The 45668-nt window shown below is 69.0% G+C and carries 45 protein-coding genes and 1 pseudogene; 19 read left to right on the forward strand and 27 right to left on the reverse strand.

Features of this window, described 5'->3' with window-relative positions; genetic code table 11:
• Window positions 1-37 precede the first annotated feature (37 nt).
• Window positions 38-712 carry a 2-C-methyl-D-erythritol 4-phosphate cytidylyltransferase gene (gene ispD, locus QM634_RS10845; protein ID WP_415042796.1) on the reverse strand — a complete coding sequence of 225 codons (675 nt, stop codon included), beginning with the start codon at window positions 710-712 and terminating at the stop codon, window positions 38-40.
• Window positions 713-718: 6 nt separating this feature from the next.
• Window positions 719-1207, reverse strand: coding sequence for a CarD family transcriptional regulator (locus QM634_RS10850; protein ID WP_290719040.1), 489 nt, complete (start codon window positions 1205-1207; stop codon window positions 719-721).
• A 312-nt stretch (window positions 1208-1519) separates the two neighbouring features.
• Between QM634_RS10850 and QM634_RS10855 the strand changes: the two genes are divergently transcribed.
• Complete coding sequence (locus QM634_RS10855) at window positions 1520-2110, forward strand: hypothetical protein (RefSeq protein WP_415042797.1); 591 nt, start codon at window positions 1520-1522, stop codon at window positions 2108-2110.
• Window positions 2111-2145: 35 nt separating this feature from the next.
• Window positions 2146-3540, forward strand: coding sequence for a DNA repair protein RadA (gene radA, locus QM634_RS10860; protein WP_415042798.1), 1395 nt, complete (start codon window positions 2146-2148; stop codon window positions 3538-3540).
• A 3-nt stretch (window positions 3541-3543) separates the two neighbouring features.
• On the opposite strand, the gene QM634_RS10865 is transcribed toward radA, so the two are convergent.
• Window positions 3544-4107, reverse strand: coding sequence for a PaaI family thioesterase (locus tag QM634_RS10865; protein WP_415042799.1), 564 nt, complete (start codon window positions 4105-4107; stop codon window positions 3544-3546).
• Between the two features lie 59 nt (window positions 4108-4166).
• Between QM634_RS10865 and disA the strand changes: the two genes are divergently transcribed.
• Entirely contained in the window at window positions 4167-5231 is a 1065-nt protein-coding gene (gene disA, locus QM634_RS10870) for a DNA integrity scanning diadenylate cyclase DisA (protein ID WP_415042800.1), read from the forward strand.
• A gap of 14 nt (window positions 5232-5245) precedes the next feature.
• Here disA and QM634_RS10875 read toward each other — a convergent pair whose 3' ends face one another.
• Entirely contained in the window at window positions 5246-6040 is a 795-nt protein-coding gene (locus QM634_RS10875) for a hypothetical protein (RefSeq protein WP_415042801.1), read from the reverse strand.
• Between the two features lie 108 nt (window positions 6041-6148).
• Window positions 6149-6808, reverse strand: coding sequence for a carbonic anhydrase (locus QM634_RS10880; RefSeq protein ID WP_415042802.1), 660 nt, complete (start codon window positions 6806-6808; stop codon window positions 6149-6151).
• Between QM634_RS10880 and QM634_RS10885 the strand changes: the two genes are divergently transcribed.
• On the forward strand, window positions 6807-7697 hold the full coding sequence (locus QM634_RS10885) for an A/G-specific adenine glycosylase (protein WP_415042803.1): 891 nt from the start codon (window positions 6807-6809) through the stop codon (window positions 7695-7697). The two genes, QM634_RS10880 and QM634_RS10885, sit on opposite strands and share 2 nt — an antisense overlap.
• On the opposite strand, the gene QM634_RS10890 is transcribed toward QM634_RS10885, so the two are convergent.
• Window positions 7663-8484, reverse strand: a complete 822-nt coding sequence (locus tag QM634_RS10890; protein ID WP_415042804.1) for an alpha/beta fold hydrolase — start codon at window positions 8482-8484, stop codon at window positions 7663-7665. The two genes, QM634_RS10885 and QM634_RS10890, sit on opposite strands and share 35 nt — an antisense overlap.
• Before the next feature lie 63 nt (window positions 8485-8547).
• Here QM634_RS10890 and QM634_RS10895 point away from each other — a divergent pair, with 63 nt between their 5' ends.
• A complete protein-coding gene (locus tag QM634_RS10895) occupies window positions 8548-8862 on the forward strand; it encodes an antibiotic biosynthesis monooxygenase family protein (RefSeq protein WP_415042805.1) in 315 nt (104 codons plus the stop codon).
• A gap of 97 nt (window positions 8863-8959) precedes the next feature.
• Window positions 8960-10453, forward strand: coding sequence for an aldehyde dehydrogenase (locus tag QM634_RS10900; RefSeq protein ID WP_415042806.1), 1494 nt, complete (start codon window positions 8960-8962; stop codon window positions 10451-10453).
• A gap of 123 nt (window positions 10454-10576) precedes the next feature.
• On the opposite strand, the gene QM634_RS10905 is transcribed toward QM634_RS10900, so the two are convergent.
• From QM634_RS10905 to QM634_RS10960, 12 genes are all read right to left on the reverse strand, one after another.
• Window positions 10577-11197, reverse strand: a complete 621-nt coding sequence (locus tag QM634_RS10905; RefSeq protein WP_415042807.1) for a hypothetical protein — start codon at window positions 11195-11197, stop codon at window positions 10577-10579.
• Between the two features lie 2 nt (window positions 11198-11199).
• Window positions 11200-11997, reverse strand: coding sequence for a hypothetical protein (locus QM634_RS10910; RefSeq protein ID WP_415042808.1), 798 nt, complete (start codon window positions 11995-11997; stop codon window positions 11200-11202).
• Window positions 11994-13472 carry an MCE family protein gene (locus tag QM634_RS10915; protein WP_415042809.1) on the reverse strand — a complete coding sequence of 493 codons (1479 nt, stop codon included), beginning with the start codon at window positions 13470-13472 and terminating at the stop codon, window positions 11994-11996. Before QM634_RS10915 ends, QM634_RS10910 begins: the two co-directional genes overlap by 4 nt.
• Window positions 13469-14785 carry an MCE family protein gene (locus QM634_RS10920; protein WP_415042810.1) on the reverse strand — a complete coding sequence of 439 codons (1317 nt, stop codon included), beginning with the start codon at window positions 14783-14785 and terminating at the stop codon, window positions 13469-13471. The genes QM634_RS10915 and QM634_RS10920 overlap by 4 nt, the downstream gene beginning before the upstream one ends.
• Window positions 14785-16044, reverse strand: coding sequence for an MCE family protein (locus tag QM634_RS10925; protein ID WP_415042811.1), 1260 nt, complete (start codon window positions 16042-16044; stop codon window positions 14785-14787). The genes QM634_RS10920 and QM634_RS10925 overlap by 1 nt, the downstream gene beginning before the upstream one ends.
• A gap of 2 nt (window positions 16045-16046) precedes the next feature.
• Window positions 16047-17249 (reverse strand): MCE family protein, encoded by a 1203-nt coding sequence (locus QM634_RS10930; RefSeq protein WP_415042812.1) that lies wholly within the window; start codon window positions 17247-17249, stop codon window positions 16047-16049.
• Window positions 17246-18310 carry an MCE family protein gene (locus QM634_RS10935; RefSeq protein ID WP_415042813.1) on the reverse strand — a complete coding sequence of 355 codons (1065 nt, stop codon included), beginning with the start codon at window positions 18308-18310 and terminating at the stop codon, window positions 17246-17248. The genes QM634_RS10930 and QM634_RS10935 overlap by 4 nt, the downstream gene beginning before the upstream one ends.
• A complete protein-coding gene (locus tag QM634_RS10940) occupies window positions 18303-19481 on the reverse strand; it encodes an MCE family protein (RefSeq protein ID WP_415042814.1) in 1179 nt (392 codons plus the stop codon). The genes QM634_RS10935 and QM634_RS10940 overlap by 8 nt, the downstream gene beginning before the upstream one ends.
• A gap of 5 nt (window positions 19482-19486) precedes the next feature.
• The gene (locus tag QM634_RS10945; protein WP_415042815.1) at window positions 19487-20338 is read right to left on the reverse strand and encodes an MlaE family ABC transporter permease; all 852 of its coding nucleotides are present in this window, start codon (window positions 20336-20338) and stop codon (window positions 19487-19489) included.
• Window position 20339: 1 nt separating this feature from the next.
• Entirely contained in the window at window positions 20340-21104 is a 765-nt protein-coding gene (locus tag QM634_RS10950; protein ID WP_415032395.1) for an MlaE family ABC transporter permease, read from the reverse strand.
• 70 nt (window positions 21105-21174) lie between these two features.
• Window positions 21175-22065: a 3-oxoacyl-ACP reductase gene (locus tag QM634_RS10955; RefSeq protein ID WP_415042816.1), complete on the reverse strand. Its 891-nt coding sequence runs from the start codon at window positions 22063-22065 to the stop codon at window positions 21175-21177.
• Window positions 22066-22198: 133 nt separating this feature from the next.
• Window positions 22199-22390 (reverse strand): ferredoxin, encoded by a 192-nt coding sequence (locus QM634_RS10960; RefSeq protein WP_415042817.1) that lies wholly within the window; start codon window positions 22388-22390, stop codon window positions 22199-22201.
• 111 nt (window positions 22391-22501) lie between these two features.
• On the opposite strand from QM634_RS10960, the gene QM634_RS10965 reads away from it, so the two are divergent.
• Genes QM634_RS10965 through QM634_RS10975 form a run of 3 tightly spaced genes read left to right on the forward strand, consistent with a single transcriptional unit; the run spans window position 22502 to window position 26342 of the window.
• Window positions 22502-23689 (forward strand): acyl-CoA dehydrogenase family protein, encoded by a 1188-nt coding sequence (locus QM634_RS10965; protein ID WP_415042818.1) that lies wholly within the window; start codon window positions 22502-22504, stop codon window positions 23687-23689.
• Between the two features lie 12 nt (window positions 23690-23701).
• Window positions 23702-24808, forward strand: coding sequence for an acyl-CoA dehydrogenase family protein (locus tag QM634_RS10970; RefSeq protein WP_415042819.1), 1107 nt, complete (start codon window positions 23702-23704; stop codon window positions 24806-24808).
• A gap of 13 nt (window positions 24809-24821) precedes the next feature.
• Window positions 24822-26342, forward strand: a complete 1521-nt coding sequence (locus QM634_RS10975; protein ID WP_415042820.1) for an AMP-binding protein — start codon at window positions 24822-24824, stop codon at window positions 26340-26342.
• 57 nt (window positions 26343-26399) lie between these two features.
• Here QM634_RS10975 and QM634_RS10980 read toward each other — a convergent pair whose 3' ends face one another.
• A complete protein-coding gene (locus tag QM634_RS10980; protein WP_415042821.1) occupies window positions 26400-27173 on the reverse strand; it encodes a crotonase/enoyl-CoA hydratase family protein in 774 nt (257 codons plus the stop codon).
• 2 nt (window positions 27174-27175) lie between these two features.
• Window positions 27176-28087 (reverse strand): oxidoreductase, encoded by a 912-nt coding sequence (locus QM634_RS10985; protein WP_415042822.1) that lies wholly within the window; start codon window positions 28085-28087, stop codon window positions 27176-27178.
• 211 nt (window positions 28088-28298) lie between these two features.
• On the opposite strand from QM634_RS10985, the gene QM634_RS10990 reads away from it, so the two are divergent.
• Window positions 28299-29780: a DNA sulfur modification protein DndB gene (locus QM634_RS10990; protein ID WP_415042823.1), complete on the forward strand. Its 1482-nt coding sequence runs from the start codon at window positions 28299-28301 to the stop codon at window positions 29778-29780.
• A gap of 77 nt (window positions 29781-29857) precedes the next feature.
• Here QM634_RS10990 and QM634_RS10995 read toward each other — a convergent pair whose 3' ends face one another.
• Window positions 29858-30985 carry an NAD(P)H-dependent flavin oxidoreductase gene (locus QM634_RS10995; RefSeq protein ID WP_415042824.1) on the reverse strand — a complete coding sequence of 376 codons (1128 nt, stop codon included), beginning with the start codon at window positions 30983-30985 and terminating at the stop codon, window positions 29858-29860.
• 38 nt (window positions 30986-31023) lie between these two features.
• Window positions 31024-32655, reverse strand: coding sequence for an acyl-CoA synthetase (locus QM634_RS11000; RefSeq protein WP_415042825.1), 1632 nt, complete (start codon window positions 32653-32655; stop codon window positions 31024-31026).
• A 59-nt stretch (window positions 32656-32714) separates the two neighbouring features.
• Between QM634_RS11000 and QM634_RS11005 the strand changes: the two genes are divergently transcribed.
• Window positions 32715-33509 (forward strand): crotonase/enoyl-CoA hydratase family protein, encoded by a 795-nt coding sequence (locus tag QM634_RS11005; RefSeq protein ID WP_415042826.1) that lies wholly within the window; start codon window positions 32715-32717, stop codon window positions 33507-33509.
• Between the two features lie 151 nt (window positions 33510-33660).
• Here the strand turns inward: QM634_RS11005 and QM634_RS11010 are convergent, their stop codons facing one another.
• Window positions 33661-34497, reverse strand: coding sequence for an SDR family NAD(P)-dependent oxidoreductase (locus tag QM634_RS11010; protein WP_415042827.1), 837 nt, complete (start codon window positions 34495-34497; stop codon window positions 33661-33663).
• A 71-nt stretch (window positions 34498-34568) separates the two neighbouring features.
• Here QM634_RS11010 and QM634_RS11015 point away from each other — a divergent pair, with 71 nt between their 5' ends.
• Complete coding sequence (locus QM634_RS11015) at window positions 34569-34919, forward strand: DUF4873 domain-containing protein (RefSeq protein WP_415042828.1); 351 nt, start codon at window positions 34569-34571, stop codon at window positions 34917-34919.
• On the opposite strand, the gene QM634_RS11020 is transcribed toward QM634_RS11015, so the two are convergent.
• The gene (locus QM634_RS11020) at window positions 34920-35621 is read right to left on the reverse strand and encodes a TetR/AcrR family transcriptional regulator (RefSeq protein WP_415042829.1); all 702 of its coding nucleotides are present in this window, start codon (window positions 35619-35621) and stop codon (window positions 34920-34922) included.
• Window positions 35622-35745: 124 nt separating this feature from the next.
• Here QM634_RS11020 and QM634_RS11025 point away from each other — a divergent pair, with 124 nt between their 5' ends.
• The 7 genes from QM634_RS11025 (at window position 35746) to QM634_RS11055 (ending at window position 43715) form a co-directional block, all read left to right on the forward strand.
• The gene (locus QM634_RS11025) at window positions 35746-37239 is read left to right on the forward strand and encodes a flavin-containing monooxygenase (protein ID WP_415042830.1); all 1494 of its coding nucleotides are present in this window, start codon (window positions 35746-35748) and stop codon (window positions 37237-37239) included.
• 2 nt (window positions 37240-37241) lie between these two features.
• Window positions 37242-38198, forward strand: a complete 957-nt coding sequence (locus tag QM634_RS11030) for a diiron oxygenase (RefSeq protein ID WP_415042831.1) — start codon at window positions 37242-37244, stop codon at window positions 38196-38198.
• 70 nt (window positions 38199-38268) lie between these two features.
• On the forward strand, window positions 38269-39291 hold the full coding sequence (locus QM634_RS11035) for an AurF N-oxygenase family protein (RefSeq protein WP_415042832.1): 1023 nt from the start codon (window positions 38269-38271) through the stop codon (window positions 39289-39291).
• Between the two features lie 4 nt (window positions 39292-39295).
• The gene (locus QM634_RS11040) at window positions 39296-40381 is read left to right on the forward strand and encodes a 2Fe-2S iron-sulfur cluster-binding protein (RefSeq protein WP_415042833.1); all 1086 of its coding nucleotides are present in this window, start codon (window positions 39296-39298) and stop codon (window positions 40379-40381) included.
• An 83-nt stretch (window positions 40382-40464) separates the two neighbouring features.
• The gene (locus QM634_RS11045) at window positions 40465-41478 is read left to right on the forward strand and encodes a Zn-ribbon domain-containing OB-fold protein (protein WP_415042834.1); all 1014 of its coding nucleotides are present in this window, start codon (window positions 40465-40467) and stop codon (window positions 41476-41478) included.
• A gap of 18 nt (window positions 41479-41496) precedes the next feature.
• Window positions 41497-42540, forward strand: a complete 1044-nt coding sequence (locus QM634_RS11050; RefSeq protein WP_415042835.1) for a thiolase domain-containing protein — start codon at window positions 41497-41499, stop codon at window positions 42538-42540.
• Entirely contained in the window at window positions 42540-43715 is a 1176-nt protein-coding gene (locus tag QM634_RS11055; RefSeq protein ID WP_415042836.1) for a thiolase domain-containing protein, read from the forward strand. Before QM634_RS11050 ends, QM634_RS11055 begins: the two co-directional genes overlap by 1 nt.
• Here the strand turns inward: QM634_RS11055 and QM634_RS11060 are convergent.
• The 3 genes and pseudogenes from QM634_RS11060 to QM634_RS11070 form a co-directional block, all read right to left on the reverse strand.
• On the reverse strand, window positions 43712-44263 hold the full coding sequence (locus tag QM634_RS11060; protein WP_415042837.1) for a carboxymuconolactone decarboxylase family protein: 552 nt from the start codon (window positions 44261-44263) through the stop codon (window positions 43712-43714). The two genes, QM634_RS11055 and QM634_RS11060, sit on opposite strands and share 4 nt — an antisense overlap.
• A gap of 61 nt (window positions 44264-44324) precedes the next feature.
• The gene (locus tag QM634_RS11065) at window positions 44325-45236 is read right to left on the reverse strand and encodes an NAD-dependent epimerase/dehydratase family protein (RefSeq protein WP_415042838.1); all 912 of its coding nucleotides are present in this window, start codon (window positions 45234-45236) and stop codon (window positions 44325-44327) included.
• A 2-nt stretch (window positions 45237-45238) separates the two neighbouring features.
• Window positions 45239-45668 (reverse strand): annotated as a pseudogene (locus QM634_RS11070) (hypothetical protein); the annotation flags it as partial.

Here is a 45668-nt window from a genome sequence, read left to right on the forward strand (position 1 = left end):
CCGCATCAGTCCCACCCTCTGCCGATTCCCACCCGCATCAGTCCCACCCTTTCGCGATGGCGCGCGCCAGTCGCAGATCCCACGGAGTCGTGATCTTGAAGGCGTCCGGATCGCCGTCGACGACGTGGACGTCGATCCCCGCGCGCTCGGCCAGTCCGGCATCGTCGGTCGCGACGTCGTCGGTGGCGGCATACGCCTGGGCGAGGGCGTCGGCGTGGAAGCCCTGCGGGGTCTGGATCGCCCGCAGGACGGAGCGGTCGACGGTCTGGAGAACCCGCCGGTCCCCGTCGACGCGCTTGAGGGTGTCGACGACCGGCAGCCCCGGGACCACGGCACGGTGACCGGCGCGCAACGCCCCGACCACCCGCTCGAAGACGGCGGCCGGGGTGAAGGGGCGCGCGGCGTCATGGACGAGGACGTACTCGCCGGTGGCGCGGGCCAGCCCGGCGCGGACCGAATCGGTCCGCTCGGCACCGCCGACGATGACGTCGATCGGGCAGGCCGATCCGCTCAGCTCGGCACGGGTGCGTTCGGTCAGCTCGTCGGGAACGACGACCACTATGCGGTCGAGGTCGATCCGGTCCGACGACTGCACCGCGTCGACGGTGCGCGCCAGGATGGTCCGACCGGCGAGGTCGACGAAGGCCTTCGGCGTGTTCTCGCCCAGTCGGGTCCCCGACCCGGCGGCCGGGACGATGACCGAGGTGGACAAGTGCGCCTAGGAGGCGGCGGCCAGCACCTCGTCGAGAATGCTGGAGGCCTTCTCGTCGTCGGTGTTCTGTGCGAGGGAGAGCTCGTCGACCAGGACGCGGCGGGCACGGGTCAGCATGCGCTTCTCACCGGCCGACAGTCCGCGGTCCTGCTCGCGGCGCCAGAGGTCGCGGACGATCTCGGCGACCTTGATGATGTCGCCGGAGATCAGCTTCTCCTGGTTCGCCTTGAAGCGGCGGGCCCAGTTGGTCGGCTCCTCGGTGTGCGGCGCGCGAAGCACCTGGAACACCTGGTCCAGACCCTCCTCACCGACCACATCGCGGACCCCGACGTACTCGAGCTTGGACGAAGGGATCTGGACGGTCATGTCACCGTCGGTCACCTTCAGTACGAGGTATTCGACCGGCTCACCCTTGATGGTGCGGGTGACGATGTCCTCAACCCTCGCGGCACCGTGGTGGGGGTAGACAACGGTGTCGCCGACTTTGAAATTCATGAACGTAGCGCCCCTTTCAACTGAGGCAAGTCTAACACGCGGCCCGGACACCCCTTTCACGTCGGTGCAGGTCAACGGGGTGATCAGCACCCTTTGCGCTGGCCAGGGCGACTATCGGTCGCTTACTACGCACTGTGGTAGCGCCCACACCGCGAATCGGATGTGGACTGCGACGAGCCGGCGCCGCGGTGATTTTTCGACGAATCTCGCCACCCCGGCGGACGGAACCGGGTCCCGCCCACTACGCTGCGTAGTGAGCGTTTCGCCGGCCGCCGGCCGAACGCGACGAATACCACCAGCTGGAGGATTACGGTGTCTCTGCTCTCCCAGTCCGCGCTCGTCAAGTCCGCGCTCGCCGTCACCATCGGCGCCGGCGTCGTTCTGGCGGCGTCCGCCTGCGGCTCCGGACAGGTTTCCCAGACCGCGACTCAGGCGCCCGCCGTGAACGGCGCGACCGTCCGCGACGGCGGCCTGGCCGTCAACGACGTCCAGATCGTGTACCCGGAGGGTGATTCGGCCGCAGTCTTCGCCGCCGGCGGCCCCTTCAAGCTGGCCTTCGTCGCGACCAACGACGACCCGGTCAACGACGCCAAGCTCGTCTCGATCACCGCTCCGACCGGCACCGTCGCCGTGCCCGGCGACGCAGTCGTGAAGCCCGGTTCGGCCCTGCGCGCGGGGAAGCCGGCCGGGATGATCTCGGCCGAGGGCGCCAAGTCCGTCGACATCACCTTCAGCAACACCGGCAAGACCGTCGCCCCGGGCCTCACCGTGCCGCTGACCTTCACCTTCGACACCGCCGGCAAGACCACCAACATCAAGGTCGAGACCCCGGTCGACGTCGGCTCGCTCGCCGAGCGCAAGGACAAGGACCCGTCGGACGACATCGAGAGCGGTCACCACTGACCTGCGCTGTCCGACCCGGGATCTAGGCTGACCGCGTGCCAGCCAAGACCCGTGCCGTTTTCCGCTGCAGTGCCTGCGGGCACCAGCCCGCCAAATGGGTCGGCCGCTGCCCCGAGTGCGGCGAGTGGGGCACCGTCGACGAGTCGGCGCCCGCCGCGGCGGCCAAGGCCCGCGGCACCGCCGGCGTCACCCCGAGCAGCCCCGCCCGGCGCCTGACCGACGTCGACTCCGAGTCCGCGACCGTCATCCCCACCGGCATCGACGAATTCGACCGCGTCCTGGGCCGCGGCGTCGTCCCCGGCTCGGTGATCCTGCTGGCCGGCGAGCCCGGCGTCGGCAAGTCGACGCTGCTGCTGGAGGCGGCCAAACACTGGGCCCGTGGCGGCCGCACGGCCCTCTACGTCACCGGCGAGGAGTCGGCCGGCCAGGTCCGTCTGCGCGCCGAGCGGACCGACGCGGTCCACGAGAACGTCTACCTCGCCGCCGAGTCCGACCTGGCGACGGTGCTGGGCCACGTCGCCGAAGTCGACCCGACGCTGCTGATCGTCGACTCGGTGCAGACCATGGTGGCCACCGATTCCGACGGCGTGCACGGCGGCGTCACCCAGATCCGCGCCGTGACCACCGCCCTGGTCTCACTGGCGAAGAACAGCGGCGTCGCGGTCATCCTCGTCGGCCACGTCACCAAGGACGGCGCGGTGGCCGGTCCCCGCTCGCTCGAGCACCTGGTCGACGTGGTGCTCGGCTTCGAGGGCGATCGACACTCCCCGCTGCGGATGGTGCGCGGCATCAAGAACCGCTTCGGCGCCGCCGACGAGGTGGGCTGCTTCGAGCAGCGCGACAACGGGATCCACCAGGTCACCGACCCGTCGGGCATCTTCTGGCACGAACGCCAGGGCGACGTGACCGGCTCGGCGGTGCTGGTGACGATGGACGGCAAGCGCGCCTTGGTCGGCGAGGTGCAGGCGCTGGCGAATGCGACCGAGATGAACAATCCGCGCCGCGCCGTCTCCGGTCTCGACAGTGCGCGGGTCGCGATGGTGCTGGCCGTGCTGCAATCCCGGCTGGGCTTGACCGGGATCGGCAAGTCCGAGGTCTACGCGTCGACCGTCGGCGGCATGAAGGTGACCGAGCCCGCCGCCGACCTCGCGATCGCGATGGCGGTCGGTTCGGTCGTCAAGGACGTCGCGATCCCCTTCGACACCGTGGTCATCGGCGAGGTCGGGCTGGCCGGCGAGGTGCGCCCGGTGAGTTCGCTGACGCGGCGGGTCGCCGAGGCGAAACGGCTCGGCTTCCGGCACGCGGTGATCCCCGCGGCCGGCGCCGACCGGGAGGACCTGCCCAAGGGGATCCGGATCAGCCGCGTCGCAAACCTCGCCGAGGCGGTGCAGGCCTGCCTGTCCCGCGGGGCCGCGTCCTACGACTTCTGAGCGCTACGGACTGGAGTACTTGGTCCACCGCTGGTGCTCGTCGGGCCGCTGGGAGTTGGCCACGTGTTCGGCGAAGTGGTCGCGCGGATCGATCCCGATGAACAGCGCCTGGCTGCCCGCCACCGGCTCGGGGGGTGCGTCCGGACCGTCCAGGTAGGCCGTCGCGCGGGTGTAGACCTTGCGCCGCTGCTTGCCCAGGATCTCGGCGGTGAAGCGCAGCGACGAGTCGATCGGGATGGGTCGGGCGAAGTCGATCTCCAGGTGACCGGTCACGACGGGGACGCCGATGAGCAGCGCCGTCGTGCCCATCACCTCGTCGAAGGCGGCCGACAGCACCCCGCCGTGGATGACCCCGGGACCGCCCTCCATCCAGGGGCGGACGACCATCGTCGCGGTCGAGTCGAGCCCCTCCCCGGCGACGACCGTCACGTGCAACCCGTTGAGGGCGTCGTCGCCGCAGCCGTAGCAGAGGGCGTGGTGAAACCTCATCGCCTCACCCGGCGCGGTGGCCTTGGGATGGCGGGTCAACGGCTCCAGGTCGTCGGGTACTGCGAAACTGCCTCTCACAGACCGATACTCTAGTTTGACCGTCCCCCTCGACCGCTGGAGCACCCATGACCGCGCCCATGTCCGACCTGACCCGCGAGACCATCGCGCGCGTCGCGCCGGGCACCGGGCTGCGCGACGGTCTCGAGCGGATCCTGCGCGGTGGCACCGGCGCCCTGATCGTGCTGGGCCACGACGCCGACGTCGAGAAGCTCTGCGACGGCGGGTTCCACCTGGACGTCGATTTCGCCCCGACGCGGCTGCGCGAGCTCGCCAAGATGGACGGCGCCCTGGTGCTGTCCACCGACGGCTCCCGGATCCTGCGGGCGAACGTGCAGCTCATGCCCGACCCGACGATCGCGACCAACGAGTCCGGCACCCGCCACCGCGCCGCCGAGCGCACTGCGATCCAGACCGGCTACCCGGTGATCTCGGTCAGCGCCTCGATGTCGATCGTGAGCATCTACGTCGACGGCGCCCGCCGCATCGTCGAGAGCCCGGACCCGATCCTCTCGCGCGCCAACGTCGCCCTGGCCACGCTGGAGCGCTACCGCTCCCGGCTCGACGAGGTGCTCGGTCAGCTGTCCCGGTCGGAGATCGAGGACGACGTGACCCTGCGCGACGTGATGAGCGTGGCGCAGCGGATGGAGATGGTGCGCCGGGTCGCCGACGAGATCGACCTGTACATCCTCGAACTGGGCACCAACGGCCGCCAGGTCCGCCTGCAGCGCGAGGAGCTGATCAGCGACAACGACGCCATCCGCGAGCTGTTGGTCCGCGACTACTACGCCTCACCCGAGCCGCCCACCTCCGCCGAGCTGACGGGTGCGCTCGACGCGATCGGCGAACTGTCGGACGCCGACCTGCTCGACCTGTCGCTCATCGGGCGCTGCTTCGGCTACCCGACCACCGTCGAGGCCCTGGACACGGCGATGACGCCGCGCGGCTACCGGTTGCTCTCCCGGATCTCGCGGCTGCAGTTCGGCCACATCGAACGGCTGGTCGCGAGCTTCGGGTCGCTGCAGTCGTTGCTGGCGACGAGCGCCGCGGACCTGCAGGGCGTGGACGGGATCGGGAGCATCTGGGCCCGCCACATCCGCGAAGGACTGTCCCGGCTGGCCGAGACGAGCCTCGACCGGTTCTAGCCGAATCCCGCGGGCTAGGGCTGCTGTGCGGGTGCGACGACGTTGAAGGTGATCGGCGCGGACTCGCGCTCACCGATCTTGCCGATCGCCCGGTAGGCCCCCGGCGGGATCGGCTCGCGCGGGGTCTTGCAACCCGGCTTGCTGGTGGTGCCCGACCAGTTGATCGTGTCGCGCTCCTGCTGACCCGGCTGGAACTCGACGTTGTTCACCGAGCGCAGCGGCGAGCAGTCGCGCGCGCTCCACAGCGTGCGGGTGCCGTCGAGCGAGCGGACCACGACGTTCTGCACCGACTTGCCGATGTCGCGGGTGCAGGCGGTCAGGCCGCCGTTGGTCACGGCGAGGGTGAACACCGGCTGGTCGCCGACCTTGTAGGTGGGCTTGTCGGTGTACAGCACCACCGACAGGCTCTGGTCGGTGCAGAGGTTCTGGGCCGGGACGGGCTCGCCGGCGGCGTTGTTCTGCGCACCCTGGTCGCCCTGCGCGGCGGCCGCCTGGCCCTCGGGGGCCTTCGACGCCTGCTCGCCCTGCGGCGCGGCGGAACCGTCGCCCTGCGGCGCGGCCTGGTTCTCACCCTGCTGGCCGCCGGCCTGCGCATCGCCCTGCGGAGCGGGCTGCGGGTTCTTCGGTGGCGCCGGTGCGGCGGGCGTCGTCGAATTGGTGGCGGCGACCTGCTTGCCGTCGCCCTGCGACGGGAGCGCGGAGAGGATGAGTGCGATCACCAAACCGACGAACGCGACAGCCCCGCCGCCGGCGACAATGCGTCGGCGCCAGTAAATCTCCTGGGGCAGCGGGCCTTGCGGTTCGATCACGCCTTTCACGCTAACTGCCAGCGACGATGGGACCGATGAGGCTATCCGGCGTGTCGCGAATAGGGCGCTGATCACACCGGATGCCGATTCCCGTGCCCGGCGGGCGGGTCAGCCGTCGATCGACTCCGCCGACGCCTCGCCGATCTCGCCGAGGGCGTCGCGCAGCGAGACCCGACCGTCGGCGAGGTGATAGGTCAGGCCGACGATCGCGACCTCGCCGCGATCGACCCGCTCCTTGATCAACAGGCTGCGCTGCATCAGCAGCCGCCCGGTCTCGACGACGTGCTCGGCCTCGAACTCGTCCAGGCGTGTCTTGCCCTTGGCGCGGGCCGCCAGGATGCTCGGTCCGACGCGCTCGACGATGTCGCGGATGTAGCCGCCGGGGATGGTGAGGCCGTTGAGCGACTCCACCGTCGAGCCGACGGCGCCGCACGAGTCGTGGCCGAGGATTGCGATCAACGGCACGTCGAGCAGTTCGGTGGCGAACTCGAGGGACCCCAGGACCGAGGAGTCGATGATGTGACCGGCGGTGCGCACGACGAACATGTCGCCCAGGCCCTGGTCGAAGATCATCTCGGCGGCCACCCGCGAGTCCGAGCAGCCGAACAGGACCACGTTGGGGGCCTGTCCGCCCGCCAACGACTCGCGGCGGTCGATACCCTGGTTGGGATGTTCGGGCTTCCCTTCGACAAAGCGTTCGTTCCCGGCCTTGAGGTTCGCCCAGGCCTGGGCCGGCGTCATTCGTTCTCGATCTGAGGCTGCTGACATGGTTCCGAGTATGCCAGTCGGCCCGGTGTTGGCCTGGTTCGACGAGAATGAGCGCGACCTCCCGTGGCGTCGCGACGAGGCCACCGCCTGGCACATCCTCATCAGTGAGTTCATGTTGCAGCAGACTCCCGTCGCACGTGTCCTGGTGCCGTGGCGCGAGTGGGTCGCGCGCTGGCCGACCCCGGCCGACATGGCTGCGGCGAGCGGTGCCGACGTGCTGCGGGCGTGGGGAAAGCTCGGCTATCCGCGGCGCGCGCAGCGGCTGCACGCCTGCGCCCGGGCCATCGCCGACGAGCACGGCAACATCGTCCCCGACGACGTCGAGGTGCTGTTGGGGCTGCCCGGCATCGGCGAGTACACGGCCCGCGCGATCGCCTGTTTCGCCTACGGACTCCCCGTGCCCGTCGTCGACACCAACGTGCGGCGGGTGATCGCGCGCGCCTGTCACGGCCTCGCCGACGCGCCCCGGCCGCGGCGGTCGGACCTCGACGACGCCGCTGCGCTGGCCCCGCGTACCGACGACGGCGGGTTCGCCACCACCGCCCCGCGGTTCTCGGCCGCCCTGATGGAGCTGGGCGCCCTGGTCTGTACTGCGCGCAACCCGCGCTGCCGGCAGTGCCCGATCGTTGAGTCCTGCGCCTGGGTGGCGGCCGGTCGACCCGTGCTCGACGGTCCGCCGAAGCGGACGCAGCGCTACGAAGGCACCGACCGCCAAGTGCGCGGGCGGTTGTTGGACGTGCTGCGCGAGACACACGGCCCGGTCGAGCGGGCCCGGCTCGACCAGGCGTGGACGGTCGATCCCGGCCAACGCGCGCGGGCGCTGGACTCGCTGCTGGTCGACGGGTTGGTGGAGGTCACCGACGAGGGGCTGTTCCGCCTGGGTGGCTGATCGGCGGCTCGAGCGCGGACAAGAACGCCTCGAGGGCCCCGCGGAAGAACTCCGGCGCATCGTCGTGGACCAGGTGTCCGGCACCGTCGGCGACGACGTGCTGCGCCACGGGGTTGCGCTGGGCCATCTGCGCCATCTGTCCCGGCGGGGTGACGGTGAACCCGGCCTCGACCAGCAGCGTCGGGACGCGCACCGCCTCCCACTGGGCCCAATAGTCGCGCCTGCCCCACTGGTCGGCGATCGCGACGAACACCCCGAGGTCGCCGTGCAGGCGACCGTCGTCGAAGGCCTCGTAGAAGTAGCGGCCCGCCACCGCGCCGAACATCTCCTGCGCCTGCTCGAGCGAGGAGAAGCGCTCCGGCCAGGTCTCGAACCACGGGGTCCAGTTGCGCGTCGTCTGGCCGCGGAAGTCCGGCGCCATGTCCTCGACGACCAGCCCGCGCACCAGGTCGGGGTGCGCGGCGGCGGCGCACCACGCGTGGAGCCCGCCCATCGAGTGGCCGATCAGGACCGCCGGAACATCGTCGCCGGTCAGTTCGGCGATGCGTCGCAGGACGTCGGCGATGTCGTCGACGAAGCGCTCGGTGGCGATGCCGTCGGGCGGGATCGTCCAGGGTTTGATGATCGGGCCGGTGTGCCAGGCCGCGTCGACGGTGAACACGCGCCCGTAGCGGCGCAGCCAGTCGAGCTGCCGGACCCAGGTGCGACCGCGCCCCATCAAGCCGTGCAGCAGCAGGATCGGCGGGCCCTGTCCCCCGTGATCGGTCAGCGCGTCCAGGTCGGTCACCGCTCGACTGTATCGGGCGGTTGGTCCCTACCGGGGCGCCGCGCGCGTGGATAGGCTGGGGCCATGTCAGTAGTGAAGATCAACGCGATCAGCATCCCCGAAGGCGCCGGACCCGAGCTCGAGAAGCGCTTCGCCAACCGCGCCCACACCGTCGACTCGTCGCCGGGCTTCCTCGGCTTCCAGCTGCTGCGCCCCACGGCCGGCGAGGACCGGTACTTCGTCTACACCGAGTGGGAGTCCGAGGAGGACTACCAGAACTGGGCCAACGGCGATGCCCGCAAGGCGCACGCCGGCGAGCGCAAGGGAAACACCGTCGCCTCGGGTGCGAACCTCCTCGAGTTCGAGGTGGTCATCGACGCCAAGCCGTCGAACGCCTAGTTCTTCACAGCTCCATTCGGATCGGCCAACCCCTGGTCGATAACTAGAACGTGTTCTAGTATCGAGGGTGAACCAGATCACCAACCTTGGAGCATTCATGACCGAGACCGCGACCGCCCCCGACACCCTCGTCGGTGGGGGCGACCAGCCCAACCTCTACATCGGCGGCAAGTGGGTTGCGCCGCACTCGACCAAGCGCCTCGAGGTCGTCTCGCCGGCGACCGGTCAGAAGGTCGGGTCCGCCCCCGACGGCGACGCCACCGACGTCGACACCGCCGTGAAGGCCGCCAAGGCCGCCTTCGACTCGGGCGTGTGGCGCTCCAAGTCGCCGGCCGAGCGCGCCGCGGTGCTCCGCAAGGCCGCCGAGCTGCTCAACGAGCGCCAGGCCGACGTCACCGCCCTCATCTCCGCCGAGATGGGCGCCTCCGCCGCCGACGTCGCGACGCTGCAGATGCTGCCGGGCACCGGCGTGCTGAACTCCTATGCCGATGCCTCGGACGCCTACCAGTGGGAGGAGAAGCGCACCGGCCTGTTCGGCGAGACCATCGTCGTGCGCGAGCCGGTCGGCGTCGTCGGCGCGATCACCGCGTGGAACGTGCCGCTGTTCCTGGTCTGCAACAAGCTCGGTCCCGCGCTGGCGGCCGGCTGCTCGATCGTGTTGAAGCCCGCCCCGGAGACCCCCCTCGACGCGAACCTCATCGCCGAGATCTTCACCGACGCGGGCGTGCCCGAGGGCGTCGTCTCCGTCGTCACCGGCGGCCTGGAGGCCGGGCAGGCGCTCGTCGAGCACCCCGACGTCGACAAGATCACCTTCACCGGCTCCACCGCCGCCGGCAAGATCATCGCGTCGCGCTGCGGCGAGCTGCTCAAGCGCTACTCGCTGGAGATGGGCGGCAAGTCGGCGGCCATCGTCCTCGAGGACGTCGACCTGCCGTCGAGCGTGCACATGCTGGTGTTCTCCGGCCTGCTGAACAACGGCCAGGCCTGCGTCGCGCAGACCCGCGTGCTGGTTCCGCGCTCGCGCCACGACGAGATCGTCGAGGCGATGGTCGAGACCGCGAAGACCTTCACCCCCGGCGTGCCCAGCGACCCGGAGGCCAAGCTCGGCCCGATCATCACCGAGAAGCAGCGCGACAAGGTCGAGGGCTACATCAAGAAGGGCAAGGACGAGGGCGCCACGGCGGTGCTCGACGGCGGTCGCCCCGAGGGGCTGGACTCCGGCCACTTCGTCGCCCCGACGATCTTCACGGGCGTCACCAACGACATGACGATCGCGCGCGAGGAGATCTTCGGCCCGGTCATCTCGGTGATCCCCTACGACACCGTCGAAGAGGCCATCGCCATCGCCAACGACTCCGACTACGGACTCGCCGGCTCGGTGTGGACCTCGGACATCGACAAGGGCGTCGAGATCGCCAAGCAGGTGCGCACCGGCACCTACGGCATCAACTGGTACGCCATCGACCCGGCCTCGCCGTTCGGCGGCTACAAGACGTCGGGCATCGGCCGGGAGAACGGCCGCGAGGGCCTCGAGTCCTACCTCGAGCACAAGGCCATCCTGATGCCGATGGGCTACTCGTCGCAGGGCTGACCACAGCAATCAACCGCCGACCGTCGTCCACCGGGCACGGTCGGCGGTTTTTTGCGCCCACTCGGCGGGATCTACCGCCCACTCGGCGAGGGGTCGGGCGTCGGCCCTTGGGCCGCCGGTTCGCTAGCGGGGCGGGCCGGCCGGAGGGGCGAGCTCGCCGGCCTGGCGCTGCACGACGTTGCGGAGCGAGTCGTCGGTGAAGATCTGGATCGAGTTGATCTTCCAGGTGAGGCCCTTGCGGACCATCGTGAACTGCACGCGGCTCGGGTCGATCCGGACCTTCGGCTCGTCGGCGCTGGTCACCGACTGGTTGAGGAACAGCAGGACCGTCGAGGTGCTGCGCGTGTTGGTGACGACGCCCGCGTCGCGGATGTCGAGCTTGGAGATGATCTTGCGCTTCTTGACGCCCTCGGCCATCTTGAAGTCGGTGATCTGCTCCTGGAACTCCTTCGCAGCCTCGTCGATGAGGAATCCCTTGGCCTGGTTGATCTTGCCGTCGACGGTGTCGGGGTCGTAGCTGAGCATCGTCTGCGCGTAGCCGCGGGCGGCGCTCAGCGACGAGTTGCGCGCCGACTCCACCGACTGCAGCCGGTAGAAGGTGATGGCCAGCGCACCGGTCAGCACCACGAGGGCGGCCAGGACCGCGGCGACGACCAGCCAGGAGCGCGGGATGTTCGACGCGCTCACGGCCTCCTTGCCGCTGGTCTTCGTGTTCTTCGACTTCGTGTCCGTCGACTTCGCCACCGTCAGTACACCCAATCGAATTTCGTCAGCTTCAGCTCGCCGTTGATCCGGCGCATGTCGACTCGCCAGCGGAACACCTGGCGCTCGACGTCGGCCTTCTTGTTGCTCAACCGCTGGGTCCAGCCGAGGACCATCAGGACGCGGCCGTAGTCCGGGTCGGCCTGGGTCACCGCGCGCGAGAGGACCTCGCCGTTGGTCTGCACGTCGTACTGCTCGACCATCGTCGTGATCTGCTGCGTCACCGTGTTGAGCGTCTCGTAGGCCGTGCCGCTGGTCTTGTCGACCAGGGTCTTGCGGATCTCGTCGACGTTCGTCTTGTTCAGCGACGTCAGGTTGACGGTCACCTGTTGGGCGAAGGCGTCGTACTCGGCGCGCAGGTCGTTGCGCTGCTTGATGCGGTAGGCGCCCACCCCCAGCAGCGTCGAGGCGACGATCAACACCAGCGCGAGGAGCAGGGCGCCGACGCCGAGCATGGCCGTGCGCGGGTCGACCCGGTCCACCGTCACGAACGGCGACGACTCGACCGGCTTGGACTTGGCGTCGGAGTCCTTGGCCTTGACATCCTTCGCCGCAGCCTTGGCGTCGTCAGCCGACGCGGCCTCCGCGACGTCCGCCACCGGCGACTCAGCGTCTGCCTCAGCCTCCGGCCGAGCTTTCGTGCGAGCCTTGGGCCGCCGCTTGAGCGGGGCGACGCGGACGGGCTGGGCGGACGAGCGGGCGCGCTTGGGGGCGGCCTTCTCCTCGGCCTTCTCAGGCTGGTCGGCGGAGTCCTGCGTCGGCTCTGAGTCGGGTTCGCTCACCGAGTGCCCGGATTGATCATCTGCTGCCATTTGGTCGTTTTCCCTCGCGAGTCCTTGCCGAGACCCGCGTTGTACGTCTTGCCGTCCGGACCGATGTAGTCCCCGGTCTTGGGGTCGTACGTGGTCGCGTACACGGCGGGTTGGTTGCCGTCCTTGCGGAACTGGCTGGGCGTGCCCGGTACCACCGTACCGGTGGATCCGTCATGGCTGGCCGGGGCCACCGCGCCGGGTCCCTGACCGGGGCCCTGCCACTTGAGGCCGTAGGGCAGGCCGTTCGGGAACGGCACGTTCTGCTTGGCCAGCGGCTTGTAACCGGTGCGGCACTCCTCCGGGGTGGAGGCGCGACGGCCGGGGAACTCCACGCAGGGGAAGTTGCGGGCACCGCGCACGGCCAGGTTCTGGTCCTGCGGCACGCGGCACAGCATGCCCGGCGGCAGGTCGCGGGCCTCGGTCGCCGAGCCCGAGCGCCAGGCGCTCGCCGGGAGGAAGCCGACGGTGCAGGTGCCCGGGTCCTGGAAGCCGAGGGCGAAGTCGGCGTTCGCGCCGTAGCGCTCCACGTCGCCGGTGTTGACGGCCGTGATGAGGACGTCGAGCAAGCGCGGGTAGAGCACGAGGATCTGGCGCATGTTGGCGTGGTAGACCGCGAGGGTCTTCATCGAGGTGCCCAGGTTGTCCACCAGCATGGGCAGCGAGGTCTGCATCCCGTCGAACATGTCGCCGGCCTGACGGGTGACCGCCGGCCCCTTGTCGAGGATGCCGGAGATCTCCGGCTTGTTGGCGCGCAGCTGGTCGGTCACCTTGGTCAGGTTCGACGTCCAGGTCCGCACCTTGTCGGCGGTCTGGCTCTGCGTGGACAGCACGTCACCGGCCTGCTGCACCAGCGCGATCATCGCGTCGGAGTTCTTGTAGGCGTCGTTGGTCAGCAGCGTCATCGAGTCGAGCAGGCGCTGCAGGTCCTCGCCGGTGCCGTTGAAGGCCTGGAAGACCTCGTCCATCACCTCGCGGAGCTTGGAATCGCCGACGTTGGTGAGCAGGTTGTCGGCCTGGTCGAGCATCGAGGAGATCTCGACCGGGACGTCCTCGCTCTTGACCGTCTGGTTGTTGTGCATCGGCGCCGACGACGGCTGGTCCGGCGGCGTGAACTCGACGAACTGCTCACCGATCGCCGACACCGACCGGATCGAGGCCTGCGAGTTCTGCGGGATCTTCGAATTCGAGTCGATGGTCAGGCGCGCGCGCACACCGTCGTTGGTCAGGTTCACCGAGTCGACCTTGCCGACGTTCACACCGCGGTAGCTGACGTTCGCGTTCTCGTAGAGGCCGCCGGTGGTCGGCAGGTCGAGGTTGACCCGGTAGACACCGAGGCCGAGCATCTGCGGGATCCGGATGTAGAAGATGCCCATCGCGAGCACGGCGATCACCGCGACGATCGCGAAGATGATCAGCTGGGCGCGCTGGAAACTGGAGATCTTCATCGAGGTGCACCCCCCTGAGACATGCGCGGCTTGGGCTTCTTGGCCGCTCCGGGCGACCGGCTCGGGCGTCGCGGGGCGCCGGACTGGTCGGCGTCCCCGTCACCCTCGCGCTGCAGCGGCGACTGGAACGGGTTGAGGCCGCGCTTGGCCGCCCCGGCCGGACTCCCGGCGAGCGCCTCGGGGCCGAGGATGCGGCTGCCGAGCACCGACGGGAACAGGGTGTGGCCCAGGCGGTAGAAGGTCAGATCCAGGTTGAGGTCGGTGTTGACGTAGTCGCCCTTGACCACGCTGCTGATCGCCTTCTCCGGGAACGGGAAGCTCAGCAGCACGCCCAGCGACTTGTTCAACGACGGTCCGGCCGACTGCAGTTGCTTGAGCGTCGCGTCGAGCGACTTCACCGCGAGACGGATGTCGTCGCCGTTGGCCTTGAGGATGTCGTCGGCGGTGTCGGACAGCTTGCCGATCGCGCCGAGCGCGTCGACGAGCTGCTGGCGCTGGTCAACGAACAGCTGCAGGATCTTGGGGCCGTCGGCGAGCGCCTTCTGGATCGTCGGCTGCTGCTCGTTCATCGTCGCGGTCAGGCGGTCGAGGCCGTCGATGGCCTTGACGATGTCACCGCGCTGGGCGTTGAGCGACCCGACCAGTTGGTCCAGGCGCGGCACCAGCTGCGCGATGGTCTCCTGGCGGCCGTCGAAGACCTTGTTGACCTCGGTGACGACGCTGCCGAACTGCGAGAGGCCGCCGCCGTTGAGGACCACCGACAGGGAGCTGAGCACCTGCTCGGTCGTCGGGAAGGCACAGGCGGAGATCTGCTGCGCGACGCTGACGTCGGGGATCGCCTTCGCCTTGTCGGTGGTGGGCGCCAGGTTCTGCTGCTCGGGACACTTGGCCAGCGGGATGGTCTCCCCGGCCTTCATCATCGAGCTGGTCGGGCTGTCGGGCTGCAGGATCTGCAGGTGCGAGGAACCCAGGACGCTCGTCATACCGATCATGACGTGCGAGCCCTCGGGGATCTGCGCCCCCTTGTTCATGCGCATCTCGACGCGGGCGTTCCAGTCGTCGACGCTGATCTTGCCGATGGAGCCGATGGTCGCGTCGTCGAGCATGATCGGCGCGTTGGTGACCAGGCCGGCGGCGGTGGGGATGATCGCGCTGACCCGGTAGGAGCCGTCGCCGGTGCCCGGGGCGCCCGGCACCGGCAGCGTGTTGGCGCCGCCGAAACCGCAGCCGACCAGGCCGACCGTCATCGCCGTGCCGACCGACACCGCGGCCAGCGAGCGGCGGGCCGTCTGCTGCGAGAGTCTGCTCATCATCAGTTCTCCGCCCCGAACGGCACCAGCAGGTTGCCCAGCGGGCTGGGCATGTTGTTCGCGCGCCGCGTGTTCGCATCCAGCTGGCGGATGCGGTTCTGGGCGCGCGCCTCCACATCGGCGTTCTGGTAGTGGATCTGCTGCGGCAGCGCGACCTGGCCCTGGACCGGGTTGAACAGGAACGGCGGGTAGTTCACGACCATCGCCTTCATCACCGGCGCCAGCACATCGACGCACTTGTCGACCTCGGCCTGACTCTGACCCGGGCGGTTGTTGGCCTGCATCGTGCCGCACAGCAGCGTGATGAGGTTGGTGCCCATGCCCAGGCCGAAGATGCCGCCCAGTGAACCGGTCATCGGGTTGTAGATGTTGTAGAAGTTCGACAGCTGCGTCGGCGCCGAGTGGAGCAGGCCGCGCAGCTTGGCGTCCTTCTCGCGGATGATGTTCGTCGCGGTCGCGACCTGCTGCAGTGAGTGGGTCAGCGCGGTGCCGTTGGTGTCGAGGAACTTCTTGATGTCGACCATCGCCGAGTCCAGCCCGACGAGTGCGTCGTTCAGCTCGGCGGTGTCGGACAGCACGGTCGAGACGCTCGCGATCCGGCCGTTGAACTGGACGAGCTGCTCATGGCTGGAGGACAGCTGATCGGTGAGCTTCTGCAGGCTGCGCACCGTCGAGAACAGGTCGTCGCGGCCCGCAGCCAGCGTGCCGGTGACCTTCGACATCTGGCGCAGCGACTGGTTGATGGCCTCGCCGTTGCCGTCGAGGTTCTTGTCGGCGACGCCGAGTGCACGGGTGGCCGGGCTGTTGCCGTCCTCGCCGGGGCCGATGGCCTCGGTGAACTTGGTGAGCTGCTTCTTGAGGTCGTCCCACTCCATCGGGACGGCGGTGCGCTCCATCGGGATGTCGTCCCCGCCGACGAGCTTCGGACCCTGCGTGTAGACGGGCGCCATCTGCACGAACCGACCCGACACGAGCGATTGGGCGACGATCACGGCGCGGGCGTCGGCGGGGATGTCCACCGACTTGTCCAGGCGCATCTTGACCCGGACGCCGTCGGGCTGCGGCTGGACGGCGACGACGCGGCCGACGTTGACGCCCAGCACGCGCACCGGGTCGCCGGCGAACAGCCCGGTGGCCGAGCGGAAGTAGGCGTTGACGGTGTCCGTGGTGGCCTTCTGGTAGCCGAAGTACCCGGCGACCACGAGCAGCAGCGCCGTCAACACGGCGGCCGCCGACATCCACATCTTCTTGCCTGTCAGCATCGTCAGCCCCCCTGGCCGTTCCGCGGGTACTCGACCTTGGGCGCCGGCTTCTTCGGCTTGCGCGGGTCGTACTCCGGCGCGGTGTACCACTTGTTCGGCAGGAACGTGGAGTTCGTGTAGTCGTAGGCCTGCCAGATCTCCGGGTACTTGCGCTGCAGGGCCTTCATGAAGACCGCGGTGTAGTCACCGAAGGTCGGCACGCCGACCAGCGACGAGAAGTACGGGCCGGAGGAGACGGCCTCGCCGAGCAGGTTCGCGTACGGACCGAGTCGGTCGACGGCCTGCTCGAGGTCGGCCTTCTTGTCGATGAGGATCTGCATCACGCGGTCCAGGCGGCTCAACATCGGCGTGAACTGCGCGTTGTTCTCCTTGATGAAGCCCTTGATCTGGGTGGTGACGTCACGGGTTCCGGAGATGATCTGGTCGAGGGCCTCGGACCGGGTCTGCAGCTCGCCGAGCAGCGCGTTGGCGCTGACCAGCAGCCGGTTGACCTGCTCGTTCCGGTCGCCGACCGCAGCGCTGATGCTGTTGGCGCGACCGAGGAGCTCGCGCAGCGACTTGTCCCGCTCGGCGATGGCCTGCGAGAGGCGGGCCACGCCGTCGACGGCTCCGCGCACCGAGGCGGGGGTCGCGGCGAAGGTCTTGCTCATCGCGTCGATGGCGGTGCGCAGCTGATCGGTGTTCGTCTCCTGCAGCGTGCCGGTCGCGTTGTCGAGCGCGTCGGTCAGCGAATACGGCGAGACGGTGTTCTCGTTGCCGATCTCGCCGCCGGGCAGGATGCGGCCGGGGCCGTGCGGGATCAGCGTGAGGTTGCGCCGGCCCAGGACGGTCTCGGTCTTGATCGCGGCCTGCGTGTCGGTGCCGAGGTTGACCTTGTCCTTCAGGCGGAACTTGACCGCGGCCTTCTTGCCGCCCTTGGTGTCGGCGAGGGAGATCTTCTCGACGCTGCCGACGTTGACGCCGGACACCGAGACGACGTCGCCGGGGACCAGGCCGCCCGCGTCGTCGAAGTAGGCCTTGTACGTGCTCACCGGCGACAGGAACGGCAGGCTGTTCATCTGGAGCGCCGTCACGACGACCAGGCCGGTCACGACGAAGCCGATGATGCCGGTCGCGGCACGGCTGCGCTGGCCGCGGGCGGCGTCGCGCTCGACGTCGGCGGCGTTGGAGCCGGCGCGCTGGGTGGATCCGAACATCGGGCTCATGGGTGCTGACACCTCCCGCCGGCCATCTGCGTGTTACCGAAGGCGTCGATGGTCGGGATGATCAGCTGCGGGGTTCCCGGGGCGCCGAAGATCAGTCGCTGACGGCAGATCCAGATCTGCAGCCAGGCGCCGTAGCTGCCCAGGTTGGACAGCTTCTTGAAGTCGCCGGGCAGGCGCGAGAGCAGCGGTCGCAGGTCGGCCTCGCCGCGCAGCAGCTCCTCGCTGGTGCGGCTCAGGTTGTTGAACATGCTCTGCAGCCCGGGCCGGGTGTCGCCGAGCAGCTTGGCCATGTCCGTCGCAACGGCGGCGGTCGAGGTCAGCGACGAGCCGATCGTCTCCTTCTGGCCGGCGAGGCCGGTCATCAGGGTCTCGAGGCGGTCGATGCTGTCGATGACGCCGGTGCGGTCCGCATCGAGGGTGGCCAGGGTCGAGTTCAGGTTGTCGATGACCGAGCCGATGAGCTCGTCGCGGTCGGCCAGGGCCTCGGTCAGCTGCGAGGTCATCCGGAGCAGGTGGTTGAGCGACGGGCCCATGTTCTCGTCCTGGAACACGCGGACGAGGCTGGTGGAGAGCTCGTTGACCTGCTTGCCGTCCAGGGTCCGGAACAGCGGCTTGAAGCCGCCGAGCAGCTTGTCCAGGTCGAGGGCGGGCTCGGTCTGCGACGTCGGCAGCGTCGAGCCCGGCGACAGCGTGTCACCGACGTTGCCGGCGCCGCGGCGCAGCTCCAGGAAGCGGTCGCCGGTCAGGTTCTCGTAGCGGATGAGGGCCTGCGCCGACTTGGGCAGCGGGTACTTGCGGTCGACCGAGAAGCTGATCTTGGCGATGTTGTCGTCGGTCAGGCTGACGTCGCGGACGGCGCCCACGTCGACGCCGGCGATCTTCACCTTCGCGCCCGGCTTGATCGCCGACGCACTGGTGAACAGGCCGTTGAAGGTGTTGGTGCGGGTGCCCTGGAAGCGGCTGAACACGGCGACGAGGCCGACGAACACCAGGAGCATGGCCATGGCGAAGGCGCCCAGCTTGATACAGGTCGCCCGGAATTGGCGTGCGCGATTATCCACGGGGCGGCGCTCCGAATAGCAGTTGGAAGACCTTGGTCGTACTCACCTTGGACTTGGTGCGGGGCTGGTACGGGTTCGGCCCGTTGTCGATGACGAGGAAGTCGGCCTTCTTCGTCGTGCGCGGGTTGGACAGGCCGTTCTCACAGGTCGGCGGGGCCGCACCGCGGTTCCACGGCAGGTCCTCGGGGTACTCGTACGGGTCCTTGCCCGGCAGCAGGCCGGCGTTGAGCTTGAGGACGCCGTCGTTGAGGCCGAAGATCGGGGCGCCGATCTCGTGGCCGACGGCGGCGGTGCGGATGAAGCAGGCGATGCCCGGCGCGTTGTACCCGAGCAGGGCCATCGTCACGTTCGAGTCGTTGAGCATCGAGATGATCTGCGCCTTCTTCGGCTCGATGATCCCGTTGGCCGTCGACGCCATCCCGGTGGTGTTGGCCAGGAGCGCGTCAAGGTTCGACGCGTTGTCCAGGAAGGTGTTGCCCAGGAAGACCGAGTTGTCGACGGTCTTCATCAGGTCGGGCATCGCCTCGGCGTAGAGGTTCATCGTCGTCGACGTCTGGTTGATCAGATTCGTCAGCTCACCGAGGTGCGGATTAGTCTTGCCGAGCAGCTTGGACATCGAGTCGATGCCCTTGCCGATGGATTCCCCGTTGCCGTCCAGCGCGGTGGTGATCGCACCGATCGCGGCGTTCAGCTTGTCCGGCTGCAGCTCGGCCAGGACGCTGACCAGCCGCTGGTAGACGGTGTTGAGCTCGACGGTGACGTTGTCGGCCTTGATCTCCGCACCGGGCTGCAGCGTGTAGGCGACCGTCTCCGGCTGCGGCACCAGCGTGACCGCCTTGGCGCCGAAGATGGTGTTCGACTTGATGTCGGCGTGGACGTTGCCCGGGATCTCGGCCAGCTGCTTGCGGTTGATCTTGAGCGACAACACGGCCTGGCCGTCCCGTTCGCTGATCGACCGGACGCGCCCCACCTCGACGCCGCGCAGCTTCACCTTGGCATCCGGGTTCATGACCAGGCCGGCGCGCGGGGCGACGACGGTGACCGGGGCGGTCGAGGAGAACCATCCGAGGAACTGGCCGGCCGCGCCGCCGATGAGCAGCGCGAGCACCGTGACCATGATGACGGCCGCGGTCCGTCGGACCGCGGGGCTGCGTTCGTCCCGTTCGAGCATGTCCCCTACCCCGCCAGGTTGAACTTGCCGTCGGCGCCGTAGATGGCGAGGGAGGTGAGCAGGGTGATGACGACGACCACGACCAGCGACGTGCGGACCGCGTTGCCGACCGCGACGCCGACGCCGACCGGGCCACCCGAAGCGGTGTAGCCGTAGTAGGTGTGGATCATCATCACGGCCACGGCCATGCAGATGGCCTGGGCGAAGGACCACAGGATGTCCGACGGGATGAGGAACGTCCGGAAGTAGTGGTCGTAGACGCCCGGCGACTGGCCGTAGAGGAACACGGTCGCCATGCGGCTGGCCAGGAAGGACGCCAGCGCGGCCAGCGCATAGAGCGGGATGATCGCGGCGAGCCCGGCGATGATGCGCGTGGACACCAGGTACGGGACCGAGTGGATGGCCATCGTCTCGAGCGCGTCGATCTCCTCGCTGACGCGCATGGCGCCCAGCTGTGCCGTCGCGCCGGCGCCGATCGTCGCGGCCAGGGCGATGCCGGCGATGACCGGGACCGCGATACGCACGTTGATGAAGGCCGAGAAGAAGCCGGTCAGGGCCTCGACGCCGATGTTGGCCAACGAGTTGTAGCCCTGCACGGCGATGGTGCCGCCGGTGAACAGCGTCAGGAACCCGACGACCACCACGGTGCCGCCGATCATCGCCAGCGCGCCGGTGCCCATCGAGATCTCCGCGATCAGCCGCAGGGTCTCCTTCTTGTAGCTCTTCAGCGCTCGCGGGATGGAGACGATGCTGTCCCAGTAGAACAGCGCCTGGTCGCCCAGGTTGGCCCATCGATCGCCGGAGCGCTTGATCGCGACGCGCGCGCGCCGAAGACTGGTCGTGTGGGGCAAAACCATCTCAGCTCCCCGTCGCCGTCAGTCCGACCGCCGTCACCACGATGTTGACGACGAACAGTGCCATGAATGAGTAGACGACCGTCTCGTTGACGGCGTCGCCGACGCCCTTGGCGCCGCCGGAGACGTTCAAACCCTGGTAGCACGCGACGAGCCCGGCGAAGAGCCCGAAGAGTGCCGCCTTGATCATCGAGATGATCAGCTCGCCCAGCCCGGTCAGCAGCGTGAGGTTGGCCAGGAAGGCACCGGGGTTGACGTCCTGCAGGTAGACCGAGAAGACGAAGCCGCCGCCGATGCCGATGGTGCAGACCAGGCTGTTGAGCAGCAGTGCGACGCCGGTGGAGGCGATCACGCGCGGGACGACGAGTCGGTGGATGGGGTTGATGCCCAGCACCTTCATCGCGTCGATCTCCTCGCGGATGGTGCGGGCGCCCAGGTCGGCGCAGATGGCGGTCGCGCCGGCACCGGCGACGATCAGCACGGTCACGATCGGACCGATCTGGGTGATCGTGCCGAGCGCGGCTCCGGCGCCGGAGAGGTCCTGCGCACCGATCTCGCGCAGCAGGATGTTCAGGGTGAAGCTGACCAGGACGGTGAACGGGATGGCCACCAGCAGCGTCGGCACCATGGAGACGCGCGCGATGGCCCAGGAGCACTCGATGGTCTCGCGCCACTGGAACGGCCGCCGGAACAACTCCCGTGCGGTCTCGGTGGTCAGCGCGAAAAAGTCGCCAAAGGCAGCGAACGGCGTCGCAAGCTTCGTGAGCACCGTCACTCCTTCCCCCGTGACTTTCGAGAACCTACCATGCGTAGTAGCGGATCGTGGTCAGTTGTCCTGGTCAGCCGTTCAAGGAGCTGGCGGCGAAGGTGACCTTCGGATCGCGGGCCTCGAAGTAGCTGGTCAGTGTCTTGTCGAGCTCGTCGGTCGACCAGTCGTCGCCGTCGGCCGCGAAGACCTCGGCGATCTCCGGCGCGGCCATCAGGGTGACCTTCGGTCCGTAGACGACGAAGAGCTGGCCGTTCACCGCCGAAGCCGACGGTCCGGCCAGGTAGGTGACGAGTTTGACGACGTGCTCGGGCGACAGCGGATCGACGCCGCCCTCGGGTGCGTCGCCGAACACGTCGGCGGTCATCGCGGTGCGGGCGCGCGGGCAGATCGCGTTGGCGGTGACGCCGTAGCGGCCCAGCGCGCGCGACGCCGACAGGGTCAGCGCGGTGATCCCGGCCTTGGCGGCGGCGTAGTTGGCCTGTCCGGGCGGCCCGAACAGACCGGCTTCCGACGAGGTGTTGATCAGGCGGCCGTAGGTCGTGCCGTCGCCGGCCTTGGCGGCGGCGCGCCAGTGGGCGGCGGCGTTGCGGTTGAGCAGGAAGTGGCCGCGCAGGTGGACGCGCTGCACCAGGTCCCACTCGTCGTCGGTCATGTTGAACAGCATCGTGTCGCGCACGACGCCGGCGTTGTTGACGACGATGTGCAGTCCGCCGAGATCCTCGGTGGCGGTGCGCATGATCTCTTTCGCCGTGTCCGACTCGGAGATGTCGCCCGCCACCGAGACGCCGCGCGAACCGGCGGCGGCGATCTCGTCGAGCACGTCGCTGGAGTCCAGGGCCGACGCGAGGTCGTTGACGATGACGGTCGCTCCGGCGCGGGCCAGGCCGATGGCCTCGGCACGGCCCAGGCCGGCTCCGGCACCGGTCACCACGGCCACGCGACCACTCAACGATTCACTCACGCTTGTCCTCCGGCGATGTCCGTTCGGTCCGCTGGCTGTGGCGGCGGCACCGACAAAAACTAGAACCTGTTTCAGGCACCATACAGGCTCGCAACGGGATGTGGGCTGACACCCCGGGAAATTCCTGGGCTGTTTATTCGTGCAGGGTCAGAGCGGACTTCGGGCAGCTGGCCACCACCTGCCGCATCTCCTCGGCCCGGTCGGCCGAAACGTCTTCTTGCAGGATAACCAAGTAATCGTCGTCATCCAGCTCGAATACGTCCGGCGCCATTCCCACACAGATCGCGTTCGACTCGCACAGGTCGAAGTCACAACTGATGCGCATCGCGCAACTCCTCTCCTTGAGGTTCGCCTCGGTTGACGAACCCGCTCGTTTCAGGTTAGAACGTGTTACAGAAACAAGCGAGCAAACCCCCGAAACGAAAGCTGGATCGCGATGCGCATCGCCTATTCCGAAGAGCAGGAGGCGCTGCGCCGGGAGCTGCGCGCGTACTTCGAGAAGCTCATGACCCCCGAGCGCCGCGCGGCGCTCACCTCGACCGACGGCGAGATGGGCGAGGGCGACGCGTACCGCGACGTCGTGCGCCAGATGGGCAAGGACGGCTGGCTGGCCCTCGGGTGGCCCGAGGAGTTCGGCGGTCAGAACCGCTCGATGATGGATCAGCTGATCTTCACCGACGAGGCCGCCATCGCCGGTGCGCCGGTGCCGTTCCTGACGATCAACTCGGTCGCGCCGACGATCATGCACTTCGGCACCGAGGAGCAGAAGAGGTTCTTCCTGCCCAAGATCGCCGCCGGTGACCTGCACTTCTCGATCGGCTACTCCGAGCCGGGCGCCGGCACCGACCTCGCCTCGTTGCGCACCACCGCGGTCGAGGACGGCGACGAGTTCGTCATCAACGGCCAGAAGATGTGGACCAGCCTCATCCCCTACGCCGACTACGTGTGGCTGGCCGTCCGGACCGACCCGGAGGCCAAGAAGCACAAGGGCATCTCGATGCTCATCGTGCCGACGACCGCCGAGGGCTTCTCCTACACGACGGTCCACACCATGGGCGGCGTGGACACCTCGGCCACCTACTACCAGGACGTGCGCGTCCCCAAGTCGGCGCTGGTCGGCGAGTTGGGCGGCGGTTGGCCGCTGGTCACCAACCAGCTCAACAACGAGCGCGTCGCGCTGTGCAGCGCCGCGCCGATCCAGACCGCGCTGCGCGAAACCACCCAGTGGGCGCAGCAGACCAAGACCCCCACCGGCGACCGCGTCATCGACACCCCGTGGGTGCGCTCGAACCTGGCGCGGGTGCACGCGGGGGTCGAGTTCCTCAAGCTCATCAACTGGAAGATCGCCTCGCAGGCGGGTTCCGGCGAGGCGCCCAGCCCGGCCGATGCGTCGGCGACCAAGGTGTACGGCACCGAGTTCGCCACCGAGGCCTACCGCCTGCTGCTGCAGGTCGTGGGCCCGGCGGCGACGCTGCGCCAGGGTTCGACCGGCGCCCACCTGCTCGGCCGCCTGGAGCGCTTCCAGCGCTCATCGCTGATCCTCACGTTCGGCGGCGGGACCAACGAGGTCCAGCGCGACATCATCGCCATGCTCGCCCTCGGCCAGCCGCACCAGCGGCGATAAGGAGACTTCGCAATGGACTTCCGCACCGATGAGACCACCGGCGAGCTGGTCAAGCTCGCCCGCGACATCGCCACGAAGATCTCGACGCCCGAGCGCGTCGCCGAGCTGGAGGAGAAGACCGCTCCGCTCGACGAGACGCTGTGGCGAGAGCTCGGCTCGGCCGGCCTGATCGGCCTGGAACTGCCCGAGGACCTCGCCGGGGTCGGCGGGGGCCGCACCACCGTCGACACCGTGGCCGTGGCCACCGAGGTCGGCCGCGCCCTGGGCGTGGTGCCCTATGCGACGACCGCGATCGCCGTCCTGCCGACGCTGGCCGGCTGGTCCGGCGCCAAGCGCGACGAGCTGCTCGCCAAGGTCGCCGGCGGCGAGGCGGTCATCGCCGCCGCCGTCGACGAGGACACCGTCTACGACCCGTTCGCCCCGGCCGCCGTCAAGGTGTCCAAGGGCAAGCTTTCGGGCACCAAGGTGAACGTCGCCTTCGCCGGCGCCGCGCACGCGCTCCTGGTGACCGCCGACGGCGAGAAGGGCCCGATCGCCGTGCTCGTCGACACCGGCGCCACCGGCGTCACCATCACCGCGGCACCGTCCACCGGCCTGCTGCCGACCGCCCAGGTCGACTTCGCCGAGGTCGCCGTCGCCGACGGGGACGTGGTGGCCGACGGCGCCGAAGCCGTTGCGGCACTGGTGGATCGGATGAACCTGGCGGCCTGCGCCGAGCAGTGCGGGGTCGTCGACGAAGCGCTTCGCCGCACCGCGGAGTACGCCGCCGACCGCGAACAGTTCGACCGCAAGATCGGCTCCTTCCAGGCGGTCGCGCAGCGACTGGCCGACGGCTACATCGACGTGCAGGGCCTGCAGCTCACCACGACACAGGCCGCCTGGCAGCTGTCGGAGGGCATCGACGCCGCCGAGGCGATCGACACCGCCAAGTTCTGGGCCGGGCAGGCCGGTCACCGCGTGGGCCACACCGCCGTCCACGTGCACGGCGGCGTCGGCCTGGACACCAGCCATCCGACGCACCGCTACTTCCTGCGGGCCAAGCAGAACGAGTACTCCCTGGCCGGCGAGCCCGCCGTGCTGGCCCGGCTCGGCGACCGCATCGCCGCCGACCCCGCCTGACCAGCTCGGACCCATGTCCGCGGTCACCGACGCGCGCTCGCTGTCGGACCTGTTGGCGCCGCTCGTCGACGTCACCGACCGCGGGCTGCACCACGGGGAGATCTACGTCTCCTGGCACGACCACCTGCGGCAGGCGACGCACATCGGCAAGGCGGTGCGCGCCCGCCTCGACCCCGACCGTCCGCCGCACGTCGGCGTCGCACTCACCATGCCGGTGGACTACTGCGTCTTCCTGGCGGCAGCGGTCCTGGAGGGCTTCGTCGTCGTCGGCATCAACACCACCCGGCGCGGGGAGGCCCTGGCCCGCGACGTGGCGACCGCGGACTGCCAGTTCGTGCTGACCGACTCGGCGACCACCGAGCTGTTTCGGGCGCTCGACGTGCCCGAACTCGTCGTGCACGACCGACCCTTCCGCGAGCTCGTCGACGCCGTGGCACCGCCGGAGCGGGTCGTCGTGCCCGACCGCTCCCCCGACGACCTCGTGATGCTGATCTTCACCTCCGGCACCACCGGTGAGCCGAAGGCGGTGCGCTGCAGCATGCGCAAGTTCGCCGCACCGGGGGTCATGCTCGCCGAGCGCTTCGGGCTCGGGCCCGAGGACGTCGTGTACGTGTCGATGCCGCTGTTCCACTCCAACGCGATGGTCGCCGGGTGGGCGGTGGCGCTGGCGGCCGGCTCGTCGCTCGTGCTGCGCCCCGCGTTCTCCGCACGCGGGTTCATCGAGGACGTCCACCGCTACGGCGTCACCTACGCGAACTACGTGGGCAAGCCGCTGCACTACATCCTCGCCGTGCCCGAACAACCCGACGACGCCGAGGTTCGGCTGCGCATCATGTACGGCAACGAGGCCAGCGCCGCCGACCGCGCCGAGTTCGCCCGGCGCTTCGACTGCACCGTGGTCGACGGCTTCGGCTCCACCGAGGGCGGCGTCTCCATCTCGCGCACCCCCGACACCCCGCCCGACGCACTCGGCCCGCTGCGACCGCCGGTGGCCGTCGTCGACCCGCAGACCGCAGAACCGGTGCCCGTCGGCGAGGTCGGCGAGATCGTGAACTCGGCGGGGCCCGGCCTGTTCGACGGCTATTGGGGCGACGAGGAGTCGACGGCGCAACGGCTGCGCGGCGGCATGTACCGCACCGGCGACCTCGGCTGGGTCGACGACGGCGGCTACATCCACTTCGCCGGCCGCCTCGGCGACTGGGCGCGCGTCGACGGGGAGAACCTGGGCACCGCACCGATCGAGCAGATCCTGCTGCGGCACCCGGCGATAGTCCAGGCCGCCGTCTACGGGGTCCCGGTGGAGATCGGCGACGAATTGTGGGCCGCCCTGGTGGCGCCGGGGTTGACGCCCGACGACCTCACCGACTTCCTCGCCGACCAGTCGGACCTGGGCCCCAAACAGTGGCCCTCGCACGTCCGGCTCGTCGACGAACTCCCGCAGACCGCGACCTTCAAGACCGTGCGCGCCGACCTGCGCGGAACCCGTGCGGCTCCCGACTGGTCGCGGTCGCGCACCGACGGCCGCTACCGCTGACCCGCCGAGCGTGCCCAGTTTTTCGCCGAGCGTGCCCAGAATCTCGCCGAGCGTGCCCTAATCGGTGCGCCACTTGGCGATGCGCGCCTCGTGCTCGGGGTCGAGATGGGCGAGCGGCTGCATGGCCGCGGCCATGCCCAACACGGATTCGAGCGAGCCGTTCCGTGATTCCTGCAGCAGCCGCTTGGCCATCCGCAGCGCCTCACCGGGGTTCTTGGCGATCCGCTCGGCCAACCGATCCGCCTCGGCGAGCAGATTGTCGTGGGGCACGACGCGGCTGACCAACCCCCATTCGAGCGCGGTCGCGGCGTCGATCCGGTCGCCGGTGAAGGTCATCTCCGCAGCCTGCTCCCACCCGATCGCCCGGGGCAGGAACCAGGTGCCGCCGTCGCCCGGGATCAGGCCGATGGACACGAAGCTCTCGGCGAAGGAGGCCCGGTCGGAGGCGATGCGGATGTCACACATCGTCGCCAGGTCGCAGCCGGCTCCGACGGCCGCGCCGTTGACGGCCGCGATGATCGGCACCTCCAGGCGCTGCAGCGCCCGCGGGATGCGTTGGATGCCGGCGGTGTAGGCGCGCCGCTTGGCCCGCTCGTCGACGCCGAACATCCCCTGCCGGTCGGCCATCTCCTTGACGTTGCCGCCGGCGGAGAAGATCTTCCCCGCGCCGGTCAGGATGATCACCCGGATCTCGGGGTCGGCGTTCGCCGCGTCGACCGCGGCATCGAGGGCGTCGATCACCTCCACGCCCGTGATCGCGTTGCCGATCTCCGGTTGGTCGAGCGTCCAGATCTGGACGTGTCCGGCGGTAGCGATCTGCAGCGGGCCCATGCTCAGTGCGCGACCTCGTCGACGGGCCGCGGCAACCGGTAGGTCACCCCGGTCATCCGCTCGGACTCCTCCCACAGCCGGCGCCACATCCTGCGGTCCTGGGAGAGCTTCGACGACGGCGCCGACCGGACCGGGCCGCGCGACTGGCCGATGCCGCCGGTCGGGCCCCAGTATTTGTGCGGGTCGATGTCGGGCTCGGTGGCGCCGAACAGGATCGACTCGGCGGCCTTGCGCGGCGCGTGTCCCCACACCGCGGCGAAACCCTTGCCGACGAGGTCGACGGGCGTTTCGGTCTTGGTGAACAGGTCCGTCCCGGAGACGCCGGGGTGGACGGCGATCGAGCGCAGCGGCGACCCGGCGTCGTCGAGCCGTCGCTGCAGTTCGCGCGCGAACATCAGGTTCGCCAGCTTCGCCTGCGCGTAGGCCAGGTTCCGCTGGTAGCGGCGGTGGTCGTAGTTGAGGTCGTCGATCCACAGTTTCGGCGTCTGCCGGTGCGCGATGCTTGCGACCGTCACGACCCGGTCGTTGATCTGGTTCAGCAGCAGCCCGGTCAGCGCGAAGTGGCCGAGGTGGTTCACCCCGAACTGCATCTCGAAGCCGTCGGCGGTCCGCTTGAGCGGCAGGTTCATCAGCCCGGCGTTGTTGATCAGCACGTCGAACTCGCCCATCCGCGCGGCGAAGTCGCGGACCGATGCGAGGCTGGCCAGGTCGAGCGGTTTGACCCGCACGTCGCCGGAGATGCCCTCGGCGATCAGCTCGGCCTTCTTCGTGTCGCGGCACGCCATGATCACCGTCGCGCCCCGCTCGGCCAAGACGCGGGTCGCGACCTCGCCCAGCCCTCCGTTGGCACCGGTGATGACCACCGTCTTGCCGCTCTGATCGTCGATGTCGTCAGTCGACCATGAAGTTCCCATGAGGTCATTCGACCACATCGGACACTCGGACGGGGCGCCGGATCAATGACGGTCGGACACCAGTCACACCAAGCGGGGCCGGCGCAATTCAATTGAATAAAAAAATGTTGACAGAAAAGGGCCGGCGCTTTATTCTGACTGTGATCAGGAACACCTGATCACAAAGCGAGGTCGGCCCCGCTGGAAACGAAACCGACCTCACTCCGATGGAATGGAATCCACCCAGATGAATAGTAACTCGCCGACGCCACCCGCAGCGACAGTGTCAGAGGCAGCACTTGAGGAACTGCGGACCAACGTCACCCGGCCAATCGACCTGCAGAAGGTCGGGCTTCTCACCAAAGCAGGCAAGATGGAGAAGATCACTTTCACTGCGACCATCAAAGAAATCGCCGAACGATTCAACTTTGATCGGCTACTCTCCCGCCACGTATTCGATATCGACAGTGACCAGCCAGGTAACCGCGACATCACCGACAAGCACTGGCAGGATATCAGCGACTACCTGCTCGAAGATGAGCGCCCTTTCCTTGGCACCATCACTGTTGCGATGCGGAGGGACCAGGTCGAGCTTGAGCCGCTCGGATCAGCAGGAGAACATGTTGAGTTGGCCAAGCTGACGATCTACACAGGTGCCGAGAAGCCGATTCTGGAGGACGGTCAGCATCGCAACAGGGGCGTGATCCACGCCTGGAATCAAGTCAAGGATATCGACGAAAAGACAGCCACCGCGGAAGAAATCGCGGTGCGTGATCGGCTTGCTTCAGCTGGCGTAACCGTTGAGATGCTTTTCGAACACGAACGAGACGTCCTTTCGACAATCTTCGTCCGGATGGGCAGTACGAAGCCGATCCCGCCGGCACTCGTGGCAGTAATGGACCTCAGCACGATCCAGAACCGTCTAGGTGCGAAGGTAATGCGGAAGTCGGAACTGTTCCACAACCGCACCACCTACCTGGGCGCAAAGGCAAGTCGTGAGTTGGCTGAGACACAGGGGCGGAAGTACGAACCGCTCTACTCAGCCGACGCTGTCCGAAACGCTGCCGCCAACATCGCGGGCGTCGGTGTGCGGGATCGTTCTCCCAAGAAGCGTGAAGATATTCTTGAGGCGATCGTCCGGGAACAGATGCAGATCGAGGGCATGGGCCAGGACGGTGTGATCGACAAGCTCGCGACGGCCCTCGCAGCGGAGATCGACTACGCGTACAGAACCATCCCAGGATGGCGGGAACTGGCGAAACGTCCAGAGGACTATTCGGTCACCGAGTTCAAGAACCAGTACGTGCACGGTACCGCCGCCGGCCTGTACACGATCGCAACCGTCATCGCTGCGGCAAAAGTTGCTGGCTTGTCTCCGCAGCTGGCGGTAGATGCGATGGCGAGAGAGGTGCCTTGGCGGCGCGATTCGCTCCGCGCCGGGAAGGACGGCAACGGACTTCCAATTCAGGTCCACACCTTCTTTGAAGGGACTCTCGTAAAGACCGCTCAGGCTAAGAGCGGCGAATGGATTGCCGGAACAGCCGGCGCACGTCGCGACATGTACCAGGAGGCTGCGAGGAAGGTCCTCAGGACAATCGCCAAAGCCGACCCCAGACTCAAGTCAATTGACGACCTTCGCACCCACATTGCAGTCGGGTTGGCTTCGGCCGGCAGAGGGCGACCGAGAAAGGCGGCCGCCGCGGTGTCAGCCTGAGTGAGAGCATCACGGCCGCGTTGCACTTTCTCCTTGCAATGCGGCCGTCATTGCCTTGTACTCCGGGTACTCGACCACTACATCGTGGCGTTCAACCGCCCCACCGCGATGTTGTACTCGCTCACGAGATCCGCGATCAGGTCGGCGACCGGGGTGATGGCGTTCATCCGGCCGACGATCTGGCCGGCCGGCATCGCGATGACGTCCGGGTCGTCCGACGCGGAGATCCGGGCGTGCGCCTCCCCGACGAGCAGGTTCTGCAACGGCATCGGCAGCGGCTCGGGCGCGTTCTCCGCATCCCACGCGTCGGTCCACTTCGTCTTGAGCAGGCGCGCCGGCTTGCCGGAGTAGATGCGACGCCGGACGGTGTCGCGGGAGGTCGCCTTCAGCAGCGCCTCCTGCACCGTCGACGGGCCGTCGCCGGTGGCGCCGAGCTTGTACTCGGCGGCGGTCAGCCAGTAGGTGCCCATCCACACGCCCTGCGCGCCGAGCGCGATCGCCGCGGCGATCTGCCGACCGCTGCCGACGCCGCCGGCCGCCAGCACGGGCGCGGCGTCGCCCATGGCATCGACGATCTCGGGCCACAGCACCATCGAGGTGACCTCGCCGGTGTGGCCGCCGCCCTCGTAGCCCTGGGCGATGACGATGTCCACGCCCGCCTGCACGTGGTTGAGCGCGTGTTCCCTGGCGCCGGCCAGGGCCGCCACCGCGACGCCGTTCTCGTGGGCGAGCGCGATCACGTCGTCGGGCGGCGAGCCGAGCGCGTTGGCGATCAGTTTGATCTGGCCGTACTTGCGGGCGTGCTCCATCGCGACGTCGACGTGCGAGCGGGCCACCGAGTGCAGCCAGCCGAGCACACCGGTGTTGATGCGGCTGCCGCCGGGCAGCTCCGGCACGCCGAGGTCGGCGAGGGTGCGCTCGACGAAGGCGCGGTGCTCGGGCGGGATCATCGCGTCGAGGTCGACCTTGGAGCCCTCGGTCGGGATCTTGGCCGGCATCACGACGTCGACGCCGAACGGCTTGCCCTCGGTGAGGTCGTGCATCCGCTCGAGCACCTCGTCGAGCTCCTGTGCCTCGTTGAACCGCACGCAGCCGAGCACGCCGAGGCCGCCGGCGCGGCTGATGGCCGCCGCGACGTCCTCGCTCGGGGTGAAGCCGAAGATCGGGTACTCGATTCCGAACTTTTCGCTGAGCTGGGTTTTCATGGTGATCCTGACGGTTGTTGCGGTGGTCTGGGGAGGGGCTATTCGGCTTCGTCGGCGGGCCGCGACTCGGCCACCGACTGCGCCCAGCGGTAGTCGGGCTTGCCGGCCGGGGAGCGCTTGATCTCGTCGACGAACCACACGCTGCGCGGCACCTTGTAGCCGGCGAGCTCGGCGCGGGCCGCCTCGCCGAGCGAGGAGAGCGGCGGGCGGGCGCCGTCGCGGGTGGCGACGACGGCGGCCACGCGCTGGCCGAAGCGCTCGTCGGGGACGCCGACGACGGAGACGTCGAAGACGTCGGGGTGCGCCTTGAGGGCGGCCTCGACCTCCTCGGGGAAGACCTTCTCGCCGCCGGTGTTGATGGACACCGAGCCGCGGCCGAGCATCGTGATGGTGCCGTCGGTCTCGAGGGTCGCGAAGTCGCCGGGCAGCGAGTAGCGCACGCCGTCGTAGACGACGAAGGTCTTGGCCGACTTCTCCGGGTCGTTGTGGTAGCGCAGCGGGACGTGGCCCGAGCGCGCCAGCACGCCGACCTCCCCGCTGCCCGCCTCGACCGGGGTGCCGTCCTCGCGGAGCACGTGCGTCTCCGGGTCGGCCTTCACCTTCGGTGCGCCGACGTGGCTCTCGCCCTTGACGACGACGCTCATGCCGCCGAAGCCGGTCTCCGACGAGCCGATGGCGTCGATGACGACGGCGTTCGGGAAGGCGGCGACGTAGCGGTCCTTGATGGCCGGGGAGAACAGCGCCGCCGACGAGGCGATGGAGACCAGCGTCGAGGTGTCGTAGTCGCCGGCCTCGTAGGCCTCGATCATCGGGCGGCCCATCGCGTCACCGGTGATGAAGACGACGTTCACGCCGTGGCGCTCGATGACCTTCCACGCCTCCTGCGCGTCGAAGTCCGGATAGACCACGGCCTTGCCGCCGGCGAACAGCGACTGGAAGATCGCCCACTGCGAGCCGCCGTGGATGAACGGCGGGATCGGGAAGCGCACCAACTGGCCGCCGGCCGCGCCGGTCTTGGCCATCTCCCACTCGTCGGCGATCGGCTGGCCCGAGTACCAGTCGATGCCGCCGCCGAGCACGCGCCAGACGTCCTCCTGGCGCCACACGACGCCCTTGGGCTTACCGGTCGTGCCGCCGGTGTAGAGCATGTAGAGGTCGTCGTCGGTGCGCTCGGAGAAGTCACGCGCACCCGAGGCGCCGGCGATGGCCTGCTCGAAGTCGACGACCGTGACGCCCTCGACGTCCGTACCGGCGGGCTCGTCGTCGCCGGGGTCGGCGATGACGATCCGCTCGGTGACGGCGGTGTCGCAGTTCTGCAACGTGTTACACACCCGGTCGGTGTAGCGGCCCTCGTGGATCAGCACCTTCATCCCGGAGTCGGTGAAGATGTGCTCGAGCTCGGCCTCGACGTAGCGGTAGTTGACGTTGACCATGACCGCGCGGGCCTTGAAGATGGCCAGCATCGCCTCGACGGCCTCGATCGTGTTTCTGCTGTACAGACCCACCGCGTCGCCCGGCTGGATGCCGGCGTCGATGAGCACGTGGGCGAGCTTGTTCGACCGCTCCTCGAGCTCGGCGTACGTGCGCGAGACATCGCCGGACTCGAGCGCCGTGCGCTCGGGCATGAGGTCGACGGCGTGCTCGATCAGGTCGGCAATCGTGTAGGCCATTTCTAGAAACTAGAACGTGTTACTGTTTTCCACAAGCGTATGCCCGAGGGAGGACCACGATGGCCGACACGACACCTGATTGCCTGGTCGAGAAGCGCGGCCACGTCCTGGTGGTCACCATGAACCGCCCGGAGGCCCGCAACGCCCTGTCCACCGAGATGATGCGCATCATGGAGGAGTCCTGGGATCGGGTCGACGACGATCCGGACATCCGCGTCTGCGTGCTGACCGGCGCGGGCGGCGCGTTCTGCGCCGGCATGGACCTCAAGGCCATGAACAAGAACTCGCCGGGCGACACCGCCGACAGCGGCGCCTGGAACCCGGCCAAGCTCCCCGCGCTGCTCAAGGGGCGCCGGCTGAGCAAGCCGCTCATCGCGGCGGTCGAGGGCCCGGCCATCGCCGGCGGCACCGAGATCCTGCAGGGCACCGACATCCGCGTCGCGGGTCAGAGCGCCAAGTTCGGGGTCGCCGAGGCGCGCTGGGGTCTGTACCCGCTCGGCGGCAGCGCGGTTCGACTGCCGCGCCAGATCCCGTACACGATCGCCGCCGACCTGCTGCTGACCGGACGGCACATCACCGCCGAGGAGGCCAAGGAATACGGCCTCATCGGTTACGTCGTGCCGGATGGATCCGCACTGGACAAGGCGATGGAGATCGCCGAGAAGATCGCCGCCAACGGACCGCTCGCGGTGCAGGCGATCCTCAAGACGATGCGCGACTCGGAGGGCCTGCACGAGGAGGACGCCTTCGAGGCCGACGGCAAGGTCGGCCTGGGCGTCTTCAAGTCCGCCGACGCCAAGATCGGCCCGCGCGCCTTCGCCAACAAGGAGAAGCCGGTCTTCACCGGTCAGTAGCGCCCACTCGACGGAATTCTGGGCACGCTCGGCGAATTTCTGGGCACGCTCGGCGAGTTTCTGGGCACGCTCGGCGAATTTCTGGGCACGCTCGGCGTCGACCGTGCCCACATTTTCGTCGACCGTGCCCACATTCTCGTCGACCGTGCCTTCAGAGGCGGTCGGCGACCCCGCCCAGCTTGCCCAGACGCCCGACGACGTCCTCGTAGCGGGGACCGATGACGCGCGGAACCGCGTCGAAGAAGCGGGCATCCGGTCCGATGAGTACGCGCGGCGCGTTGCGCCGGATCCCCCGCACGATCGCCTTCGCCGCACCCTCGGGCGAGGTGACCGCGATCTTGTCGAACTGCGCGCCCGCCTTGGCGATCTCCTCCGGGGTGTCCCCGGCGCCCCGACCGTTCACGACGATGTTGGTCTTGATGCCGCCCGGGTGGACACACGTCACCCCGACCTTGTGACCGGCGATGAGCATTTCCTGGCGCAGCGACTCGGTGAAGCCGCGCACGGCGAACTTGGCCGCGTTGTAGGCGCTCTGACTCGGGATGCCCATCAGGCCGAACACCGACGACACGTTCGCGATGTGGCCCTCACCCGAGGCGATGAGGTGCGGCAGGAAGGCCTTGGTGCCGTTCGCCACACCCCAGAAGTCGATGTTGAACAACCACTCGAAGTCGTCCCAGGACATGTCCTCGACGGTCGCCGACAGGGACACGCCCGCATTGTTGACCAGGACGTTCACCTGTCCGAACTGGTCGATCACCTGATCGGCGTGGGCGTAGACCGCCTCCCGATCGGCGACGTCCAGGCGGTGGCCGACCGCGCGGGCGCCCGCGGCCTCGCAGAGCTCGACCGTCGCCGCCACACCGGCCTCGTCGACGTCGGACAGCGCCAGGATCGCCCCGCGACCGGCGAGGTTCACCGCCAGCGCCCGCCCGATTCCCGATCCGGCCCCGGTGATGACGGCGACCTTGCCCTCGAAGTTGCGCATCGAACCCCCTCGTCGACGGCGCTTCGGTGATGCGCCGATCAGGACCGAAAGTATCGCATACCATCGGTAGCATGAACAGCGTCTTCACCCACAGCCCGCACGAGGGATCGGACTTCATCGGCGACGCGACGATCATCGTGCGCGGCACCGAGATCCCGGTGCAGGTCGAGATGCGGGGCTACCGCGAGCCGATCGACGGGGTGTTCCGCTGGATCGGCCGGGTGGCGCCGAACGAGAGGCTCAGCGAGATCCTCGGCGACGCCCAGCGCACCACCATCACCGTGCGGACCGACCACAGCGCGCGCCCGGCGGTGATTGGCGACCCCGACCCGTGGAACCGCTTCCGCATCATGGGCAAGAGCACCCCGCCCTACCACGTGCCGACCGAGCTGGCCGAGGTCGAGGGCGAGGGCGAGGGCTGATCAGCTCGCGTAGACCGCCGCGAGGTTGTCGGCGATCGACGCGTCGAAGTCCAGCTCGGCGCCGCCGTTCTTCGCGGCGGCGACCTGCAGCAGCGCACGGATGTAGGGGTCGATGCGCTCGACGAAGCTCTCCGGGCTCTCGGTCGGACCGTCGTCGCCGACCCATCCGTCGGCGGCGAACACGACCGCACCCATGATCATCGCGGCCGCGGCGTCGAGCTCGTGGCCGCCCGGCTCGCCCGTCCCACCGGGCACCAGCGCGGACAGCACGCTCGAGATGTCCTCGGCCATCGTGCGGGCGGTCTCGATCGCGTGCACCCCCGGCGAACCGGCACCGCCGCTCGCCCCGGAGAAGTTGAGCTGCAGGAAGCGGAAGACGTTCGGGTGGTCGCTGACGAACTCCGCGTATCCGGCGATCCCCTCGCGGACGAGCTCGCCCAACGTGCCGGCGGTGAGTTGGGGCCCGGTGACGATCCGCTCGGTGAGGGTGTCCATCACGCGGTCGTTGATCGCGTTGACCAGTTCCCACTTGTCGGTGAAGAAGCGGTAGAGCGTCGGCTTGGGGATCTTCGCCTCGGCCGCGATCTCCCGCATGCTGACGTGCGGGCCCTGGTCGTCGATGGCACGGATCGTCGCGTCGACCAGTGTTCGGCGCATCTTCTTGCGGTGCTCGGCCCACCGCTCGGTGCGTGCGTCCGCCATCACTCCCCCTCCCGTCGCGCGAGAACGTCGGGCCACCAGTATGGATCATGGGGGGAATCCCTGAAAGCACTTCCCCGGCACGGCCTGTTGGGCATACTGACGGTATCGGATACCGGAGGTAACAGTGACGGTCGAACAGGTCGAGGTCGACGTACTCGTCATCGGCGCGGGGATTTCCGGGATCGGCGCGGCCTGCCGGCTCGCCCAGATGCACCCCGAACTCGACGTCCGCATCCTCGAGCGCCGCGCCCGCGTCGGCGGCACCTGGGACCTGTTCCGCTACCCGGGCATCCGCTCGGACTCGGACATGTTCACCTTCGGCTTCGACTTCGCACCGTGGACCCAGGCCAAGGTCCTCGCCGACGGCCCGTCGATCCGCGAGTACGTGGAGAAGACCGCCCGCGACCACGGCGTCGACGAGCGGATCGACTTCGGCGTGACCGTTTCGCTGGCGTCGTGGAGCAGCGTCGAGCAGCGCTGGACCCTCACCGCCGACACCGACGACGGGACCACGCGCGCGTACGTCGCGAAGTTCGTCGTCGGGTGCACCGGCTACTACGACTACGACCACGGCTACCGGCCCGACTTCCCGAACGAGTCCGCGTTCACCGGCACGATCGTCCACCCACAGCACTGGCCCGAGGATCTGGACTACCGCGGCAAGCGGGTCGCGGTGATCGGCAGCGGCGCGACCGCTGTGACGCTGGTGCCCAGCATGGCCGACGAGGCCGCGCACATCACGATGATCCAGCGCTCCCCCACCTACATCGTCCCGCTGCCCGCCGAGAACAAGGTCGCGACGGCGGCCCTGCGGCTGCTGCCGGAGAAGCCGGTGTTCGCCGGCGTGCGCGCACTGGCGACCGTCGGCGGGCGCATCGGGTTCAGCGCCATGCGCACCTTCCCCCGCACCACCAAGCGCCTGCTGACGAAGGTCGTCGCGGGGCGGCTGCGGCCGGAGATCGACATCAAGCACTTCACCCCGTCGTACAAGCCGTGGGACCAGCGGATGTGTGTCGTCCCCGACGGCGACCTCTTCAAGGCCCTCAACCGGGGCAGCGCCTCGATCGTCACCGGGACCATCGACACGTTCACCCCCACGGGCGTCACGATGACCTCCGGGGAGCACATCGACGCCGACGTCATCGTCACCGCCACCGGTCTGAACGTGCGGTTCAACGGCGGCATCGACGTCGTCGTCGACGGGGAACCGGTCGTCGTCCCGGACCGCCTCACCTACAAGGCGGTCATGCTCGAGGGCGTGCCGAACGCGGTGTTCGTCTTCGGCTACACGAACGCCTCCTGGACGCTCAAGGTCGGACTGGCCACCCACTACCTGAGCCGACTTCTCACCCACATGCAGCGCCACGGCTACGGCATGGTCATGCCCGAGGCGACCGGCGCCCGCGCGACCGACGAGACCGTGTTCGGCAGCCTGACGGCGGGCTATGTGCTGCGGGCCGCACACCTGCTGCCCAAACAGGGGGACCATGGGGTGTGGAAGGTCCGCCACGACTACCTGGCCGATTACGCGGCGCTGCGCCTGCGACCGATCGCCGACGACGCGCTCGTCTTCACCCCGGCCACCACGGCGCGGACCGTCGCACGGGCGAGGGGATGACCATGGCCACCGAATTCTTCGAACCGACGACCACCGACGGTGGCCCGGTCTCGCGCCGACGGTCCATCGTCGACCGACAGGCGACCGCACAGCGCTTCCTGTTCGAGGCCGCCGAGGATTCCTACGACGGCGAGCTCGACATCGACTGGGACGCCCCGCCCGCGCCGGACACACCGTGGCTGCCGCCGGAGATGGTCACCCTCCACGCCACGGACCTGTGGAAGGCCATGTCGGCCGCCGAGCGCGCCGACCTCGACCGCCGGGAGCTGGTCGACCTGTTGACGCTCTCGGTGTACGCCGAGACGGTGCTGTCGATGTTGACTTTCCGCGACGTCGCCGAGCGCAGCGGGCTCGCCGACGACCGGGCGCGGTGGATGCTCAAGTGCGTCGACACGCACGCGCGCAACATCACGATGTTCGGGCGACTCATCGACGTGGCCGGCGTGCCGCCGTACACGCGCAAGAAGTTCGCCAAGCGCCTGGAGCGGTACACGCTGCTGATCCCCAACGGCGCGACGACCGCAACGGTCAAGCTGATGCTGGAAGCCGCCCTCGCCGGGCTGATCACGATGGCCCATGACGGCGACGTCCAGCCGCACGTCGAGCAGATCACCGCGATCCACCTGATGTCGAGCCGCCGGCACCTGCGGTTCGCACAGGAGGAATTGGCCGCCCTGGTCGCCGGTCGCGGCGCCACCCGACGGGCCGCCGCGTCCATCGCCGGGGCGGGCGTCGTGGCCACCGTCGCGAGACTGATGGCCAATCCGGACGTCTACCGCGACGTCGGGCTGCCGGTGCCGCGCGCGGTCCGGCAGGCGCGCCGCTCACCGGCCCACCGGCGCCGGATGGACGCCGCGTTCACCGACGCCGTGCGCTTCGCGTCCGAGGCCGGGTTGTTCCACGATCCGGTGAGTCGGTCGATGCTGCGCCGCGCCGGAATCCGACGGCCCAGATCTTGACATCGGGCACTGTGACGCAGGACACTGGTACCAGCGGTAGCCGATACCTCTGGTTCAAGAGGGGAGAATCATGACAGTAACGGATTCCACCGCGCCGGAGAGTGCCGCGGGTTCGTCGGGGACCCCGCGCCTCTACAAGGGAGCGGTCAGCACCACCAGCGTCAACGTCGGCGACCGGCAGAAGACCGCCCAGCGCCTGCTCCGCTCCACCGCCGATCGCTCCTATGACGGCGAACTCGACATCGACTGGGACGCCCCCCTCGTCGACGGCGCCCCGTGGATCCCGATTCACCGGCTCACGCTGCGCGGGACCAAGCACTGGGACGAACTGACCGACGAGCAGAAGCGGCTGCTCACCATGTACGAGGCCGTCGCCGTCCTGTCCTACGGCATCTTCGCCGAGATCGCCCTCTCCACCAACCTGATGCGCGGGATCCTGCGCAACCCCGGTTTCGTCGACGACCACATCCGCTACGCCCTCGCCGAGGTCGCCGAGGAGACGCGGCACTCGACGATGTTCGGGCGCCTGATCAACAAGACCGGTCTGCGCCCCTATCGGCAGCCGAAGGCCGTGCTGAAGTTCTTCCGGCTGGTCGGCTTCGTCCCGATGGGGCCGTCCATCTACGCCGGCACGCTGCTCATCGAGGAGGTGCTCGACCGGCTCCAGCGCGAGGGGATGATGGACGAGACCCTCCAACCCCACTTCCGGCAGCTGATGAAGATCCACATCCTGGAAGAGGCCCGGCACATCACCTATGCCCGCGAGGAACTGGTGCGGTCGATCCAGTCCCGCGGCCGGATCTCCAACGCCGCACACCGGGTGGCCTTCGCACTGATGGTGAACTTCGTCCAGGAGCAGATCATCGACCCGCGCGTGTACCGGGCGGTCGGGCTGAGTCCGGTGCGCGGCATGATCGACGCCCGCCGCTCGCCCCAGTTCAAGGAGACCGGACAGTTCATGGCCGGACCGCTCCTGGAGTTCCTCTACGACGCCGGGATGATCAAGGGGCCGGTCACCACCCGGCTGTACAAGATGTCCGGGACGCTGCCGCCGGAGCTGCGCGCCAAGGTCGACGCCGATCGGCGCCGCTGACCCGATGACCCTCCAGCACGACGCGGCGCCGGTGGCGCCGGGCGACGCGGCCGCGCCCGTCAACCACGCACACGAGTTGGAGATCGTCGAGGTCGTCGCCGAGACCGCCGAGGCGGTGTCGATCGTCCTGGACGTGCCCGAGCACGCCGAGTCCCGGTTCCGCTATCGACCCGGACAATTCCTCACCGTCCAGATCCCGACCGAGCGCCCGACCGGCGCCGCGCGCTCCTATTCGTTGTCGAGTTCGCCGCATTTCGAGACCGACCTGGTGATCACGGTGAAGCGCACCCACGGCGGCTACGCGTCGAACTGGCTCTGCGACAACGCACGACCAGGGCGGACGCTGACCGTCTTGCCCCCGTCGGGGCAGTTCACGCCCGCGGGCCTGGACAACGACGTCCTGCTCGTCGGCGCCGGCAGCGGCATCACCCCGCTCATGTCGATCGCGAAGTCCGTCCTGATCGGCGGCAGCGGCACGGTGTACCTGCTGTACGCCAACCGCGACCGCCCGTCGACGATCTTCGGTCGCGAGTTGACCGCGATGCTCGCCGAGTTTCCCACCCGCTTCGCCGTCGAGTACTGGTTCGAGGACCAGCAGGGGCTGCCGACCGCCGACGCGCTCGCCAGGTCGCTGGAGCTGTTCTCCGCCTACGACGCCTTCGTCTGCGGTCCGGCCCCGTTCATGGCGCTGGCGCACGAGGCGCTGCGCCGGGTGGGCATCCCCGAGGGGCACATCACCGTCGAGAAGTACCGCTCGCTCGAGGGCGACCCCTTCGCCGACGTCGTCGTCGCACCCCCGGCCGACGGCGAGAGCACCGCGACGGTGACCGTCACCCGCGACGGGCGGACCGTCGAGTTGGCCTGGCCGCGCCGGACCAAACTGCTGGACCTGCTGTTGTCGCAGGGCTTCGACGCGCCCTACTCCTGCCGTGAGGGCGAGTGCAGTTCGTGCGCGTGCACGGTGACCGCCGGCGAGGTGAAGATGCTCAAGAACGACACCCTCGTCGACGCCGATCTGCGGGCGGGGCTGACCCTGGCCTGCCAGGCGGTGCCCATCACCGACCAGGTGTCGGTGGACTTCGACCAATAGTTCCTAGAACAGGTTCCCCTGGTGGGAAACAATCATTGTGCTCGTCCTTGCGCGACACAATTAGAACGTGTTCTAGTAGAGGTGTGAGTAGAAGCCCGATCACCAGCCCGGTCGCGGAGGTGCCCGCGCCGGCCACAAAGATCCTGTCCGCACCGCTGACGAACTCCTTCGACTACACCCGTTCGCTCGGCCCGGTCCTGTCGCCCTTCGCCCTCGCCCTGCGCGACGGCAAGATCCTCGGGTCCAAGGGCAGCGACGGCCGTGTCAGCGTCCCGCCGGTCGAATTCGACGCCACCACCGGTGCGCCGACCACCGACCTGGTGGAGGTCGCGACCGTCGGCACCGTGACCGCCTGGTCGTGGGAGCACAAGCCGGTCGACGGCCACCCCCTCGACAAGCCGTTCGCCTGGGCGCTGATCACGCTCGACGGCGCCGACACCGCGCTGCTGCACGCCGTCGACGCCGACGACCCGTCGCAGATGTCGACCGGTGCCCGCGTCGCCGCGGTGTGGCGCCCGGACCGCCGCGGCTGGATCAAGGACATCGCGCACTTCACGCTGGCCGGTGCCGCGCACCCGGCCCCGGCGAACACCGACGACACCGAGATCGTCGGGAAGGACGGCAACGTCGTCATCACCACGCCGATCTCGATGACCATCCAGCACGCCGCCACCGAAGAGGAGACCTGGTACCTCGAGGGCCTCAAGGCCGGCAAGCTGCTCGGCGGTCGCGTCACCACCGGCGAGGTGTACTTCCCGCCGCGCCAGGTCAGCCCGGCCGACGGGTCGCGCACCACCGATCGCGTCGAGGTGTCCGACCACGGCACCGTCACGACCTTCTGCATCGTCAACGTGCCGTTCATGGGCCAGCAGATCAAGCCGCCGTACGTCGCGGCCTACGTGCTGCTCGACGGCGCCGACATCCCGTTCTTGCACCTGATCCTCGATTGCCCGGCCGAGGACGTCCGCATGGGCATGCGGGTCAAGGCCGTGTGGCGGCCCGAGGAGGAGTGGGACTACACGTTGCGCAACATCAGCCACTTCGCGCCGAGCGGTGAGCCGGACGCCGACTTCGAGTCGTACCGAGACCACCTCTAGGCGAAGGAGAAACCAATCATGAGCAGTACTGACCTGCCCCGCATCGCCGTCGTCGGTTTCGCGCACAGCCCGAACGTCGCCGAGACCACCGGCACCACCAACGGCGTCGAGATGCTGATCCCCTGCTTCGACAAGCTCTACGGCGAGCTCGGGATCACCCGCTCGGACATCGGCTTCTGGTGCAGCGGCTCCTCCGACTACCTGGCCGGCCGCGCCTTCTCGTTCATCTCCGCCATCGACTCGATCGGCGCCGTGCCGCCGATCAACGAGTCGCACGTCGAGATGGACGCCGCCTGGGCGCTGTACGAGGCCTGGATCAAGATCGCCTCCGGCGAGGTCGACACGGCCCTGGCGTACGGCTTCGGCAAGGCGTCGGCCGGGGACAGCGACCTGACGCTGTCACTGCAGACCGACCCGTACACCGTCGCGCCGCTGTGGCCGACCGCCTACGGCCTGGCCGGGCTCCAGGCCCGTGCCGGGCTCGACGCCGGCACGTGGTCCGAGTCCGACATGGCGCAGGTGGCCTCGCGCTTCACCGGCGAGCCCGTCGACAAGCTGTTGGCGGCCGACTACGTCGCCGACCCGCTGCGCGCCCACGACATCGCGCCCTACGCCGATGCGGCGGCCGCGGTCATCCTCGCCACCGAGGAGCGCGCCCGCGAACTGGTCGACAACCCGGCCTTCATCACCGGCTGGGACCACCGCATCGACACTCCCAACTTCGGCGCCCGGGACCTCACGGTCTCCCCGTCGACGAAGCTGGCCGCCGACACCGCCTTCGGTGATCAGTCGCGCGACGTCGACGTCGCCGAGATCCACGCGCCGTACACCCACCAGGAGCTGATCGTGCGCGAGGCGCTGGGCATCGGCGCGAACACGAAGATCAACCCGTCCGGCGGGGTGCAGGGCGGCAACGCCCTCTTCTCGGCGGGCCTGCAGCGGATCGGCTACGCCGCCAATGCGATCCTGGCCGGCGAGGCGCAGACCGCCGTCGCGCACGCGACCAGCGGACCGCTGCTGCAGCAGAACATGGTCGTGACCCTCAACGGAGGCGAGAAGTAATGGCGGGCAACAGGGCCGCGGTGCTGGGCACCGGGCAGACGAAGTACGTGGCGAAGCGCACCGACGTCACGATGGCCGGCATGTGCCGCGAGGCCATCGACCGGGCGCTGGAGGATGCGGGCGTCGGCATCGACGACATCGACGCCATCGTCATCGGCAAGGCCCCCGACTTCTTCGAGGGCTCGATGATGCCGGAGCTCGCGATGGCCGAGGCGATCGGCGCCGTCGGCAAGCAGATGATCCGCGTGCACACCGCCGGCTCGGTCGGCGCGTCGACGGCCATCGTCGGCGCCTCGCTGGTGAAGTCGGGCCTGCACCGCCGCGTGCTGGCCGTCTCGTGGGAGAAGCAGTCCGAGTCGAACGCCATGTGGGCGCTGTCGATCCCGGTGCCGTTCACCATGCCGGTCGGCGCCGGTGCCGGCGGCTTCTTCGCCCCGCACGTGCGCGCCTACATCCACAATTCGAAGGCGCCCGAGCACATCGGTGCGATGGTCGCCACCAAGGACCGTCGCAACGGCGCGAAGAACCCTCTGGCGCACCTGCACCAGCCCGACATCACCGTCGAGAAGGTGATGGCCTCGCAGATGCTGTGGGACCCGATCCGCTTCGACGAGACCTGCCCGTCCTCCGACGGCGCCTGTGCCGTGGTCATCGGCGACGAGGCGGCGGCCGACGACAACGTCGCCGCGGGCCGCCCGGTCGCGTGGGTCCACGCGACGGCGATGCGCACCGAGCCGCTGGCCTACTCGCACCGCAACGTCGTGAGCCCGCAGGCCGGCCGTGATGCGTCGGCGGCGCTGTGGCGCGACGCCGGCATCACCAACCCGCTCGAAGAGGTCGACGCCGCGGAGATCTACGTGCCGTTCTCCTGGTTCGAGCCGATGTGGCTGGAGAACCTGGGCTTCATGCCGGAGAACGAGGGCTGGAAGCTCACCGAGGCCGGCGAGACCGAGATCGGCGGCAAACTGCCGGTCAACGCCTCCGGCGGCGTGCTCTCATCGAACCCGATCGGCGCCTCGGGCATGATCCGCTGTGCCGAGGCCGCCATCCAGGTCATGGGCAAGGGCGGCGACCACCAGGTCGACGGCGTCCGCAAGGCCTTCGGCCACGCCTACGGCGGTGGTTCGCAGTACTTCTCGATGTGGCTGCTGGGCAAGGACAAGCCGGAGAACTAGGCGGCCGGTTGCTCGGGCAACGCGCAGGCGGCGCCGTCGGACATGCCGGTGGGCCGCACGCCGAGGGCCTGGTTCAGCCGGGCGCGCTGGTTCTCCCACGCGATCTCGGCGGCCAGTTCGGCGACCTGCCCCTTGGTGAAGTGCGCCAACAGCTCGTCGCGGATCGCAGTCAGGTGCTCCCCGACGGCCGGTGTCGCGGTCATCGCCTCGGCGAAGGACAGGACCAGCTTCTCGATGTCGGTGTAGGCACCGCTGTCGGCGTAGCGGGGCAGGTCGCGCATCTGCTGCTCGGTGATCCCCGAGGTGCGGGCCAGGGCCGAGCCGATGTCGAGGCAGAACTCGCAGCTGACCATTCCGGCCGCCTTGAGCAGCGCCAGCTCCTTGAGCCGCGGATCCATCCGGTTGGAGAACATGAGCGACATCTCGTAGCCGCCGGTCGCCAGCAGCACGAGCGGCCGACGGATCAGCCAACCGTAGAGGTCGGTCCGGTTCCGCTTCGACTGCGACATGGCTCTCAGGTAGCCCCAGAGTCGGTGTAGTGCGCGCATTGTTCCTCCCGTGTCGATTCACCCGTTCTTGTCGCGACGGGCGCGAACTGTAACGGCCCGCCTAGCGCGACGCCGCAGCCATCTGGGCATACCCCTCACGGACGCTCGCATATCGCGGCGACCACCCGGCACCGGTGCGGGACCGTTCGTTGCTGACGCGCAGCGAACGGGTGAGGGAGGTCGTGCGGTCGCCGAGCGCGACGGCGGCCCGGCCCGGTCCGGTGACCCATCGGCGCCGACCGACCGCAGCGGCCAGCGCATCGGCATTGGCGGCCTTGGTGAGCGGTTCGTCGTCGACGACGTTGTAGGTTCCCGCCGGAACCCCGAGGGCCGCGACCACCGCGTCGGCGGCATCGGCCAGGTGGATCGACGACTGATAGGCGTCCGACCGACCGGCGACGAACCCGAGGTGTCGGCGTGCCATCGCCATGATCTCTTCGCTGTGCGCGGCGCCGACGCCGTAGAACAATCCGAACCGCAGCACGGTGCCGACGCCGCCGGACTCGGTGAATCGACGGGCGCTGGCCTCGGCGGCGTGATTCCCGCGCGAGATCGGGTACTCGTCGACCGGCGACGACTCGTCGAGCCAGTCGTCCCCGCCGTCGGCGTACAGCATCACCACCGACTCTTGGACGACTCGCGGGACACCGGCGGCGAGCGCCGCGTCGACCACCGCGGCCGAACCCTCCGAGCGGATCTTCAAACACTCCCGCCACGAGGAGTGGAAGGCGAACGTCGCCGTGGCGGGCAGAGCGGACGCGAGGTTCGCGACGGCATCGCACCCGGCGAAGGCCGAGGTGAGTGCCTCGACGTCGAAGAGTGACACGCGCACCGGGGTGGCGCCGGCCAGGGTCAGGGCGGCGGCAGCGGCGTCACTGCGCGCCAGCCCGCTGACCCGGTGGCCCGCGGCGATCAGCGCCGGGACGGCGTAGCGCCCGATCGCTCCGGTCCCACCGGTGACGAAGACGTCCATGACTACCTGCCTCGCCGGCGGCCGGCCCGCCATGCGACGACGAAGGAGACCAGGAGGACGACGGCGACCAGGCCTTCCAACAGGTGGAGCACCGCGCCGTACGCCCAGACGTTCACCTCCTTGATCCCGTGGACCCCGAGCATCACGCCGAGCGGCACCCCGGCGGCGACGGCGAGTACGACCCACTGCCGGTCGAGCGAGGCGACCAATGCCACGAACCCGATGGCGATGAGCGCGAACCCACCCTCGCTGACCGCGTGCGGGGCGAACGGCTCACCCAGATTGCCGGCGATCCACTCGCCGGAGGTCAGACTGCTCACCCCCTGGAAGACAAGCAGTGCGCCCAGCACCGCGGCGGCGATCCGCGGCAACAGCCACCGGTCGCGCAGGGGCGGCCGATGCCGGCGCGGCGTCGCGGGGCGCGGGGAGGCG

The organism is Gordonia sp. (in: high G+C Gram-positive bacteria) (assembly GCF_047606305.1).
Classification (GTDB): domain Bacteria; phylum Actinomycetota; class Actinomycetes; order Mycobacteriales; family Mycobacteriaceae; genus Gordonia.

What these genes read in the sequence shown, in the direction of transcription:
- QM634_RS10850 (WP_290719040.1), bottom strand. Translation starts at nt 1,207, where the DNA reads ATGAATTTCAAAGTCGGCGACACCGTTGTCTACCCCCACCACGGTGCC.
- disA (WP_415042800.1), top strand. Translation starts at nt 4,167, where the DNA reads ATGTCCGACCTGACCCGCGAGACCATCGCGCGCGTCGCGCCGGGCACC.
- QM634_RS10885 (WP_415042803.1), top strand. Translation starts at nt 6,807, where the DNA reads ATGGTTCCGAGTATGCCAGTCGGCCCGGTGTTGGCCTGGTTCGACGAG.
- QM634_RS10880 (WP_415042802.1), bottom strand. Translation starts at nt 6,808, where the DNA reads ATGTCAGCAGCCTCAGATCGAGAACGAATGACGCCGGCCCAGGCCTGG.
- QM634_RS10895 (WP_415042805.1), top strand. Translation starts at nt 8,548, where the DNA reads ATGTCAGTAGTGAAGATCAACGCGATCAGCATCCCCGAAGGCGCCGGA.
- QM634_RS10900 (WP_415042806.1), top strand. Translation starts at nt 8,960, where the DNA reads ATGACCGAGACCGCGACCGCCCCCGACACCCTCGTCGGTGGGGGCGAC.
- QM634_RS10915 (WP_415042809.1), bottom strand. Translation starts at nt 13,472, where the DNA reads ATGAAGATCTCCAGTTTCCAGCGCGCCCAGCTGATCATCTTCGCGATC.
- QM634_RS10920 (WP_415042810.1), bottom strand. Translation starts at nt 14,785, where the DNA reads ATGATGAGCAGACTCTCGCAGCAGACGGCCCGCCGCTCGCTGGCCGCG.
- QM634_RS10925 (WP_415042811.1), bottom strand. Translation starts at nt 16,044, where the DNA reads ATGCTGACAGGCAAGAAGATGTGGATGTCGGCGGCCGCCGTGTTGACG.
- QM634_RS10930 (WP_415042812.1), bottom strand. Translation starts at nt 17,249, where the DNA reads ATGAGCCCGATGTTCGGATCCACCCAGCGCGCCGGCTCCAACGCCGCC.
- QM634_RS10940 (WP_415042814.1), bottom strand. Translation starts at nt 19,481, where the DNA reads ATGCTCGAACGGGACGAACGCAGCCCCGCGGTCCGACGGACCGCGGCC.
- QM634_RS10945 (WP_415042815.1), bottom strand. Translation starts at nt 20,338, where the DNA reads ATGGTTTTGCCCCACACGACCAGTCTTCGGCGCGCGCGCGTCGCGATC.
- QM634_RS10960 (WP_415042817.1), bottom strand. Translation starts at nt 22,390, where the DNA reads ATGCGCATCAGTTGTGACTTCGACCTGTGCGAGTCGAACGCGATCTGT.
- QM634_RS10965 (WP_415042818.1), top strand. Translation starts at nt 22,502, where the DNA reads ATGCGCATCGCCTATTCCGAAGAGCAGGAGGCGCTGCGCCGGGAGCTG.
- QM634_RS10970 (WP_415042819.1), top strand. Translation starts at nt 23,702, where the DNA reads ATGGACTTCCGCACCGATGAGACCACCGGCGAGCTGGTCAAGCTCGCC.
- QM634_RS10975 (WP_415042820.1), top strand. Translation starts at nt 24,822, where the DNA reads ATGTCCGCGGTCACCGACGCGCGCTCGCTGTCGGACCTGTTGGCGCCG.
- QM634_RS10980 (WP_415042821.1), bottom strand. Translation starts at nt 27,173, where the DNA reads ATGGGCCCGCTGCAGATCGCTACCGCCGGACACGTCCAGATCTGGACG.
- QM634_RS10985 (WP_415042822.1), bottom strand. Translation starts at nt 28,087, where the DNA reads ATGGGAACTTCATGGTCGACTGACGACATCGACGATCAGAGCGGCAAG.
- QM634_RS10990 (WP_415042823.1), top strand. Translation starts at nt 28,299, where the DNA reads ATGGAATCCACCCAGATGAATAGTAACTCGCCGACGCCACCCGCAGCG.
- QM634_RS10995 (WP_415042824.1), bottom strand. Translation starts at nt 30,985, where the DNA reads ATGAAAACCCAGCTCAGCGAAAAGTTCGGAATCGAGTACCCGATCTTC.
- QM634_RS11000 (WP_415042825.1), bottom strand. Translation starts at nt 32,655, where the DNA reads ATGGCCTACACGATTGCCGACCTGATCGAGCACGCCGTCGACCTCATG.
- QM634_RS11005 (WP_415042826.1), top strand. Translation starts at nt 32,715, where the DNA reads ATGGCCGACACGACACCTGATTGCCTGGTCGAGAAGCGCGGCCACGTC.
- QM634_RS11010 (WP_415042827.1), bottom strand. Translation starts at nt 34,497, where the DNA reads ATGCGCAACTTCGAGGGCAAGGTCGCCGTCATCACCGGGGCCGGATCG.
- QM634_RS11015 (WP_415042828.1), top strand. Translation starts at nt 34,569, where the DNA reads ATGAACAGCGTCTTCACCCACAGCCCGCACGAGGGATCGGACTTCATC.
- QM634_RS11020 (WP_415042829.1), bottom strand. Translation starts at nt 35,621, where the DNA reads ATGGCGGACGCACGCACCGAGCGGTGGGCCGAGCACCGCAAGAAGATG.
- QM634_RS11030 (WP_415042831.1), top strand. Translation starts at nt 37,242, where the DNA reads ATGGCCACCGAATTCTTCGAACCGACGACCACCGACGGTGGCCCGGTC.
- QM634_RS11035 (WP_415042832.1), top strand. Translation starts at nt 38,269, where the DNA reads ATGACAGTAACGGATTCCACCGCGCCGGAGAGTGCCGCGGGTTCGTCG.
- QM634_RS11040 (WP_415042833.1), top strand. Translation starts at nt 39,296, where the DNA reads ATGACCCTCCAGCACGACGCGGCGCCGGTGGCGCCGGGCGACGCGGCC.
- QM634_RS11050 (WP_415042835.1), top strand. Translation starts at nt 41,497, where the DNA reads ATGAGCAGTACTGACCTGCCCCGCATCGCCGTCGTCGGTTTCGCGCAC.
- QM634_RS11055 (WP_415042836.1), top strand. Translation starts at nt 42,540, where the DNA reads ATGGCGGGCAACAGGGCCGCGGTGCTGGGCACCGGGCAGACGAAGTAC.
- QM634_RS11060 (WP_415042837.1), bottom strand. Translation starts at nt 44,263, where the DNA reads ATGCGCGCACTACACCGACTCTGGGGCTACCTGAGAGCCATGTCGCAG.
- QM634_RS11065 (WP_415042838.1), bottom strand. Translation starts at nt 45,236, where the DNA reads ATGGACGTCTTCGTCACCGGTGGGACCGGAGCGATCGGGCGCTACGCC.